48 protein-coding genes, 1 tRNA gene and 1 pseudogene (2 of these 50 only partly in view) are annotated in these 57,671 nt (G+C 72.3%); 33 read left to right on the forward strand and 17 right to left on the reverse strand.

The features are described 5' to 3' along the window. Positions 1 to 309: the 3' portion of a hypothetical protein gene (locus FZ988_RS12970; RefSeq protein ID WP_149204447.1), read on the forward strand. The gene continues 534 nt to the left of window position 1, outside the view; only the last 309 of its 843 coding nucleotides appear in the window; its start codon lies beyond the left edge, outside the window; it ends in the stop codon at positions 307 to 309. 24 nt (positions 310 to 333) lie between these two features. Here the strand turns inward: FZ988_RS12970 and FZ988_RS12975 are convergent, their stop codons facing one another. After that, complete coding sequence (locus tag FZ988_RS12975) at positions 334 to 513, reverse strand: YegP family protein (protein ID WP_149204448.1); 180 nt, start codon at positions 511 to 513, stop codon at positions 334 to 336. Positions 514 to 738: 225 nt separating this feature from the next. Here FZ988_RS12975 and FZ988_RS12980 point away from each other — a divergent pair, with 225 nt between their 5' ends. Together FZ988_RS12980 and FZ988_RS12985 are read left to right on the forward strand one after the other, a co-directional pair. After that, positions 739 to 4,662, forward strand: coding sequence for a Pls/PosA family non-ribosomal peptide synthetase (locus tag FZ988_RS12980; protein WP_149204449.1), 3,924 nt, complete (start codon positions 739 to 741; stop codon positions 4,660 to 4,662). Then, positions 4,659 to 6,014: a M1 family metallopeptidase gene (locus FZ988_RS12985; RefSeq protein ID WP_223145129.1), complete on the forward strand. Its 1,356-nt coding sequence runs from the start codon at positions 4,659 to 4,661 to the stop codon at positions 6,012 to 6,014. The genes FZ988_RS12980 and FZ988_RS12985 overlap by 4 nt, the downstream gene beginning before the upstream one ends. A gap of 7 nt (positions 6,015 to 6,021) precedes the next feature. On the opposite strand, the gene FZ988_RS12990 is transcribed toward FZ988_RS12985, so the two are convergent. Beyond that, entirely contained in the window at positions 6,022 to 6,789 is a 768-nt protein-coding gene (locus FZ988_RS12990; RefSeq protein ID WP_188079097.1) for a 4'-phosphopantetheinyl transferase family protein, read from the reverse strand. Between the two features lie 154 nt (positions 6,790 to 6,943). Here FZ988_RS12990 and FZ988_RS19240 point away from each other — a divergent pair. Then, positions 6,944 to 7,066: pseudogene (locus tag FZ988_RS19240) on the forward strand (PAS domain-containing protein); the annotation flags it as partial. After that, positions 7,063 to 7,509, forward strand: coding sequence for a GGDEF domain-containing protein (locus FZ988_RS13000; RefSeq protein ID WP_281287186.1), 447 nt, complete (start codon positions 7,063 to 7,065; stop codon positions 7,507 to 7,509). The pseudogene FZ988_RS19240 and the gene FZ988_RS13000, both read left to right, overlap by 4 nt. Positions 7,510 to 7,560: 51 nt before the next feature. Here FZ988_RS13000 and FZ988_RS13005 read toward each other — a convergent pair. Next, positions 7,561 to 7,634: transfer RNA gene (locus tag FZ988_RS13005), tRNA-Leu, on the reverse strand. A gap of 136 nt (positions 7,635 to 7,770) precedes the next feature. Here FZ988_RS13005 and FZ988_RS13010 point away from each other — a divergent pair. Next, positions 7,771 to 8,442: an ANTAR domain-containing response regulator gene (locus tag FZ988_RS13010; RefSeq protein WP_149204454.1), complete on the forward strand. Its 672-nt coding sequence runs from the start codon at positions 7,771 to 7,773 to the stop codon at positions 8,440 to 8,442. A gap of 230 nt (positions 8,443 to 8,672) precedes the next feature. Further along, on the forward strand, positions 8,673 to 9,941 hold the full coding sequence (locus tag FZ988_RS13015) for an ABC transporter substrate-binding protein (protein WP_149204455.1): 1,269 nt from the start codon (positions 8,673 to 8,675) through the stop codon (positions 9,939 to 9,941). A 147-nt stretch (positions 9,942 to 10,088) separates the two neighbouring features. Here the strand turns inward: FZ988_RS13015 and FZ988_RS13020 are convergent, their stop codons facing one another. The 4 genes from FZ988_RS13020 to FZ988_RS13035 are packed head-to-tail and all read right to left on the reverse strand — an operon-like array spanning position 10,089 to position 14,218. Continuing rightward, positions 10,089 to 10,901 carry an ABC transporter ATP-binding protein gene (locus tag FZ988_RS13020; RefSeq protein WP_149204456.1) on the reverse strand — a complete coding sequence of 271 codons (813 nt, stop codon included), beginning with the start codon at positions 10,899 to 10,901 and terminating at the stop codon, positions 10,089 to 10,091. After that, positions 10,898 to 11,851, reverse strand: coding sequence for an ABC transporter ATP-binding protein (locus FZ988_RS13025; RefSeq protein ID WP_149204457.1), 954 nt, complete (start codon positions 11,849 to 11,851; stop codon positions 10,898 to 10,900). Before FZ988_RS13025 ends, FZ988_RS13020 begins: the two co-directional genes overlap by 4 nt. Further along, positions 11,841 to 12,827 carry a branched-chain amino acid ABC transporter permease gene (locus FZ988_RS13030; protein ID WP_149204458.1) on the reverse strand — a complete coding sequence of 329 codons (987 nt, stop codon included), beginning with the start codon at positions 12,825 to 12,827 and terminating at the stop codon, positions 11,841 to 11,843. The genes FZ988_RS13025 and FZ988_RS13030 overlap by 11 nt, the downstream gene beginning before the upstream one ends. A gap of 11 nt (positions 12,828 to 12,838) precedes the next feature. Continuing rightward, complete coding sequence (locus FZ988_RS13035) at positions 12,839 to 14,218, reverse strand: branched-chain amino acid ABC transporter permease (protein WP_246169485.1); 1,380 nt, start codon at positions 14,216 to 14,218, stop codon at positions 12,839 to 12,841. A 412-nt stretch (positions 14,219 to 14,630) separates the two neighbouring features. Between FZ988_RS13035 and FZ988_RS13040 the strand changes: the two genes are divergently transcribed. Next, the gene (locus FZ988_RS13040) at positions 14,631 to 15,350 is read left to right on the forward strand and encodes a GNAT family N-acetyltransferase (protein WP_149204460.1); all 720 of its coding nucleotides are present in this window, start codon (positions 14,631 to 14,633) and stop codon (positions 15,348 to 15,350) included. Here the strand turns inward: FZ988_RS13040 and FZ988_RS13045 are convergent. After that, on the reverse strand, positions 15,260 to 15,730 hold the full coding sequence (locus tag FZ988_RS13045) for a hotdog fold thioesterase (RefSeq protein WP_149204461.1): 471 nt from the start codon (positions 15,728 to 15,730) through the stop codon (positions 15,260 to 15,262). The two genes, FZ988_RS13040 and FZ988_RS13045, sit on opposite strands and share 91 nt — an antisense overlap. A gap of 18 nt (positions 15,731 to 15,748) precedes the next feature. Here FZ988_RS13045 and polA point away from each other — a divergent pair, with 18 nt between their 5' ends. The 3 genes from polA (at position 15,749) to FZ988_RS13060 (ending at position 20,641) form a co-directional block, all read left to right on the forward strand. Beyond that, on the forward strand, positions 15,749 to 18,436 hold the full coding sequence (gene polA, locus FZ988_RS13050; protein ID WP_281287184.1) for a DNA polymerase I: 2,688 nt from the start codon (positions 15,749 to 15,751) through the stop codon (positions 18,434 to 18,436). A gap of 226 nt (positions 18,437 to 18,662) precedes the next feature. Beyond that, complete coding sequence (locus FZ988_RS13055; RefSeq protein WP_149204462.1) at positions 18,663 to 18,998, forward strand: DUF485 domain-containing protein; 336 nt, start codon at positions 18,663 to 18,665, stop codon at positions 18,996 to 18,998. Then, entirely contained in the window at positions 18,995 to 20,641 is a 1,647-nt protein-coding gene (locus FZ988_RS13060) for a solute symporter family protein (protein WP_149204463.1), read from the forward strand. Before FZ988_RS13055 ends, FZ988_RS13060 begins: the two co-directional genes overlap by 4 nt. A 140-nt stretch (positions 20,642 to 20,781) precedes the next feature. Here the strand turns inward: FZ988_RS13060 and FZ988_RS13065 are convergent, their stop codons facing one another. After that, positions 20,782 to 21,588, reverse strand: coding sequence for a class I SAM-dependent methyltransferase (locus FZ988_RS13065; RefSeq protein ID WP_149204464.1), 807 nt, complete (start codon positions 21,586 to 21,588; stop codon positions 20,782 to 20,784). 200 nt (positions 21,589 to 21,788) lie between these two features. Between FZ988_RS13065 and FZ988_RS13070 the strand changes: the two genes are divergently transcribed. The 10 genes from FZ988_RS13070 to FZ988_RS13115 all read left to right on the forward strand — a co-directional run bounded on the left by FZ988_RS13070 (position 21,789) and on the right by FZ988_RS13115 (position 35,284). Then, positions 21,789 to 23,462: an ABC transporter substrate-binding protein gene (locus FZ988_RS13070; protein ID WP_149204465.1), complete on the forward strand. Its 1,674-nt coding sequence runs from the start codon at positions 21,789 to 21,791 to the stop codon at positions 23,460 to 23,462. Between the two features lie 111 nt (positions 23,463 to 23,573). Further along, positions 23,574 to 24,578, forward strand: a complete 1,005-nt coding sequence (locus FZ988_RS13075) for an ABC transporter permease (protein ID WP_149204466.1) — start codon at positions 23,574 to 23,576, stop codon at positions 24,576 to 24,578. After that, on the forward strand, positions 24,575 to 25,579 hold the full coding sequence (locus FZ988_RS13080) for an ABC transporter permease (protein ID WP_149204467.1): 1,005 nt from the start codon (positions 24,575 to 24,577) through the stop codon (positions 25,577 to 25,579). The genes FZ988_RS13075 and FZ988_RS13080 overlap by 4 nt, the downstream gene beginning before the upstream one ends. 53 nt (positions 25,580 to 25,632) lie before the next feature. Next, the gene (locus tag FZ988_RS13085) at positions 25,633 to 27,366 is read left to right on the forward strand and encodes a dipeptide ABC transporter ATP-binding protein (RefSeq protein ID WP_149204520.1); all 1,734 of its coding nucleotides are present in this window, start codon (positions 25,633 to 25,635) and stop codon (positions 27,364 to 27,366) included. Between the two features lie 134 nt (positions 27,367 to 27,500). Further along, positions 27,501 to 28,526 carry a 6-phosphofructokinase gene (locus FZ988_RS13090; RefSeq protein ID WP_149204468.1) on the forward strand — a complete coding sequence of 342 codons (1,026 nt, stop codon included), beginning with the start codon at positions 27,501 to 27,503 and terminating at the stop codon, positions 28,524 to 28,526. A gap of 293 nt (positions 28,527 to 28,819) precedes the next feature. Next, on the forward strand, positions 28,820 to 30,298 hold the full coding sequence (gene rpsA, locus FZ988_RS13095) for a 30S ribosomal protein S1 (protein ID WP_149204469.1): 1,479 nt from the start codon (positions 28,820 to 28,822) through the stop codon (positions 30,296 to 30,298). Positions 30,299 to 30,467: 169 nt separating this feature from the next. Next, positions 30,468 to 31,136, forward strand: coding sequence for a dephospho-CoA kinase (gene coaE / locus FZ988_RS13100; protein ID WP_425457982.1), 669 nt, complete (start codon positions 30,468 to 30,470; stop codon positions 31,134 to 31,136). Continuing rightward, entirely contained in the window at positions 31,133 to 31,789 is a 657-nt protein-coding gene (gene pcp / locus FZ988_RS13105) for a pyroglutamyl-peptidase I (protein WP_246169486.1), read from the forward strand. The genes coaE and pcp overlap by 4 nt, the downstream gene beginning before the upstream one ends. A gap of 107 nt (positions 31,790 to 31,896) precedes the next feature. Then, on the forward strand, positions 31,897 to 34,002 hold the full coding sequence (gene uvrB, locus FZ988_RS13110; protein WP_149204471.1) for an excinuclease ABC subunit UvrB: 2,106 nt from the start codon (positions 31,897 to 31,899) through the stop codon (positions 34,000 to 34,002). A 172-nt stretch (positions 34,003 to 34,174) separates the two neighbouring features. Further along, positions 34,175 to 35,284, forward strand: coding sequence for a TerC family protein (locus FZ988_RS13115; protein ID WP_149204472.1), 1,110 nt, complete (start codon positions 34,175 to 34,177; stop codon positions 35,282 to 35,284). Here FZ988_RS13115 and FZ988_RS13120 read toward each other — a convergent pair. Then, complete coding sequence (locus FZ988_RS13120) at positions 35,281 to 35,604, reverse strand: YciI family protein (protein ID WP_149204473.1); 324 nt, start codon at positions 35,602 to 35,604, stop codon at positions 35,281 to 35,283. The genes FZ988_RS13115 and FZ988_RS13120 overlap by 4 nt on opposite strands. 105 nt (positions 35,605 to 35,709) lie before the next feature. Here FZ988_RS13120 and FZ988_RS13125 point away from each other — a divergent pair, with 105 nt between their 5' ends. Continuing rightward, positions 35,710 to 37,182, forward strand: coding sequence for a serine/threonine-protein kinase (locus tag FZ988_RS13125; RefSeq protein ID WP_246169487.1), 1,473 nt, complete (start codon positions 35,710 to 35,712; stop codon positions 37,180 to 37,182). After that, on the forward strand, positions 37,179 to 37,730 hold the full coding sequence (locus FZ988_RS18570; RefSeq protein ID WP_188079099.1) for a hypothetical protein: 552 nt from the start codon (positions 37,179 to 37,181) through the stop codon (positions 37,728 to 37,730). The genes FZ988_RS13125 and FZ988_RS18570 overlap by 4 nt, the downstream gene beginning before the upstream one ends. A gap of 7 nt (positions 37,731 to 37,737) precedes the next feature. Here the strand turns inward: FZ988_RS18570 and FZ988_RS13135 are convergent, their stop codons facing one another. Continuing rightward, a complete protein-coding gene (locus FZ988_RS13135) occupies positions 37,738 to 38,430 on the reverse strand; it encodes an MBL fold metallo-hydrolase (protein ID WP_149204474.1) in 693 nt (230 codons plus the stop codon). 113 nt (positions 38,431 to 38,543) lie between these two features. Between FZ988_RS13135 and uvrA the strand changes: the two genes are divergently transcribed. Continuing rightward, positions 38,544 to 41,405 (forward strand): excinuclease ABC subunit UvrA, encoded by a 2,862-nt coding sequence (gene uvrA, locus FZ988_RS13140; protein WP_188079100.1) that lies wholly within the window; start codon positions 38,544 to 38,546, stop codon positions 41,403 to 41,405. Between the two features lie 18 nt (positions 41,406 to 41,423). On the opposite strand, the gene FZ988_RS13145 is transcribed toward uvrA, so the two are convergent. Continuing rightward, positions 41,424 to 41,912 (reverse strand): OsmC family protein, encoded by a 489-nt coding sequence (locus FZ988_RS13145; protein ID WP_149204476.1) that lies wholly within the window; start codon positions 41,910 to 41,912, stop codon positions 41,424 to 41,426. Between the two features lie 151 nt (positions 41,913 to 42,063). Between FZ988_RS13145 and uvrC the strand changes: the two genes are divergently transcribed. The 9 genes from uvrC to FZ988_RS13190 all read left to right on the forward strand — a co-directional run bounded on the left by uvrC (position 42,064) and on the right by FZ988_RS13190 (position 51,416). Continuing rightward, entirely contained in the window at positions 42,064 to 44,241 is a 2,178-nt protein-coding gene (gene uvrC, locus FZ988_RS13150; RefSeq protein WP_149204477.1) for an excinuclease ABC subunit UvrC, read from the forward strand. Next, a complete protein-coding gene (gene rapZ, locus FZ988_RS13155) occupies positions 44,238 to 45,176 on the forward strand; it encodes an RNase adapter RapZ (RefSeq protein WP_149204478.1) in 939 nt (312 codons plus the stop codon). The genes uvrC and rapZ overlap by 4 nt, the downstream gene beginning before the upstream one ends. Further along, the gene (locus FZ988_RS13160; protein WP_149204479.1) at positions 45,176 to 46,219 is read left to right on the forward strand and encodes a gluconeogenesis factor YvcK family protein; all 1,044 of its coding nucleotides are present in this window, start codon (positions 45,176 to 45,178) and stop codon (positions 46,217 to 46,219) included. The genes rapZ and FZ988_RS13160 overlap by 1 nt, the downstream gene beginning before the upstream one ends. 15 nt (positions 46,220 to 46,234) lie before the next feature. After that, positions 46,235 to 47,215, forward strand: coding sequence for a DNA-binding protein WhiA (whiA, locus tag FZ988_RS13165; RefSeq protein ID WP_149204480.1), 981 nt, complete (start codon positions 46,235 to 46,237; stop codon positions 47,213 to 47,215). Positions 47,216 to 47,488: 273 nt separating this feature from the next. Beyond that, complete coding sequence (gene gap, locus FZ988_RS13170; RefSeq protein ID WP_149204481.1) at positions 47,489 to 48,496, forward strand: type I glyceraldehyde-3-phosphate dehydrogenase; 1,008 nt, start codon at positions 47,489 to 47,491, stop codon at positions 48,494 to 48,496. A gap of 151 nt (positions 48,497 to 48,647) precedes the next feature. Next, positions 48,648 to 49,838: a phosphoglycerate kinase gene (locus FZ988_RS13175; RefSeq protein ID WP_149204482.1), complete on the forward strand. Its 1,191-nt coding sequence runs from the start codon at positions 48,648 to 48,650 to the stop codon at positions 49,836 to 49,838. Positions 49,839 to 49,841: 3 nt separating this feature from the next. After that, positions 49,842 to 50,639: a triose-phosphate isomerase gene (gene tpiA, locus FZ988_RS13180; protein ID WP_149204483.1), complete on the forward strand. Its 798-nt coding sequence runs from the start codon at positions 49,842 to 49,844 to the stop codon at positions 50,637 to 50,639. A 169-nt stretch (positions 50,640 to 50,808) separates the two neighbouring features. Beyond that, complete coding sequence (gene secG, locus FZ988_RS13185) at positions 50,809 to 51,054, forward strand: preprotein translocase subunit SecG (protein ID WP_149204484.1); 246 nt, start codon at positions 50,809 to 50,811, stop codon at positions 51,052 to 51,054. 14 nt (positions 51,055 to 51,068) lie between these two features. Next, positions 51,069 to 51,416 (forward strand): RNA polymerase-binding protein RbpA, encoded by a 348-nt coding sequence (locus FZ988_RS13190; protein WP_149204485.1) that lies wholly within the window; start codon positions 51,069 to 51,071, stop codon positions 51,414 to 51,416. Positions 51,417 to 51,586: 170 nt separating this feature from the next. Here FZ988_RS13190 and pgl read toward each other — a convergent pair whose 3' ends face one another. The 5 genes from pgl to tkt all read right to left on the reverse strand — a co-directional run. Continuing rightward, positions 51,587 to 52,393 (reverse strand): 6-phosphogluconolactonase, encoded by an 807-nt coding sequence (pgl, locus tag FZ988_RS13195; protein WP_149204486.1) that lies wholly within the window; start codon positions 52,391 to 52,393, stop codon positions 51,587 to 51,589. After that, positions 52,390 to 53,310: a glucose-6-phosphate dehydrogenase assembly protein OpcA gene (gene opcA / locus FZ988_RS13200; RefSeq protein ID WP_149204487.1), complete on the reverse strand. Its 921-nt coding sequence runs from the start codon at positions 53,308 to 53,310 to the stop codon at positions 52,390 to 52,392. The genes pgl and opcA overlap by 4 nt, the downstream gene beginning before the upstream one ends. A gap of 64 nt (positions 53,311 to 53,374) precedes the next feature. Beyond that, positions 53,375 to 54,892 carry a glucose-6-phosphate dehydrogenase gene (zwf, locus tag FZ988_RS13205; protein WP_149204488.1) on the reverse strand — a complete coding sequence of 506 codons (1,518 nt, stop codon included), beginning with the start codon at positions 54,890 to 54,892 and terminating at the stop codon, positions 53,375 to 53,377. Then, on the reverse strand, positions 54,889 to 56,061 hold the full coding sequence (gene tal / locus FZ988_RS13210) for a transaldolase (protein ID WP_149204489.1): 1,173 nt from the start codon (positions 56,059 to 56,061) through the stop codon (positions 54,889 to 54,891). Before tal ends, zwf begins: the two co-directional genes overlap by 4 nt. An 85-nt stretch (positions 56,062 to 56,146) precedes the next feature. Further along, positions 56,147 to 57,671, reverse strand: the 3' portion of a protein-coding gene (tkt, locus tag FZ988_RS13215) for a transketolase (RefSeq protein ID WP_149204490.1). 641 nt of this gene lie beyond the right edge of the window; only the last 1,525 of its 2,166 coding nucleotides appear in the window; the start codon falls outside the window, past its right edge; the stop codon is at positions 56,147 to 56,149.

Consider the following 57,671-nt stretch of genomic DNA (forward strand, 5'->3'; position numbering starts at 1 on the left):
ATGATCGGCGCGCTCGGGACGCCCGACGGGTTCGTCGAGCCCCAGCCGCGTGAGGTCCGGGCCTCGTCGCTCGGCATGGGAGCGACCGGCGGGGGAGAGGTCTCCGTCGCCGTCGGCGTCGCGGGGTCCGACGTCGTCGCGGTCGTCTACCGGAGCCGCGTGCACGGTGACGTGAGCGCGACCGTCAACCACGGGCACTTCGCGCTCTGGCTGCCGGGGGACGAGCTGACGGACGCGTCCAGCCAGGGCGTGGACGTCGAGGTGACCTACCGCGACGGCGCGACCGCGACGGCGCGGCTCACGCTCTGAGCCGTCGCGGTCGTCCGTCGGCCGCTAGGCCTCCGTCTCGACGATCGCCGCCCCGTCCGCGGCACGCTGCACGGCCTCGCAGCCCCGCTTCGCACCGTCCTTGGACGCGTAGGCCTCGCCGCTCGCGACCGTCTCGCCGTTCCCTGCCTTGAGGCGCCAACGGAACTCGGCGCCACTGGGGTACACCTCGAACTTGCCCGCCATCGGGACCTCCGTGTGCTCGTCGTCGAGCGACCTGGTGCCCCGAGCGTAGACCCGGCGGGTGCGGGAGGACCATGCCCGTGTGCTCGCCGTGCGGGTGCGACCGGAACGTGTCCCGCGGCCCGACCCCGGGCGTTCACCCTCGTGTGAGAACATCCGCGGCGCCTGGCCCTGGAGGGTCACCACGGCGGATGCCCGCGTTTCAGCCGGGCGGGAACGAGACGAACGGTGACGAACGCACGACCTGCGACGAGCCTGCTGCGTGCCGGGACGCGGGCGCCCGCCGCACGGACCCTCGTCGACGTCTTCGAGGAGACGGTGCGCCGGCACCCGCTGGCGGTCGCGATCGACGACGGCGACGAGGTCCTGACCTACGCGGCGCTCGACGAGGCCGTGAGGCTGCGTGCGACGAGGCTCGCGGCGGCGGGGGTGCGGCGCGGCGACCGGGTCGGCGTCCGCGTCGCCTCAGGGACGGTGGACCTGTACCTGTCGATCCTTGCGGTCCTGCGAGCGGGCGCGGCGTACGTCCCCGTCGACGCCGACGACCCCGACGAGCGTGCCAGGCAGATCTTCGACGAGGCGGGCGTCCGGGTCGTCATGGGTGACGCGTTCGCGCTCACCGGTCCCGCCGGGGAGCCGGTCGTGCCGACGGACGGGGCCCTGACCGTCGACCACGTGCCGGCCGTCACGGACGACGCGTGGGTCATCTTCACGTCGGGCTCCACGGGACGGCCCAAGGGCGTCGCGGTGTCGCACCGCAACGCCGCCGCGTTCGTCGACGCGGAGGCCCGCCTCTTCCTCCAGCGCGCGCCGATCGGTCCCGGCGACCGGGTCCTCGGGGGCCTCTCCGTCGCGTTCGACGCGTCGTGCGAGGAGATGTGGCTCGCGTGGCGGTACGGGGCGACCCTCGTCCCGGCGCCGCGTTCGCTCGTGCGGGCCGGCACCGAGCTCGGCCCGTGGCTCGTCGAACGGGAGATCACCGTGGTCTCCACCGTCCCCACGCTCGCGGGCCTGTGGCCGGTCGAGACCCTCGCGGGCCTGCGCCTGCTGATCTTCGGCGGCGAGGCGGTCCCCCCGGAGCTCGCCGAGCGCCTGGTCCACCCCGGGCGGGAGGTGTGGAACACCTATGGGCCCACGGAGGCCACCGTCGTCGCCTGCGCCGCGCTCCTCGAGCCGGGGCAGCCCGTGCGCATCGGGTTCCCGCTCGACGGCTGGGACCTCGCGGTCGTCGGGCCGGACGGCGCCGAGGTCGAGCCCGGCGCGATCGGCGAGCTGGTCATCGGTGGCGTCGGCGTCGCCCGCTACCTCGACCCGGCGCTGGACGCCGCCCGGTTCGCCGCCATGCCCGGTCTCGGCTGGGACCGCGCCTACCGCACCGGTGACCTCGTCGAGCGGCACGACGACGGGCTCGTCTTCGTCGGGCGGGCCGACGACCAGGTCAAGGTCAACGGGCACCGCATCGAGCTCGGCGAGGTCGATGCCGCACTGCTGGCCCTGCCCGGCATCGTCGGTGCCGCGGCCGCGGTCCGGCGCACACCGGCCGGCACCGCGCTGCTCGTGGGGTACGTGGTGCCCGGGGACGCCGCGCCCGTGCAGACCGCGTCGCTGCTCGCCCTGCTGCGCGAGACCCTGCCGGGGTCGATGCTGCCGCTGCTCGCCGTCGTCGAGGAGATCCCGACCCGCACGTCCGGCAAGGTCGACCGCGACGCGCTGCCCTGGCCGGTACCCGGCTCCGACGCCCCGGCGGACGGAGCGCGCCTGACGGGCACCACCGCGTGGGTGGGCGAGCAGTGGGTGGCCGTGATCGGCGCGCACCCCGACGGTCCCGAGGACGACTTCTTCCTGCGCGGCGGCAGCTCGTTGACGGCCGCGCAGCTCGTGTCCGCGCTCCGCACGCGCTACCCGGAGGCGACCGTCGCGGACGTCTACGACCATCCCGAGGTCGGGGACCTGGCGGCCTACCTGGACGCGACGTGGCCTCAGGCCGGCGGCGAGCCCCCTCCGCCCACCCCCGGCCCAGCGGTGCGGCCGGTCGGCGTCGCCAGCCAGGTCGCGCAGGTGGCGGCGCTGATCCCGCTCCGCACCCTCGTGGGCCTGCGCTGGCTGACCGCGCTCGCGGCCGTCAACGTCGTGCTGCACGCCCTCGTGCCGATCGCGTGGCTACGACCGGTCTCGGGGTGGTGGGTGCTCGCCGGGTGGCTGCTCACGGTCAGCCCGGTCGGACGCATGGGCGTGACCGCGCTCGGTGCCCGGCTCCTGCTTCTGGGTGTGCGCCCCGGCGACCACCCCCGCGGCGGTGCGGTGCACCTGCGGCTGTGGGCAGCCGAGCGCCTCACCGAGTCGTTCGGGGCGATCACGCCGGCGACGGCGACCTGGGTCTGGCTCTACGCCCGCGCTCTCGGTGTGCGGATGGGGCGCGACGTCGACCTCCACTCGGTGCCGCCGGTGACCGGCATGCTCACGCTCGGCGACGGGTGCGCGATCGAGCCCGAGGTCGAGCTCTCGGGCCACTGGGTCGACGGCGACGTGGTGCACGTCGGCCGGATCACCGTCGGCGCGGGGGCGACCGTCGGCGCGCGCAGCGTCCTGTACCCGGGCGCGCACGTCGGTGACGGCACGGACGTCGCCGCAGGGTCGGCCGTGCACGGTCGCACGGGTGCGGGGGAGTACTGGGCGGGCTCGCCCGCCGCCCGCGTCCACGAGGCGCGCCACCCCTGGCCGGCCGAGCGACCGACGCCCCGTGGCCGGGCGGCCCGGTGGGTCGTCGCCTACGGCCTCGTCGGCGCCGTGGTCGCGGCGCTGCCCGTGATCGCGGTGACGGCAGGGCTCGCCGTCGTCGCCCTCGCGGTGCGGCACACGACGAGCCTCGCCGACGCGGTCGCGCCGGCCCTGCTCGCGGGGCTTCCGGCCGCCGTCGCCGCCGCGACGCTGTACGCCGGGCTCGTCGTCGGGTGCGTCCGGCTGCTCGGGCTGGGTCTCGACGAGGGGTACCACCCCGTCAGGTCCCGTCAGGGCCTTCAGGCCTGGGCGACTGAGCGGCTCATGGATGCCGCCCGCACGATCCTGTTCCCGCTGTACTCGTCGGTGGTGACCCCGGTCTGGATGCGCCTGCTGGGCGCCGAGGTGGGCCGCGGCACCGAGATCTCGACCGTGATCGGGCTGCCCGGCATGATGCGGCTCCGCGACGGCGCGTTCCTCGCGGACGACACGATGGTGGCGCCCTACGAGCTCGGCGGCGGCTGGGTCCGGATCGCCGTGGCCAAGGTCGGCCGGCGCGCGTTCGTCGGCAACTCGGGCATGACGGCGCCCGGGCGCACGGTTCCGAAGAACGGGCTGGTCGCGGTCCTGTCGGCGACCCCCCGGCGCACGCGGGCGGGGTCGAGCTACCTCGGCAGCCCGCCCGTCCTGCTCCCGCGCGCAGCGACGCTCGACGACCCCGCACGGACGTACGACCCGCCCACGCGCCTGCGGCTCGCCCGCGCCCTCGTCGAGCTCGGCCGCGTCGCCCCTGCCCTGACGCTGAGCACCCTGGGCCTGGGCACGCTCCTGACCTTCCAGGCCGTCGTCCTCGAGGTCGGCTGGGGCGGCGCGGTCCTGCTGGGCGGGCTCGTCCTGGTGGCGACGGGTCTGGTCGCCGCGGTGGTGACCGTCGTCGCGAAGTGGCTGCTGGTCGGCCGCCACCGGGCGGGCGACCACCCGCTGTGGAGCTCGGCCGTGTGGCGCGGCGAGGTCGCCGACACCTTCACGGAGATGGTCGCGGCCCCGCTCTTCGCGGACCCCGCCACCGGTACTGTCGCGCTGGTGTGGTGGCTGCGGGGACTCGGGGCGCGGATCGGGCGCGGGGTGTGGTGCCAGTCCTACTGGTTGCCGGAGCCCGACCTGGTCAGTCTCGGCGACGGCGCGACGGTCGGCGCCGGCTGCGTCGTGCAGACCCACCTGTTCCACGACCGCGTCATGAGCCTGGACACCGTGGTCATGGACGCCGGCGCGACGCTGGGCCCGCACGGCGTGATCCTCCCGGCCGCGAGGCTCGGGGCCGGGACGAGCGTCGGCCCCGCCTCCTTGGTGCTGCGCGGCGAGCACGTCCCGGCGGGGACCCGATGGGTCGGCAACCCCATCGCGCCCTGGCGCACCGCGCGGGTCGACGCGTGAAGGCCGCCGCGCGCGACCCGTACGACACGGCCCACGGCGACAGGTCCACGCACGTCGTGCACTACGACCTCGACCTCACGTACCGGCCCGTCAGCAACCGGCTCCAGGGCACCGCCACGCTCGACGTCGTCACGCTCGAGCCGACCAGGGCCGTCGTGCTCGACCTCGTCGGTCTCGCGGTCGCCAAGGTCACGGTGAGCGGGGCACCGCAGGGCAGGTACGACCATGACCGTGGGCGGCTGAGGATCCGGCTCGCGCGCGAGGTCGCCGCAGGGACGCGCCTGACGGTCACGGTCCGCTACGGCGGGAGCCCCGGGCCGACCCCGAGCCCGTGGGGGCCGGTCGGCTGGGAGGAGCTCGAGGACGGCGTGGTCGTCGCGAGCCAGCCCACGGGTGCGCCCACGTGGTTCCCGTGCAACGACCGGCCGGACGACAAGGCGACCTACCGGACGTCCCTGACCGTGGACAACCCCTACCGCGCGCTCGCGCACGGGGTGCTCGTGGATCGGCGCACCAAGGCGAGCGCGACGACCTGGGTGTACGACGAGACCCACCCGACCTCGCCGTACCTCGCGACGGTCCAGATCGGTCGGTACGACGAGGTCGTCCTGGCCGACGAGCCGGTTCCGCAGCGGGCGCTCGTCCCCACCCCGCTCGTCGCGGCCGCCCGACGCCGGCTCGCCGACCACGGTGCGCTGATGGCGTACTTCTGCGAGACGTTCGGGCCCTACCCCTTCGCGGGGTACACGGTGGTGTGCACACCGGACGAGCTCGAGATCCCGCTCGAGGCCCAGGGCGTCTCCATCTTCGGCGCGAACAACCTCCAGGCCACGGGGGGCGAGGAACGACTCGTCGCGCACGAGCTCGCGCACCAGTGGTTCGGGAACAGCGTCTCGGTGAGCTCGTGGCAGCACATCTGGCTCAACGAGGGCTTCGCCTGCTACGCGGAGTGGCTCTGGTCCGAGGCGTCGGGCGGGCCACGAGCCGACGCCGTCGCCCGCGGGTGGCACGCACGGCTGGCCGCGTCGCCGCAGGACCTGGTGCTCGCCGACCCCGGCTACCCACGCATCTTCGACGACCGCATCTACAAGCGCGGCGCGCTGACCCTGCACGCCGTGCGCACCGTCCTCGGTGATCCCGTCTTCTTCGACCTCGTGCGCGCGTGGACGACGTCGTTCGCCCACCTGACGGCGGGCACGCAGGACTTCCGTGACCTGGTCGCCGCGCACGCGCACGCTGCCGGGGGACAGCCGTTGGCGCTGAGCGCCGGTGCGGTCCTGAGTGCGTGGCTCGACGAGCCGGGCCTGCCGCCGTACCCCGGTCACGTCGCCGCCCCGTCCCGGGCGCGCTGACCGGGCGTCACCGCGCCGTCGCGGCGACGACCTCCAGGACCGCGCCCCCGTCGTGCAGCACGACGTCGACGGCTCCTGGCCGTGATGCGCGCACCGACCCGGCGGCCACCGAGACCGCGATCGCACCGACGACCGTTCGTCCCAGGCGCAGGTCCACGACGTGAGCGAGGAGGTCGCCGGTCCCTCCGGGATCGCTCGCGTGCGCGAGGGCCGCACGAACGTCCACCGTTGCGGGATCCATGCGCAGACCCGTTCTCCACGCCTTGAGCGCGGCCTCCTTGCGCACCCAGGCGCGCGTCAGCTCCGCCGAGCGCCGGTCCAGGGGCAGCCGGGCCAGCGAGCGCCGCTCCGCGTCCGACAGCGCGACGTCGGCCACCGGCGCCCGTGCCACCCGGGCGTGGGACTCCACGTCGATGCCGACCGGACCGGTGGCGCTGAGCACCACGGCCAGCACCGGTCCCGACCGCGTCGCGCTCACGTGCAGCCCAGGTCCGTCCGTCGGCGGCCCTTCGACCTCGATCGGCCCGTGAGGCCCGCCGCAGCCGGGGCAGCGTGCCTGGAGGCCGACGGCGCCGGCCGGCACCCCGAGCCGGGCACCGACCACCGCCCGAAGCAGAGCCCTGGCCCGCACGAAGCCCACCTGGGCGGAGGGTGGCATCGCGTCCGCACGCGCGCGCTCCGCAGGGTCGAGCACCGGCAGCAGGCGGGCGACGTCCGTGCCGGTCGACGCGGTCGCCCAGACCTCGACCGTCACCACCTCGCCCGCACCCCGCACACGATCATTCTGACGGGCACGGGCATGTGCCCCGCTCCGCGCGCTCCCCGGCGTTCGCGCCTGCTGGCTGACACGTATGCGTGGCCGTCCGCTTCCGGGCTCAGCACAGCTGTCAGGAGAGGGCTGCATCGTGGATGCCCATGAACGGGCGGAGATGCTCGAGGCCCTCAGCGACGGCATGCACGCGGTCGGCCGCCATCGGCGCACCACCTACTGGAACGCCGCAGCCGCGCGGATCACGGGCTACACGGCCGAGGAGGCGGTGGGGCGGTCCTGCGGGGACGGCCTGCTCAACCGCAGTGGGCCCGGGACGGGCGGCGCTTCGGCGTCGTCATGCTGGACCTCGACCGCTTCAAGGACGTCAACGACCTCCACGGGCACGACGTCGGCGACACCGTGCTCCAGGTGACGGCGCGCAGCCTGCGCGGGGCGGTCCGGGCCGACGACGAGGTCTGCCGCTTCGGAGGCGACGAGTTCGCGGTGGTGACCGCGCAGGCGAACTGGGCAGAGCTCGCCGGCCTGGTGCAGCGTCTCCACATGGTCGTCGCGCAGAGCCGGTTCACCGGCTCAGACGGGCGACCTCTGGACATCACGGCGTCGGCCGGTGCCGCGCTGGTGCTGGCGGGGGAGGACGCCGCAGCCCTGGTGCGACGTGCCGACCAGCGCCTGCTGCAGGCCAAGCACGAGGGTCGCAACCGGACCCTGGTCCTTCCCGACTGACCTGGGGCCACGGCTCGTCGGCACGTCGGATCTCCGGAGAGATCACAGGCGTGCCCCGAGTGGGATTCGAACCCACACTGGATCGGGTTTGAGCCGAACGCCTCTGCCGGTTGGGCTATCGGGGCACTGCGGCCGATGAGCGGGCCGGACGCTTGCGCGGGGCCCGCTCGGGCCGCGGGGTGGCGTCGGGCCAGGTGTCGCGCCGTGAGACACGACGGACGCTTGCCTGCTCCGGCGACGTCGGGCACTAGGCTAGCGCCCGTGACGGAGAAGGACGTGCCTCAGACCCCCGACCTCGACCTGCCCCTCGGGGGCGTGGCGCCGCCCGAGCCTGCCCCCGCCGGCAACGGGCCGCGGCCCGCGCGCCGCGCCGTGGTCGCCGAGGACGAGGCGCTCATCCGGATGGATGTCGTCGAGACCCTCCGCGAGGCCGGCTTCGACGTCGTGGGTGAGGCCGGTGACGGCGAGGAGGCGATCCGTCTCGCGATGGAGCTGCGTCCGGACGTCGTGGTGATGGACGTCAAGATGCCCGTGATGGACGGCATCACGGCCGCCGAGCGCATCGGCAAGGAGCACGCGGCACCCGTCGTCCTGCTCACCGCGTTCTCGCAGACCGAGCTCGTCGAGCGCGCACGTGACGCCGGCGCGATGGCGTACGTGGTCAAGCCGTTCACGCCCGCGGACCTGCTCCCCGCCGTCGAGATCGCGATCTCGCGGTACAGCCAGATCACGGCGCTCGAGGCCGAGGTCGCGGACCTCGCTGACCGCTTCGAGACGCGCAAGCGCGTGGACCGGGCCAAGGGCCTCCTCATGACGAAGATGGGCCTGACGGAGCCGGAGTCGTTCCGCTGGATCCAGAAGACCTCGATGGATCGCCGCCTCACCATGCGTGAGGTTGCTGACGCCGTCATCGAGCAGGTCGGCGGGGCATAAGCACCGCGATCTTCGCTGGCGCCACGGATTCCGGGGCGCGCGCGGGGTGCGACGACGGGCCGTCGGGCCGATCAGGACTTTGGTCACAACTCGGCAACAGTCCGTTCTGATACAGCCCATGTCACACTCCGGACATACTTCCGGGGTACCTTCACGTGCACAGTCCCCCACCGGGCACCTGTGCGACCCCCGGTGCGGGAGAACCCAGTGCCCACCTGAGGGAGCCCCGCATGAAGAGTTCCACCCACGCGGTTCGTGCCGCAGCACTCGCCGGAGCCGTCGCCCTCGCCCTCGCCGCGTGCAGCGGCGGAGGTGACGCCGAGCCCGACGACGAGGGCGCAGGCGGCGGCGGCGAGAGTGACACCCCGCTGGTCATCGGCTCACTGCTTCCCCAGACCGGGTCCCTCGCGTTCCTCGGCCCGCCCGAGATCGCCGGTGTCGACCTCGCCATCGCCGAGATCAACGACGCCGGGGGCGTCCTCGGCCAGGACGTCGAGATCGTGCACACGGACTCCTCCGACGCGGACAACGCCGAGGTCGCGACCCAGTCCGTGACGGACCTGATGAGCCAGAAGGCCCAGGTCGTCATCGGTGCCGCGTCGTCCTCGGTCACGCTCAACGTCGTCGACGACATCACGGGGGCCGAGGTCGTGCAGATCTCGCCGGCCAACACGTCCACCAAGCTCAGCGGCTACTCCGACTTCTACTTCCGCACCGCCCCGTCGGACGTGCTGCAGGGCCGCGCGCTCGGTGACCTCGTCGCCGCGGACGGCTACTCCAACGTCGCGTTCCTCGTCTTCAACGACGACTACGGCATCACGCTGCGCGACCAGGCCAAGGAGGCGTTCGAGGCGGCCGGCGGCACCGTGACCTACGGCAACCCGGGCGAGGAGTTCGACCCCGCGTCGGACGACGTCATCGCCTCCGCCGTGACGGCCGCCGTGGCCACCAACCCCGACGCGATCGTCATCATCGCGTTCGACCAGACGAAGCTCATCGTGCCCGCGCTCGCCACCGCCGGGTTCGACACCTCGAAGCTCTACTTCGTCGACGGCAACCTCGCGGACTACAGCGCGGACTTCGAGCCCGGCACCCTCGAGGGATCGAAGGGCACGCTGCCCGGCGCCAACGCCGAGGGTGAGTTCCGGGACCGCCTGCTCGAGATCGACTCCGGTCTGACGGACTTCGCCTACGCGGCCGAGTCGTACGACGCCGTCGTCCTCGCGGCCCTCGCGGCCGTCAAGGGCGGCGCGACCGACGGCGCCACGATCCAGGCGAACCTCGCCGCGGTCTCGGGCGCCGACGGCGGGACGGAGTGCACCGGCTTCGCCGAGTGCGTCGAGCTCCTCGACAGCGGTGAGGACATCGACTACGCCGCCGTCTCGGGTGCCGGCCCGTTCAACGAGGACAACGACCCGTCGTCGGCCCTCATCGGCATCTACCAGTACGGCCCGGAGAACACGTACACCTGGGTCAGCGAGGTTCCCGGGGAGCTCTGACCCGGACCGCGCGTCCCGCGCACACGCACGAGAGCCCGGCCAGGACGTCCTGGCCGGGCTCTCGTGCGCTGTGCGGTCGTCAGTCGTCAGCCGTCAGCCGTCAGCTGTCAGCTGTCAGCCGTCAGCCGGGTCACCCGGGTCAGCCGGTCAGGCCGTCGGCGGCGGCTGGGAGGCGCTCTTCTCAGCCTCCTGGTCTGCCGCGAGGGTGCCCAGGTACAGCTCGATGACCTTGGGGTCGTTCATGAGTTCGCGGCCCTTGGCGGTGTACGCGTTCTTGCCCTGGTCGAGCACGTAGCCGCGGTCGCAGATCTGCAGGCAGCGGCGGGCGTTCTGCTCGACCATGATGATCGACACGCCCGTCTTGTTGATCTTGCGGGTCCGGATGAAGGTCTCGTCCTGGCGCACCGGTGACAACCCCGCCGACGGCTCGTCGAGCAGCAGCACCGACGGGTTCATCATCAGGGCGCGCGCCATCGCGACCATCTGCCGTTCCCCGCCGGACAGCGATCCGGCGCGCTGCTTGCGCCGGTCGCCGAGCGTGGGGAACAGGTCGACGACGGCGTCGAACCGCTCGCCGAACGTGCGGGGTGCCTGGAAGCTGCCCATCTGCAGGTTCTCCTCGATGGTCAGCGAGGGGAACACGTTGTTGTTCTGGGGCACGAATCCGACGCCGCGGTGCACGAGCGTGTCGGCGCGCTTGTTCGTGATGTCCTCGCCGCCCAGCGTGACGGTCCCGGACCGCACGGTCACGAGCCCGAAGAGCGCCTTGAGCAGGGTCGACTTGCCGGCGCCGTTCGGTCCGATGATCCCGATGAGCTCGCCGGGGTACACGTCCAGGTCGCAGCCGTTGAGGATGTTCACACCCGGCAGGTAGCCGGCGACGAGGTCGCTCGCGCGCAGGAGCGGTTCGCCGCGCGGTGCGTCGCTCGCGGCCTGAGGGCGGTCGGTCGCGGTGCTCATCGGTCTCCCTCGTCGGTCTGGGGGCCCTCGGCCTGGCCGTGGGAGCGGGCTTCGGCCTCCGCCTCGGCCTCCGCCTCGAGCTGCTCGGCGACCTCGTCGCTCAAGAGTGAGTCGTCCCCGAGGTCGGTGTCGTGGTGGGCGCCCAGGTACGCGTCGACGACCGCCGGGTTCGCCATGACGCCGCCCGGTGGGCCTTCCGCCACGAGCCGGCCCTCGGCCATCACGGCGACCCAGTCGGAGATGTGGCGGACCATGTGCATGTCGTGCTCGACGAACAGCACCGTGGTCCCGCCGTCGCGCAGGCCCTGGATGTGCCCCAGGAGCGACTGCGTCAGCGCCGGGTTCACGCCCGCCATCGGCTCGTCGAGCATGACCATCGTCGGGTCGCTCATGAGCGCGCGCGCCATCTCGAGGAGCTTGCGCTGGCCGCCGGAGAGGCTCCCCGCGAAGTCGTCCTTCTTCTCCAGGAGCTTGAAGCGCTCGAGGAGCTCCTCGGCCTTGGCCGTGATCTCGCGCTCCCTGGGCTTCCACAGCGGCGGCACGAGCGCCTGGAGGAGCCGTTCGCCGGGCTGGTCCGACGCGCCGAGCCGCATGTTCTCCATCACGGTCATGCGGCTCAGGGCCTTGGTGAGCTGGAACGTGCGGACCATGCCCGCGCGCGAGACCTTGGCGGCGGGCACGCCGGCGAGCTGTCGCCCCTCGAAGGTCCACCGGCCGGAGTTGGGCTGGTCGAAGCCCGTGAGCAGGTTGAAGAGCGTCGTCTTGCCCGCGCCGTTCGGGCCGATGAGCGCGGTGATCGCACCGCGCTGGACCTCCAGGTGGCCGACGTCCACGGCGGTCATCCCGCCGAACCGCCGGGTCACGTCGTCGGCCACGAGGATCGGGTCGGGCTTGGCCGCGCCGGGCTCCTGGGACACGCCGGCGAGGGTGCTCGTCGTCTCAGCGGACATTGATCGCCAGCTCCTTCTTGTCGCCGAGGATGCCCTGTGGTCGGAAGATCACGAGGAGCATCAGCGTCACGCCCACGACGATCCAGCCGAACTGCTCGATCTGCTCCGCCCGCATCACCGTCGACGGGATGAGCTCGCGGCCCACCGTCTTGATGAGCATGAGCGCCGCCCAGAAGAGCATCGAGCCGAGCACGGGGCCGAAGACGGTCGCGGCGCCGCCGAGCAGCAGGATCGTCCACACCCAGAACGTCATGGGCCGGCCCATCGAGTCCGGTTGGACGGCGCGGGGCATCACGTACACGACGCCCGCGAGGGAACCGATGACGCCGCCGAGGACGAGCGCCTGCATCTTGTAGCCGTAGACGTTCTTGCCGAGCGAGCGCACGGCGTCCTCGTCCTCACGGATGCCCTTGAGCACCCGTCCCCAGGGGCTGTTGAGGAGCCGCCAGATGAGCAGGCACGCGAGCAGCACCAGGGCCCACCCGACGATGCGCACCCACCAGCTGTTCGACGCGTTGTTGGCGTACGTGAAGGGCCCGATCGTCGAGGTGCCGTCGTCGAACGGCGAGAGCTCCTGGAACGTCTCCTTGTAGCTGTCGCCACGCAGGCCCGACGACGCCCCGGTGAGGTTCGTGAGCGCCGTCGAGCGCCCGACGATGCGGACGATCTCGGCTGCGGCGATCGTCACGATCGCGAGGTAGTCGCCGCGGAGCTTGAGCGTCGGGATGCCCAGCACGAGGGCGAACACCACGGAGCACCCGATGGCGACGAGGACGGCTGCCCACAGGGGCCACCCGGCGATCGTGGAGATGGCGAAGCCGTAGGCGCCCAGGAGCATGAAGCCTGCTTGGCCGAAGTTCAGCAGGCCGGTGAGCCCGAAGTGCACGTTGAGGCCGATCGCCGCGAGGGCGTAGGCCGCGGTCGTCGGGGCGATGAGCTCGCCGGCGACGTTGCTGAGGATGCGGGTCCAGTCCATCGGAGCCTCCGTTAACCGATCCGCTCGGCGCGGCCGAGGATGCCTTGGGGACGCAGCAGCAGGACGAGGATGAGGATCACCAGGGCCCCCGCGTAGCGCATGTCCGACGGGATGACGAGGTTGGAGAGCTCGACGACGAGGCCGATGACGATGGACCCGGCGAGCGCGCCGAACGCCGTGCCCAGGCCGCCCAGGGTGACGGCGGCGAACATGAGGAGCAGGAGGGTCGAGCCCATGTTCCACGCCGTGGCGTTGAGGTAGAGGCCCATGGTCACGCCTCCCAACCCTGCGAGCCCCGCGCCCACCGTCCACACGAGCCGGATGATCCGGTCAACGGTGATGCCCGACGCCGCGGCGAGCGCCGGGTTGTCGGAGACGGCTCGCGTCGCGCGCCCGATCCGCGTCGCCAGGAGGAAGTAGGACACGGCCCCGAGCACGACGACGGCGATCCCCACCGAGATCAACGACTGCTGCGTGATGTAGACGGGCCCGATGTTCACGGCCTGCGGGTTCGACCTCACGATGCGCAGGGAGCTCCCACCGAGGAAGAACTGGTAGACGTACTGCAGCGTGATCGCCAGGCCGATGGTGACGATCAGCTGCTGGGTCATGCCGACCCGACGCTTGCGGAGCGGGTGCCAGATCACGGCGTCCTGGAGCCAGCCCGACGCGGCTGCGAGGACGACGGCGATCGCGCCTGACAGGAGCAGCGGCAGGCCGACGACCTGGGTGAACAGGTACGCGAGGATGCCGCCGAGCGTCACCTGCTCACCGTGCGCGAAGTTGCTCAGCCCCGTCGTGCCGAAGATGAGCGACAGGCCGACCGAGGCGAGCGCGAGGAGCGTGCCGAAGACCAGCCCGGCGACCGTCTGCTGCGCGACGCGGTCCCAGTTGATGCCCCCGCCCCTCGCGCCGGGGGAGGGGGAGTCGAGGCCCGGCTCACCGCTCGCCTCGGGTGCGGGCGTCGTGCTCTCGCCGCCCGAGGGTGGGTCGTCGGTGTCGCCCCCGCCCGTGCTCGGTGCACCGAGCGGGAAGAGGGCCCCGGCGCTCTGACCGAGCGTGACCTCGACCGTGCGCGGGTTCTGGGCGGGGTCGCGCAGCGTCTCGCCGGCCGGGAGCGTCGCCGCGTCGAGCGTGACGGTGTACGTGCCGGCGCTCGTGACCGCGGCGGACCACCTGCCGTCGGGGCCCGTGGTCGCGTCGACTGTCTCATCGACACCGGCGACCTGGAGGGCGACGCCGACGGCGGGCTCGCCCGCGGCCGTCCTGATCGTCCCGCCGATGCACGCGGACTCGGGCGTCGGGGCGCACGCCTCGGTCGCCGCGGCGAGCGGGAGTCCCGAAGCGGCGGTGGCGGACGTCGGCACCAGGACGGCGAGCAGGGCGAGCACCGCGAGCGCGAGGGGAGCCAGGAGCGCCCTGAGCCGACGGCGGGCGTGTTGCCCGCGGGCGGCCGGCGCAGCGGACCTCCGGCGTCGGGACATTCGTCTCTGCGGGGTCGCTGCAGGTCGCACCTGGGGCCCTCCGTCCGGTCTAGCGCTCACGCGCAGCTCGTCCACCGTGCCTCGTTGCACGGTCGCCCGGTGTGCTCAGACGCGGCCGGGTGACGGCGACGATAGGCACCCCATGTGTCGCGCGGGTTTCGCGACACGCACACCTTGGCAGCAAACGGGCGCGGTGCCCAACCGGGCGGAACCCGGACTTTCGCTGCGCCCCGCGGGCCGTTATGTTTTCGTCATCGAACCCGGTCCATCCCCCCAGCTCCCCGTGACCGGAGTCCTGCGCAGAAGGAGGCTCGTCGACGTGCGTCCTGGCATCGAGGTCCGACCGGCAGAACCCGCCGACCTGGACGACCTGGTGGCGCTGTGCCTCACGGCCCGCGCGGAGTCCTCGGTCGGCCCGCAGGTGTGCACGGCGGACGGCTCGACGCTCGCGCACCAGATCGGCGCACTCGCGGCGGCACCCGGCGGAAGCGTCCTGGTCGCGACCGCGGACGGCGCCACCGTCGGCCTCCTGCTCGGGCGGCTGCTGGGACCCAGCCCGTTCACGGACGAGGTGAGCCTCGCCGTCGAGGCCCTCTACGTGGTCCCGGGCCATCGGCGTCGCGGCGTGGGGCACGCGCTGATGACCGGTGCAGCGGACCTCGCTGCCGCGGCACACGCCGCGCACGTCTACGCCGCACCGATCCCCGGGGCGCGCGGCATGCAGCGGTTCTTCGTCCAGCTCGGGTTCGCACCCGCTGCGGCTCACCGCGTCACGAGCACCTCGGCCCTCCAGCGCAGGCTCGCGGTGGACGGCGGTGCGGCTCGTCGGCCCGCGCCACGTGGCCTCGAGGACCTGATCGCACGGCGCCGCCAGTCCCGCGACTCCTCGGGGCTCGACCGCCTCGTGGGTGCGCCGGTGGCGCTCACGGTCGAGACGCCCAAGGCGGATCAGATCGGTCGGCGCTCGTCGATCACGAGGCACGTGAGGCGCGCGGTGCAGATGCGCCTCGACGTCGAGTCCTCGACGACGATCTCGTAGCTCGCGGTCGTCGAGCCGCGGTGCAGAGGCACCGCGGTCCCGGTCACGACGCCCTCGCGCACGCCACGGTGGTGCGTGGCGCCGACCTCGATGCCGACGGCCTGACGCCCAGGTCCGGCGTGCAGCATCGCGGCGAAGGACCCGAGCGTCTCGGCGAGCACGACGGACGCACCGCCGTGGAGGAGGCCGTACGGCTGCGTGTTGCCAGCCACGGGCATCGTCCCGACGACCCGCTCCACGGACGCCTCGACGACCTCGATCCCCATGCGTTCCATGAGGGTGCCTGCGAGCGAACGGCGGATCTCCTCGAGGGCGGGGTCCGACGTGGCGGTCGTGGGGGAGGCGTCCGCGGGCGGCCCGCCGTGATCGGTGTCGGTCATGGCCGATAGGTTGGCACCGTGAGCGACCAGGCGCGAAACCGACCCCTCCTCCTGCTCGTCGACGGGCACTCGATGGCGTACCGGGCGTTCTTCGCCCTGCCCGTCGAGAACTTCTCGACGACCACGGGCGAGCCGACGAACGCGGTGTACGGCTTCACGGCGATGCTCGCCAACCTCCTGCGCGACGAGGGCCCCACGCACGTCGCGGTCGCCTTCGACGCCGGGCGCACCACGTTCCGCACCGAGCAGTACCCCGAGTACAAGGGCACGCGCGACGCGACGCCGTCGGAGTTCAAGGGTCAGGTCCCGCTCATCAAGGAGATCCTCGAGAGCCTGCGGATCCAGACGCTCCAGAAGGAGCAGTTCGAGGCGGACGACATCATCGCGACGCTCACCACCGATGCGGTCGCGCAGGGCATGGACGTCCTCGTGTGCACCGGCGACCGCGACGCGCTCCAGCTCGTCCGTCCCGAGGTGACGGTGCTCTACCCGCGCAAGGGCGTCTCCGACCTCGTGCGCTTCACGCCCGGCGCCGTCGAGGAGAAGTACGGGGTCGCGCCGGTGCGCTACCCCGACCTCGCCGCGCTCGTGGGGGAGACGAGCGACAACCTGCCGGGCGTGCCCGGTGTCGGGCCCAAGACCGCCGCGAAGTGGATCACGACGTACGGCGGCCTCGACGGGGTGCTGGCAGCGGCCCCGCAGATCGCGGGCAAGGCAGGGGAGAGCCTGCGGGCGAACCTGGACCAGGTGCGGCTCAACCGCCTCCTGAACGCTGCGGTGACCGACGTCGACCTGCCCCTCGGCGTCGGTGACCTCGGGGTCCAGCCCTGGGACCGGGAGGCCATGCACCGGGTCTTCGACGCCCTCCAGTTCCGCACGCTGCGTGAGCGCCTCTTCGCGATGGTCCCCGAGGACGCGCCCGAGACGACGGCCTTCGATCTCGACGTCGCGACGCCGCCGCCCGGTGCGCTCGCCGCATGGTTCGCGGAGCGGGCGGGTCGCACGCTCGCGGTGGACGTCGAGGGGCGCAGCGTGCCCGCTGGCGGCGATGCCTGGGTCCTCGCGGTCGCGGACGGCGCCACGACGGCGATCGGCCTGGACCTCGCGGACATCGACCCGCTCGACGAGGCGGCCCTCGCCGCGTGGCTCGCGGACACCGCGCAGCCGAAGGCCGTGCACGGTGCGAAGGCGGCATGGCACGCGCTGGACGGGCGTGGGCTGCGGCTCGAGGGCGTCGTTTTCGACACCCTGCTCGCGTCCTACCTCTGCTTCCCCGACCAGCGGTCGTACGAGCTGGGCGACCTCACCGTGCGGCACCTGCACCGCGAGCTGCGCACCGAGGCCGGTGCCGCGGGCGCAGGTCAGGGCGCGCTCGAGCTCGACCTCGACGGCGGCTCCGAGGTACGGCGGGCGGGCGTCCGCGCCGCGGCGGTCGCGGAGCTCACCGACGTGCTCGGCGCCGAGCTCGTGGACCGGGGCTCGCGACGCCTGCTCGACGACGTCGAGCTCCCTCTCGTCGGGGTCCTCGCCGCCATGGAGCGCACGGGGATCGCCGCCGACGTCGGCTACCTCACCGAGCTCGAGCGCGAGTTCGCGGCGGCCGTGGAGGACGCGGCCGCGGAGGCCTTCGCCGTCATCGGCCGCGAGGTCAACCTCGGGTCGCCCAAGCAGCTCCAGGAGGTGCTGTTCGACCAGCTGGGCATGCCCAAGACCAAGAAGATCAAGACCGGCTACACGACCGATGCGGCCTCGCTGACCGACCTGTTCGAGCGCACGGAGCACCCGTTCCTCGCACACCTCCTGGCCCACCGCGACGCCTCGCGCCTACGGCAGACCGTGGAGGGGCTCCTGCGTTCCGTGGGTGCGGACGGACGGATCCACACGACGTTCCAGCAGACGATCGCCGCCACGGGCCGCCTGTCGTCCACCGACCCGAACCTGCAGAACATCCCGATCCGCACCGAGGCGGGTCGGCAGATCCGCCGCGCGTTCGTCGTCGGGGACGGCTTCGAGACGCTGCTCACGGCCGACTACAGCCAGATCGAGATGCGCATCATGGCGCACCTGTCAGGCGACGAGGGCCTCATCGCGGCCTTCCGTTCTGGGGAGGACCTGCACAGCTTCGTGGGGTCGCGCGTGTTCGGCGTGCCTACGGACGAGGTGACGTCCCAGATGCGCTCGAAGATCAAGGCGATGTCCTACGGGCTCGCGTACGGGCTGTCCTCCTTCGGCCTCTCCAAGCAGCTCTCGATCGCCGTGAGCGAGGCCGCCACTCTCATGGAGGACTACTTCGCGCGGTTCGGTGGCGTGCGGGACTACCTCGCGGGCGTCGTCGACGAGGCCCGACGCACGGGCTACACGGCGACCATCCTCGGGCGGCGGCGGTACCTGCCCGACCTGACGAGCGACAACCGTCAGCGCCGGGAGATGGCCGAGCGCATGGCACTCAACGCGCCGATCCAGGGCAGCGCGGCGGACCTCATCAAGGTCGCGATGCTGGGGGTCGACGCGCGGCTGCGCGCAGAGGGTCTCACCTCCCGCATGCTCCTGCAGGTGCACGACGAGCTGGTGCTCGAGGTCGCGCCCGGGGAGCGCGATGAGGTCGAGCGGATCGTCCGCGAGGAGATGGGCTCCGCGGCCCCGCTGTCCGTGCCTCTCGACGTCTCCGTCGGCACAGGTGCGAGCTGGCACGAGGCCGCCCACTGACGCGCCCGCCAGACGCCTGACCCCCTCGCGCGTCGTACGCCCGGGGGTATAGGCGAATGTCCATCATGTGGACATGCGCTTGGTGGTGCAGCGCCCCAGGTCCCGGCGGTGACGAGGGGTGTCCTTATCGCGCGATCCGTCGTGATGTCTGGCCGTACCGGGTGATGTGGGCCACACTTTCACCCGCGGTGGCAGCGTGGCCACCCGGACAGAAGACGGAGGCAGTATGTCTGAGGTCATCGACCCGCCAGAGACCGACTACCAACGAGTCCAGCGGTCGCAGGAGTTCCAGGACCTGCGGTCCCGCTTTCGCCGCTTCGTCTTCCCGATGACGGGGCTCTTCTTCGCCTGGTACCTGATCTACGTGCTGCTCGCGGCCTACGCCCACGACTTCATGAGCACCCGCGTCACCGGCAACATCACTGTCGGCCTGCTCTTCGGGCTCGGCCAGTTCGTCTCGACGTTCGCGATCACGATGATCTACGCAGCGTGGGCCAACCGACGTCAGGACGCCGTCGCCGACAAGCTGCGACGCCACATCGAGCTGGGTGAGGTGCGATGAGCGTGCAGACCGCCGCGGCACCCACGACGCAGATCGGCGAGCCCGCGGTCAACATCGCGATCTTCGCCGCGTTCGTCCTCGTGACGCTCGTCATCGTGTTCCGGGCCTCCCGCAACAACCGCACCGCCGCGGACTACTACGCGGCGGGCCGGTCCTTCACCGGGCCCCAGAACGGCACGGCCATCGCGGGGGACTACCTGTCGGCCGCCAGCTTCCTCGGGATCACCGGTGCGATCGCCGTGAACGGGTACGACGGGTTCCTGTACTCGATCGGCTTCCTCGTCGCGTGGCTGGTCGCCCTGCTGCTCGTGGCCGAGCTGCTGCGCAACACCGGCAAGTTCACGATGGCGGACGTCCTGTCGTTCCGCCTCAAGCAGCGCCCGGTGCGCATGGCCGCTGCCCTCGCGACGCTCGCGGTCGTGTTCTTCTACCTGCTGGCGCAGATGGCCGGAGCGGGCGGGCTCGTCGCCCTCCTGCTCGGCATCGAGGGCGTCGCCGGGCAGAGCATCGTCATCGCGGTGGTCGGCGCGCTCATGATCCTCTACGTGCTCATCGGCGGCATGAAGGGCACCACCTGGGTCCAGATCATCAAGGCCGTCCTCCTCATCGCGGGCGCGGCCGTCATGACGGCGTGGGTCTTGACCCTCTACGGCTTCAACCTGTCCGACCTGCTCCAGGGCGCTGTCGACATGGGCGGCGACGGGGGCGCGGCGCTGATCGAGCCGGGCAAGCAGTACGGCATCTCCGCACTGACCCGGCTCGACTTCCTGTCGCTCGCGCTCGCTCTCGTCCTGGGCACCGCCGGCCTGCCGCACGTGCTCATGCGGTTCTACACCGTGCCCACGGCCAAGGAGGCCCGTCGTTCGGTCGTGTGGGCGATCTGGCTCATCGGCGTCTTCTACCTGTTCACGCTCGTGCTCGGCTACGGCGCCGGCGCGCTCGTCGGGCCGGACGTGATCAAGGCCGCACCAGGGGGCGTGAACTCGGCGGCGCCTCTGCTCGCCTTCGAGCTCGGCGGGCCGCTGCTGCTCGGGTTCATCTCCGCGGTCGCGTTCGCGACGATCCTCGCCGTCGTCGCGGGGCTCACGATCACCGCCGCGGCGTCCTTCGCGCACGACATCTACGCGTCCGTCATCAAGCACGGCGAGGTGAACCCGGACGGAGAGGTCAGGGTCGCGCGGATCACCGTCCTCGCGATCGGGATCCTGGCCATAGCGGGCGGCATCTTCGCCAACGGGCAGAACATCGCGTTCCTCGTGGCGCTGGCCTTCGCCGTCGCCGCGAGCGCGAACCTCCCGACGATCCTGTACTCGCTGTTCTGGAAGCGGTTCAACACCTCAGGCGCGCTGTGGAGCATGTACGGCGGGCTGATCTCCTGCGTCGTGCTCATCGCGTTCTCGCCCGTCGTCTCGGGCAAGGTCGACCCGGTGACCGGTGCGAGCCTGTCGATGATCAAGGACACGTCCATCGACTTCGCCTTCATCCCGCTCTCCAACCCCGGGATCATCTCGATCCCGCTCGCGTTCCTGCTCGGCATCGTCGGGACGCTGCTCGGCAAGGAGGAGGCGAACCCCGAGAAGTTCGCCGAGATGGAGGTCCGCTCGCTGACCGGTGCGGGGTCGGAGAAGGCCGTGGTGCACTGACCGGTCCGGCCTGTGCACGGGCAGGGGGCCGGGCGGGGCGTGCCGCGTGTGCGGCGCGTCCCGCCCGGATCGGCGTGGGCGTGGGCGGAGCAGCGCGCGGCCGCACCGGACGTGAGGTGTCAGCCGGTGGGCGTCGGGCGTCAGGCGAGGCGGCAGACGAAGATCGCCGTGCCGGGCAGGAGAGCGCCGCGCACGGGCCCCCACCCTCCCCAAGTGCGTTCGTGGCCCGCCGGCCACTCGGGCTCGACGAGCCGCTCGAGCCGGAACCCGGCCCTGGCGAGCTCCCCGACGTGATCGCCCAGCGTCCGGTGGTACTCGGCGTAGGCGACACGGCCGGTGTGGTCGGACTCGACGTAGGGCCTCCGGTCGAAGTACGAGCGGATCGCTGTGAGGCCGCGCTCCGACGGGTCGTCCGGGAACGCCCAGCGGATCGGGTGCGTCACCGCGAAGACCCACCGGCCGTCGGTGCGCAGCACCCGCGCGACCTCACGGTGCACCGCCTCGGCGTCGGGCACGAAGGGGATCGCACCGAACGCCGTGAAGGCGACGTCGAACGTGTCGTCCCCGAACGGCAGGGCGCGCGCGTCGGCGACCACCGCGGGCGTGCGCACGCCGGTCGCCGCATCCAGCCGCCGTCCCTCGTCGAGCATCCCGGCCGAGACGTCGGTCGCCACCGCCTGAGCACCGTGCCGGCGGAGCCACCGGGTGCACTGGGCCGCACCCGCGCCGACCTCGAGGACGCGTCGTCCGGCGACGGGGCCGAGGAGTCCTGCGTCCGCCTCGCGCAGGCCTTCGGGGCACCAGCAGAAGTCGGCGGGGCCGAGGAACTCCCCGTGCTCGGCCAGGTACTCGGCGGCGTTCCGGTCCCACCACCCGCGGGCGGCGCTGCCGCCGGCGGCGTCGGGCACGGGCCAGAATCCGGTCACGTCGGGCGGGATCGCGCTCATGGCTGTAGTTTCTCCGAGTCATTGATGTCACACCCCGGTAACACTGGCGTGATCCGGGGTGGTTAGCGTCGGCCCGATCGGGCGCCGGCGGCGTCTCGAAGACGAGCGCCGCGGTCCCAAGCACGGGTACAGGCCGCTCGGACGTCAGACGCACGACCCGCACGGACAAGACACATGTTTCCGTAACGAGGGGTGATGGTGTGAGGACCTTCCTGAGGGCGACCGCCCTGACGGCGCTCGCCGGCCTGGCGCTGACCGCCTGCGCAGCGAGCGACCGCGACGCGACCGGCGACGAGACGGCGGACGGCGGCAGCGCGGAGCGCGACACGTTCATCTTCGCGGCGTCGTCGGACCCCGCGTCGCTGGACCCGGCGTTCGCCAACGACGGCGAGTCGTTCCGTGTCGCACGCCAGATCTTCGAGGGCCTGGTGGGGACCGAGCCCGGGACGGCCGACCCGGCCCCCCTGCTGGCGGAGTCGTGGGAGGTCAGCGAGGACGGCCTGACGTACACCTTCGACCTCAAGGCCGACGTGATGTTCCACGACGGCACGCCGTTCGACGGCGAGGCGGTGTGCGCGAACTTCGAGCGCTGGAACAGCTTCACCGGCGTCCTGCAGTCCGAGAGCCTCTCCTACTACTGGCAGAAGGTGAACGGCGGCTTCGCCACGAGCGACGTCGAGTCCCTCGACGGCACCGGCAAGTACGAGAGCTGTGAGGCGCCCGACGAGACGACGGCCGTCATCCACCTGCGCAGCCCGCTGCCCGAGTTCATCTCGGCGCTCTCGCTGCCGTCCTTCTCGATGCAGTCGCCCACGGCGCTCGAGGAGTACGGCGCGGACGACGTCTCGGGTGACTCGGCCGCGCCCGTGCTGCCCGAGTACGCGACGGCGCACCCCACGGGCACCGGCCCGTACCTGTTCGAGTCGTGGAGCCCGGGCCAGGAGGTCGTGCTGACGGCGAACCCCGACTACTGGGGCGAGCAGGGTCAGATCCGGCGCATCGTGTTCCCGATCATCGACGACGCGACGGCACGGCGGCAGGCGCTCCAGGCGGGCGACATCGACGGGTACGACCTCGTCGGCCCGGCGGACGTCGAGGCCCTCGAGGAGGCCGGCTTCCAGATCGTCAACCGGGAGCCGTTCAACATCCTGTACCTCGGCATGAACCAGGCCGACCCGGAGCTCGCCGACCTGCGTGTGCGCCAGGCGATCGCCCACGCGATCAACAAGGAGGCGCTCGTCGCGCAGACCCTTCCGGAGGGCACCGAGGTCGCCACGAACTTCGTGCCGCCGTCGGTCGCAGGCTGGAGCGACTCGGTCGCGACGTACGACTACGACCCCGAGAAGGCCAAGGCGCTGCTGGCCGAGGCCGGCAAGTCCGACCTGACGATCGACTTCAACTACCCGACGAACGTGTCGCGCCCGTACATGCCGACGCCGGAGCAGGTGTTCCAGTCGATCAGTGCCGACCTCCAGGAGGTCGGGATCACCGTCAACCCGGTCCCGGAGCCGTGGAACCCCGAGTACCTCGACCGCATGCAGGGCACGCCCGACCACGGCCTGCACCTGCTCGGCTGGACGGGCGACTACAACGACACCTACAACTTCATCGGCGTCTTCTTCGGCGGGACGTCCATGGAGTGGGGCTTCGACGACCCGGAGCTGTTCCAGATGATCGGTGACGCCCGGTACCAGACGAGCGTCGAGGACCAGACGGCGGCCTACGAGGCTGCGAACGAGGCGATCCTCGAGCGGCTCCCCGGCGTCCCGCTCGCGCACCCGGTCCCGTCGCTCGCGTTCAGCCCGTCGGTCCAGGGCTACCCGGCGTCGCCCGTGCAGGACGAGGTCTACAACGTGATCACGCTGGAGGACTGACCCGACGTGCGCCGGGCCCCGCGGGGTCCGGCGCACGTCACGTCGTGACCACACGCTGGGGCCGGCCGGGAGGCTGTGCTCGACCGACTGGCTGAGGAGCGGGCTCGTTCGATGATGCGTCTCGTCCTGCAGCGCCTCGCGCTGCTCGTCCCGACCCTGCTCGGCTTGTCCGTGCTGCTCTTCCTCTGGGTCCGCGCGCTCCCCGGAGGGCCGGCCACGGCGCTCCTGGGGGAGCGCGCCACACCCGAGGCCGTCGAGCGCATCAACGAGCTGTACGGGTTCGACCGGCCCGTCCTCGAGCAGTACGTCACGTGGCTCGGCCAGCTGCTCAGCGGCAACTTCGGCGTCTCGACGCGCACCCGGGTCCCGGTGCTCGAGGAGTTCCTCACGCGGTTCCCCGCGACCGTCGAGCTGACGGCACTCGCCCTCGTCATCGCCGTCGGCCTCGGCATCCCGCTCGGCTACCTCGCGGCCCGCTACCAGGGCCGCTGGCTCGACCAGACGACCGTCGCCGCGTCGTTGCTCGGCGTGACGGTCCCCGTGTTCTTCCTCGCCTTCCTCCTGAAGTTCGTGTTCGCGGTCCAGCTCGGCTGGTTCCCGTCCGCGGGCCGGCAGGACCCGGCGATGATCGCGACGCACCCGACCAACTTCTACGTGCTCGACGGCCTCCTGACGCGCGAGTGGGACGCGTCCTGGGACGCGCTCGCGCACCTGGTGCTCCCGGCCCTCGCGCTGGGCTCGATCCCGCTCGCGATCATCACGCGCATCACGCGGGCGTCGGTCATCGAGGTCCAGAACGCCGACTACGTCCGCACGGCCCGCGCGAAGGGGCTCAGACCGCCGCGCCTGCGACGCAGGGTCGTGCTGCGCAACGCGATGCTGCCCGTCTCGACCACGATCGGCCTCCAGGTGGGCCTGCTGCTGTCGGGCGCGGTCCTGACCGAGACGGTGTTCGCGTTCAACGGCATCGGCAGCTTCCTCGCGAACGCCGTGTTCGAGCTCGACTACGCCGTGCTCCAGGGGTTCATCCTCTTCGTCGCCGTCGTCTACGCCCTGGCCAACCTCGCGGTCGACGTCTCGTACGGCCTCATCGACCCCAGGATGCGAGTGCGATGACCACCGACCCGAGCGCCCAGGGCCTCATCCACGGCGACGTGCCCGGCGACGCCTCCCACGGCGGTGCGGGCGCCACGACGGCCGGACCCGGCGGCCCTGCTGCGTCCGGCGCACCGGCCGCCGGACGTCACGACGAGGGGGCGAGCATCTGGCGCCAGGCCTTGCGCCGCATGCGCCGCAACCCGGGAGCGGTGATCGGTGCCGTCATCGTCACCGCCTTCGTCGTCGTCGCGCTCCTCGCGCCCGTGCTTGCCGCCTACGGGGCGGACGCCCTTCCCGGCCGGGCGGAGATCCGGCCGACCTTCATCCCGGGGCCGTCCGACGCCTACCCGCTCGGGCTCGACCGCTACGGCGGCGACCTGCTCTCCAAGCTCATCTGGGGCGCGCGCGCCTCGCTCCTGATCGGCGTGCTGTCGACGGTCCTGGGCCTCGTCGGGGGCGCGTTGCTCGGTCTGCTCGCAGGGGCGTTCGGCGGGTGGGTCGACACGCTCACGATGCGCCTCGTGGACCTCATGCTCTCGGTGCCGTCGCTGCTCCTCGCCGTGTCGATCGCGGCCGTGATCGGCCAGTCGTCGACGGCGGTCATCGTCGCCATCGGCGTGGTCCAGGTGCCGATCTTCGCGCGCCTCCTGCGGGGCACGATGCTCGCCCAACGGGGGCAGGACTACGTGCTCGCGGCGCGGTCGCTGGGCCTCTCCCGCCGCACGGTCACCATGAGCCACATCCTGCCCAACAGCCTCGGCCCCGTGATCGTCCAGGCGACGCTCATGCTCGCGACGGCGGTCATCGAGGCCGCGGCGCTGTCCTTCCTCGGCCTCGGCGGCGGCTCCCCGACGACAGCGGAGTGGGGGCGGATGCTCACGGCCGCGCAGAGCGAGCTCGAGGTCGCGCCGCGCCTGGCGCTGTGGCCCGGCGCCCTGATCGCGGTGACCGCGCTCGGCTTCACGCTCTTCGGCGAGGCGCTGCGCGAGGCCCTGGACCCCAAGACGAGGACGAGGTGAACGCGGTGGCACCGGACCAGCCGGTCGAGGGCACGACGACCGACCACCCGGCCCTGGACGCCGGCCGGCCCGAGGGCGGCGCACGTCCGCCCGCGCAGCCGCTGCTGAGCATCCGCGACCTGGAGGTGACGTTCCGGACGCAGCACGGCTCGACGGCGGCGGTCCGCGGCGCCTCGTTCGACGTGATGCCCGGCGAGACCGTGGCGATCGTGGGTGAGTCGGGTTCGGGCAAGTCGACCACCGCGATGGCCGTCATCGGGCTGCTCGCCCAGAACGGGAAGGTGACCGGCGGCACCATCCGCTTCGACGGCACCGACGTCGCGGCGCTCGGCGGGGCGGGGGTCGCGCGCATGCGTGGCTCGCAGATCGGGATGGTCCCGCAGGACCCGATGTCCAACCTCAACCCGGTGATGCGCGTGGGGGCGCAGATCGTCGAGGCGCTCGAGGACAACGGCGTCGCCCGCGGCGGCGCGGCCCGCCGGCGCGCCGTCGCGCTCCTCGAGGAGGCGGGGCTGCCCGACGCCGAGCACCGGGCCGCGCAGTACCCGCACGAGTTCTCCGGCGGCATGCGGCAGCGGGCGCTGATCGCCATGGGCCTGTCGTGCCGCCCGAAGCTGCTCATCGCCGACGAGCCGACGTCCGCGCTCGACGTGACGGTCCAGCGCACGATCCTCGACCGGCTCGAGGCGTTGACGGCGGAGCTCGGCACGGCGGTCCTCCTCATCACGCACGACCTGGGCCTCGCGGCGGAGCGCGCCCAGCGGATCGTCGTCATGTACCGGGGGGAGGTGGTCGAGCAGGGCCCCGCCACGCAGATCCTCACCCAGCCGCAGCACGAGTACACCCGTCGGCTGCTCGCGGCGGCGCCGTCGCTCGCGTCGCGCCGGATCCAGCTCGCGAAGCACTCGGGCGCCGGCGCCGCGCTGGTCCAGGAGGACCTGCTCGCGCTCTCGAGCGACGAGTCGGACGTCACGACCGACGCGATCATCGAGGTCAAGGACGTCTCGAAGGTCTTCCGCCTGCGCGGGAAGGGGCTCCTGTCGCGCGGGACGGACTTCACCGCGGTCGACGGCGTCAGCTTCACGATCCCGCGGGGCAAGACCGTCGCGATCGTGGGGGAGTCGGGCTCGGGCAAGTCGACGGTCGCGCGCATGATGCTCGACCTGACCGCTCCGACGTCGGGCAGCATCCTCTTCAACGGTGTGGCCGTCGGCGGTGCCGACCGTGCGGCCGAGGTGCGCTTCCGCCGTCAGGTGCAGCCGATCTTCCAGGACCCGTACGCGTCGCTCGACCCGCTCTACACGATCTACCGGACGATCGAGGAGCCGCTCCGTGCGCACGGGTACGGCACGGCGTCGGAACGTCGGGCCCGGGTCCTCGAGCTCATGTCCGACGTCGCGCTCACGCCCGACCTGCTGCGGCGGTACCCGGCAGAGCTGTCCGGTGGTCAGCGCCAGCGCGTCGCGATCGCCCGCGCGCTCGCCCTCAACCCGGACCTCGTGGTGTGCGACGAGGCGGTGTCCGCGCTCGACGTCATCGTCCAGTCGCAGATCCTGCACCTGCTCGCCGACCTCCAGCACCGGCTCGGCCTCAGCTACCTCTTCATCAGCCACGACCTCGCCGTGGTGCGGCAGATCGCGGATCACGTGTGCGTCATGGAGCGGGGCCGGATCGTCGAGCAGGGGAGCGCCGACGACGTGTTCGACCACCCGCAGCAGGAGTACACGCGCATGCTGCTCGACGCGATCCCCGGCCGGGACCTGGAGCTGAGCCTGCGCGCGGGGTGAGGAGCCCGGGCCTCGCTCCTTGCCCAGGGACCCAGGGCCCGGGCCCGCGGCGCAGGGGTGGATAGGCTGGGTTCACGGGTGCGCATCGTGGCGTGGGACCCGAAGCCCATTCCGCAGATGAAGGAGTGTTACTCGTGCGCGTCGGACTTCTCACCGGTGGCGGCGACTGCCCCGGTCTCAACGCCGCGATCCGTGCGGTCGTCAAGCACGGCGAGGGCACCTACGGGCACTCGATCATCGGCTTCCGCAACGGCTGGAAGGGTGTCGTCGACGGCGACGTCCTGCCGCTCGGTCGTGAGCACATCCGCAACGTCCTGCCCGTGGGCGGGACCCTGCTCGGCACTGCCCGGTACCACCCCAACGAGGAGAACGGCGGCATCGACGCAGTCATGGCCACCCTCGAGGCCGAGCGCATCGAGGCCCTCATCTGCATCGGCGGGGACGGGACGCTCCACGCGGCGAGCAAGGTCGCCGAGGCCGGCGTCCGGATCGTCGCGATCCCGAAGACGATCGACAACGACGTCGAGGGGACGGACCTGTCGATCGGCTTCCACACCGCGGTGAACATCGCGACCGAGGCGATCGACCGCGTCCACACGACGGCCGAGAGCCACAACCGCGTCATGGTCGTCGAGGTCATGGGGCGGCACGCGGGCTGGATCGCGGTCAACGCGGGCATCGCGGGTGGCGCCGAGCTCGTCCTCGCCCCCGAGGAGCCGTTCGACATCGACCAGGTCGTCAAGTTCCTCAAGCACCGGCACCGCGCGCACGCGAACTTCTCGATCGTCGTCGTCGCCGAGGGCGCCATGCCGCGCGAGGGGGGATCGATGGACTACACGACCCAGCTCGGCAAGTACGGCGAGATCGTCGCCGGGGCCATCGGCGAGCGGGTCGCCGCGGAGATCGCCAAGCGCACCGGGTTCGACACCCGCGTCACCATCCTCGGCCACGTGCAGCGGGGCGGGTCCCCGACACCCACGGACCGGATCCTCGGGAGCCGGTTCGGCGTCGCGGCGATGGACGCGATCTCGTCGGGCACCACCTCCGTCATGACCGCACTGCGCGGCGAGCGCATCGAGCTCGTCCCGCTCGCCGAGATCGCCGGCCGCGTCAAGCACGTGCCGGCCGACCTGCTCCGGGCGGCCCAGGTCCTGTCCTGACCAGGCCAGGGCCACCCGGCTCGCGCACGGGGAGGGTCGGCACCACGGTGCCGGCCCTCCCCGTCGTCGCGCCTGCGCCCCGTCGGGTCGGCGGACGACGGAGCCGCGGAGGATGGTCGCCGGTCGAGCACGGCCCGTGCGGGCGGCGACTCGCCGCACGACCCTTTGACCCGCCTTCACGCCACGCATAAGATGTCCGCTGGTGTGGCACGTCCATGCGACGGCCCCAGCCTGAAGATCCCGTTCAATCCCTGTCCGCACTACTCCCTGTCCGCATCGGAGCTCGAAACTCAATGACCATCTCCACCCCTACGAAGTCGGCCCCGCCTCAGGTCGCGATCAACGACATCGGCTCGAGTGAGGACTTCCTCGCCGCGATCGACGCGACCATCAAGTACTTCAACGACGGTGACATCGTCGAAGGCACCATCGTCAAGGTCGACCGTGACGAGGTCCTGCTGGACATCGGCTACAAGACCGAGGGTGTCATCCCCTCCCGCGAGCTCTCGATCAAGCACGACGTCGACCCCGACGAGGTCGTCACCGTCGGCGACGTCGTCGAGGCCCTCGTCCTCCAGAAGGAGGACAAGGAAGGCCGGCTGATCCTGTCGAAGAAGCGCGCCCAGTACGAGCGCGCCTGGGGCACGATCGAGAAGATCAAGGAAGAGGACGGCGTCGTCACCGGCACCGTCATCGAGGTCGTCAAGGGTGGCCTCATCCTCGACATCGGCCTGCGTGGCTTCCTGCCCGCGTCGCTCGTGGAGATGCGTCGCGTCCGTGACCTCCAGCCGTACGTCGGCAAGGAGATCGAGGCGAAGATCATCGAGCTCGACAAGAACCGCAACAACGTCGTCCTCTCGCGCCGTGCCTGGCTCGAGCAGACGCAGTCCGAGGTGCGCTCGACCTTCCTGCAGACGCTGCAGAAGGGCCAGGTCCGTCCCGGCGTCGTGTCCTCGATCGTCAACTTCGGTGCGTTCGTGGACCTCGGCGGCGTCGACGGCCTCGTGCACGTCTCCGAGCTGTCGTGGAAGCACATCGACCACCCGTCCGAGGTCGTCGAGGTCGGCCAAGAGGTCACGGTCGAGGTCCTCGACGTCGACTTCGACCGCGAGCGTGTCTCCCTGTCGCTCAAGGCGACGCAGGAGGACCCGTGGCAGGCGTTCGCCCGGACGCACGCCATCGGCCAGGTCGTGCCCGGCAAGGTCACCAAGCTCGTCCCGTTCGGTGCGTTCGTGCGCGTCGAGGACGGCATCGAGGGCCTCGTGCACATCTCCGAGCTGGCCGTGCGCCACGTCGAGCTGCCCGAGCAGGTCGTCAACGTCGGTGACGACACGTTCGTCAAGGTCATCGACATCGACCTCGAGCGTCGCCGCATCTCGCTGTCGCTCAAGCAGGCCAACGAGGGGCTCGACCCCACGAGCGAGGACTTCGACCCCGCGCTCTACGGCATGGCCGCCGAGTACGACGAGAAGGGGAACTACAAGTACCCCGAGGGCTTCGACCCCGAGACCAACGAGTGGCTCGAGGGCTTCGAGGCGCAGCGCGAGACGTGGGAGGCCCAGTACGCGGCCGCGCACGCCCGCTGGGAGGCGCACAAGAAGCAGGTCGCCGAGGCCGCCCAGGCCGACGCGGACGCTGCGGGTTCGCCCGACACCGGTGTCTCGTCCTCGTCGACGAGCAGCTACTCCTCTGCCCCGGTCGACGAGGCAGCGGGCACGCTCGCCTCGGACGAGGCGCTCGCCGCTCTGCGCGAGAAGCTCACGGGCAACTGATCCTCGGCGCTGCGGCGCCAGGTCCACGTTCGACGGGCCGGTCACCTTCGGGTGGCCGGCCCGTCGGCGTCCGGGGCCGGTCCACGCGCCGGCGTCTCGGCCGACGCACGCCCTCAGGTCCGGCGCCGGTGCACGCACCCACGTCCGGGGGCCGGTCTACCCTGACGGGATGAGCGGACGCAGGCACGAGGTGGATGGCGGCGTGCTGAGGATCGGCCTGACCGGCGGGATCGCCGCGGGGAAGTCGGTGGTCGCGCAGCGCCTGCGCGAGCTAGGCGCGGTCGTCGTCGACCACGACGTCCTCGCCCGCGAGGTGGTCGCCCCGGGCAGCACCGGGCTGGCGGCTGTCGTCGAGGCGTTCGGCCCGGGCGTCGTCGGGCCCCTCGGCGAGCTCGACCGGGCAGCGCTCGCCGCGGTCGTCTTCGCGGACCCGCAGGCCCGCGAACGTCTCAACGCGCTCGTGCACCCCCTGGTGCGCCGCGCCGCCGATGCCCGCGAGGAGGCCGCCCGGGCGGCGTTCGCGAACGTGGTGGTGCACGACATCCCGCTGCTCGTCGAGAGCGGCCAGGCCGGGCACTTCGACCACCTCGTCGTCGTCGACGCCCCGCCCGAGCTCCGGGTGGAGCGCCTCGTGGAGGGGCGCGGGCTCAGCGAGTCGCAGGCCTGGGCGCGCCTGGCCGCGCAGGCCGACGACGACGAGCGGATCGCGAAGGCGGACGTCGTGCTCGACGGCTCCGGCACGGTCGAGGGGCTGCGTGCGCAGGTCGACGCCCTGTGGGACCGCTGGCTCGCCGAGCCGGTGCCCGCGGCGCACCACGACGACGACGGCGCCGAGTGAGCGACGCGGACCGACGGCAGGCCGTGCGTACCGTCCTCCTGACGGGGTTCGAGCCCTTCGACGAGCAGCCCGTCAACGCGTCCTGGGCGGCAGTGCAAGCCGTCGCGTCGGCGTGGGAGGGGCCCGACCGGCTCCTGACGAGGCAGCTGCCGGTGTCGTTCCGCGGCGCTCGTCAGGCGCTGCGCACGGCCGTCGCGGAGCACGCGCCCGACGTCGTGCTCTGCGTGGGCGAGGCGGGCGGCAGGTTCGCCGTCGGCATCGAGCGCGTCGCCCTGAACCTGATCGACGCGCGCATCCCGGACAACGAGGGCTCCGCACCGGTCGACGTGCCGGTGGTCGCGGGCGCACCGACGGCGTTCTTCTCGAGCCTGCCCGTCAAGGCGTGCATCCTGGCGGTGCGCGGTACCGGGGTGCCCGTCGAGGTGTCCCACTCCGCCGGCACCTACGTGTGCAACGCGACCTTCTACGCCCTGATGCACCTGCTCGACGGGCGGCCGGGCGTGCGTGGCGGGTTCGTGCACGTCCCCCGCACGCCGGAGCAGGTCGCCGACGGCCCGTCGATGGCCACGGCCGACGCGGCCCGGGCGCTCGTGGCCCTGATGCGTGCCGCCGGTGCGGACGAGGTCCGGCTGAGCGGGGGAGTCGAGGACTGACCGGGTGCGACGTGCGGTCGGGTAGCGGCTCGCGCCCGGCCCGCGTCGCCTCCCGGCCCCGGGGACTCGCGGCCGGCGATGTCGGTGGCTCGACGTACGGTTGTCGCATGCGCCCTGTGACCGACCTGCAACGCCGTGTCGCGCCCCTCGAGGTCGTCTCCGAGTACACGCCGTCGGGCGACCAGCCGACGGCGATCGCCGACCTGACGCGCCGCATCCAGGCGGGGGAGAAGGACGTGGTGCTCCTGGGCGCCACCGGCACGGGCAAGTCGGCGACCACGGCGTGGCTCATCGAGCAGCTCCAGCGGCCGACGCTCGTGATGGCACCCAACAAGACTCTCGCCGCGCAGCTCGCGACGGAGTTCCGCGAGCTGCTGCCGAACAACGCGGTCGAGTACTTCGTCTCGTACTACGACTACTACCAGCCCGAGGCGTACATCGCCCAGACGGACACCTACATCGAGAAGGACTCGTCGATCAACGACGAGGTCGAGCGGCTGCGGCACTCCGCGACGAACTCGCTCCTGACCCGACGGGACGTGGTCGTGGTCGCCTCCGTCTCGTGCATCTACGGCCTGGGCACCCCGCAGGAGTACGTGGACCGGATGGTCCACCTGAGCGTCGGCGACCAGATCGAGCGGGACCAGCTGCTCCGCCGCTTCGTGACGATGCAGTACACGCGCAACGACATGGCGTTCACCCGGGGCACGTTCCGGGTCCGCGGCGACACCGTCGAGATCATCCCGGTGTACGAGGAGCTCGCGATCCGGATCGAGTTCTTCGGCGACGAGATCGAGGCCATCCACCTGCTGCACCCGCTCACGGGTGACGTGATCCGCTCCGAGCCTGAGGTGCACCTCTTCCCGGCGACCCACTACGTGGCGGGTCCGGAGCGCATGGAGCGCGCGATCGGGAGCATCGAGGCCGAGCTCGAGGCGAGGCTCGGCGAGCTCGAGCGGCAGAACAAGCTCCTCGAGGCGCAGCGCCTGCGCATGCGAACCACCTACGACATCGAGATGATGCGCCAGGTCGGCAGCTGCTCGGGCATCGAGAACTACTCGCGGCACATCGACGGGCGCGGCCCGGGGACACCCCCGAACACGCTCCTCGACTACTTCCCGGAGGACTTCCTCCTGGTCATCGACGAGTCCCACGTCACCGTCCCGCAGATCGGTGCGATGTTCGAGGGCGACATGTCGCGCAAGCGCGCTCTCGTCGAGCACGGGTTCCGGCTCCCGAGCGCGATGGACAACCGACCGCTGCGCTGGGAGGAGTTCGTCGAGCGCATCGGCCAGACGGTCTACCTGTCGGCCACCCCCGGCGCGTACGAGCTGTCCCAGTCGGACGGCGTCGTCGAGCAGATCATCCGGCCGACGGGACTGGTCGACCCCGAGGTCGTCGTCAAGCCGACGACGGGGCAGATCGACGACCTGCTCCACGAGATCCGGGTGCGGGTGGATCGTGACGAGCGGGTCCTCGTCACCACGCTGACGAAGAAGATGTCCGAGGACCTGACGGACTACCTCCTCGAGAAGGGGGTGCGGGTCCAGTACCTGCACTCGGAGGTCGACACGCTGCGCCGCGTCGAGCTCCTGCGTGAGCTCCGCCTCGGCCAGTTCGACGTCCTGGTGGGCATCAACCTCCTGCGCGAGGGGCTCGACCTGCCCGAGGTCTCGCTCGTGAGCATCCTCGACGCCGACAAGGAGGGGTTCCTGCGTTCCGGCACGTCGCTGATCCAGACGATCGGCCGGGCCGCGCGCAACGTCTCCGGCCAGGTGCACATGTACGCGGACAAGATCACACCGGCGATGGCTCTCGCGATCGACGAGACGTCGCGGCGCCGTGAGAAGCAGGTCGCGTACAACGTGGCCAACGGGATCGACCCCACGCCGCTGCGCAAGCGCATCAGCGATGTCACGGACATGCTCGCGCGGGAGGACCTCGACACCGAGGAGCTCCTCAAGGGCGGCTACCGGAACTCCGGCAAGGGCAAGGCGCCCGTGCCGCGCGGGGCGAGCACCGCGAAGGACGCCTCACCGCGCGCCAAGCTCGCTGCCGTGCCTGCGGCGGAGCTCGCCGAGCTCATCCAGGAGCTCAGCGACCAGATGCACGGGGCTGCCGCGGAGCTGCAGTTCGAGCTCGCGGCACGCCTGCGCGACGAGATCTCCGGCCTCAAGCGCGAGCTCCGGCAGATGCAGGCCGCGACGGCCTGACCGCGCGCAGCGGTATCCTCGGACCGTTGGAGGGGAGTACTCCCGCCGCAGTGGAGCCGTCATCACGGTCGGCGTCGACGCAGACCCGGTTCCGCTGGTCCGAGCACCGCGCCACGGTGCGCCGGGCGGAGGAGACCTCCGGTACTCGTCGCTTCGTACCGGAGGTACACGCGTGGGCGTTCCGTTGTGGGTCTGGGCTGTCACGGTCGTCGGCAGCATCGCGCTCATGGTCTTCGACTTCTACGCGCACGTGCGCACACCCCACGAGCCGTCGTTCAAGGAGTCGGCCGTCTGGACAGGCGTCTACGTCGCCCTCGCCGTGATCTTCGGCGTCGCGCTGACGCTCGTGTGGGGCACCGGTCACGGAGGCGAGTACTTCGCCGGGTACGTCACGGAGAAGAGCCTCTCCGTCGACAACCTCTTCGTCTTCCTGATCATCATGACGCGCTTCGCGGTCCCGCGGATCTACCAGCAGAAGGTGCTGCTCGTGGGTGTCGCGATCGCGCTCCTCCTGCGTGGGCTCTTCATCGCCGCGGGCGCGGCCGCGATCGCGCAGTTCTCGTGGGTGTTCTACCTCTTCGGCGCGTTCCTCATCTACACGGCCGTCAAGCTCGCACGCGAGGACCACGACAGCGAGGAGCCTGAGGAGTTCCACGAGAACCGCCTCCTGCGGCTGGTCCGCCGCCTCGTCCCGTCGACGCCCGAGTACCACGGCGACCGGCTGACCGCCCGGGAGGGCGGGCGCCGGCTCGTCACGCCGATGCTGGTCGTGATGATCGCCATCGGCTCGACGGACGTGCTCTTCGCCCTCGACTCGATCCCGGCGATCTTCGGCCTGACCAAGGAGCCGTACATCGTCTTCACGACGAACGTGTTCGCCCTCCTCGGGCTCCGCCAGCTGTACTTCCTGCTCGGCGGCCTGCTGCGGCGCCTCGTGTACCTGTCAGAGGGTCTTGCGATCATCCTGGGGTTCATCGGCGTGAAGCTCGTGCTCGAGGCGCTCCACACCAACGAGCTGCCCTTCCTCAACGGTGGCCAGCACGTCGCGTGGGCGCCGGAGATCCCGATCTGGCTGTCGCTCACCATCATCCTGGGCACGCTCACGGTCGCCACCGTCGCGAGCCTTCTCAAGACCCGCCGCGACGGGCGCGCCGTTCCTGTCGCCGCCGTTCCCGTCGGCGCCGAGCCCGGGAGCGAGGTCGGCCCGGAGGAGGGCGTCCGCGCTGCGAGCGCCGTCGGGCGCCCGTCGGGGTCGGCCGGCCCCGACGAGCCGACCGCCTAGCTCCAGGGACCGAAGACCGGGTTCCAGGGCCTCAACGTCCGGCGGGCGACCAGGCCCCGCCGCGCGAACGGGTCACGGTCCAGCACCGCCTCCGCGTCGGCACGTGACTCCGCGCGGAGCAGGAGGAGGGCGCCGTCGGCCTCCGCGGCAGCCTCCGGCGCTCCGGGCTCGTGGCCCTCGGTCGGCCCCGTCCAGGGCCCGCTGGCCAGCAGGGCGCCGGCCTCGAACAGCTCGGCGAGGAAGCGACGGTGCTCGGGCCGGACCACGTCACGCACGTCGGCGCGAGGGTCGTACACGTACTGGACGGCGTAGACGGTCATCCCCGCATTCTGCCGTCGGTTCACCCGCGGGGTGCCTCGTCTCGGCGTGCGGGACGCGCAGCCCCCACCTACCGTCGACGGGACGGCGAGAGCAGGTGGTCACCTGTGCGATCGATCCAGGAGCGGGAGGCGGACGCGGTGCCACAGGCAGACATGGTCCGTGGGGTCCTCCTCGACGACCGGTACCGCCTCGAGGACGTGCTCGGGCAGGGCGGCATGGCGACCGTCTACCGCGCGCACGACACGGTCCTCGGCCGCGACGTCGCGATCAAGCTCTTCCCACCGGTCGCCGAGCACGCCGAGGACGTGCTGCGCCACCAGGCCGAGATCCGTGTGCTCGGGCAGCTCAGCCACCCCGGCCTCGTGACGCTGCACGACGCCGGCTCGGCGCACGTCGGCGGGCCGTTGCGCCAGACCTACCTCGTCATGGAGCTCGTGCACGGACCCACGCTGGCCGACCGGCTCCACGAAGGTCCCCTGAGCTCCAGGCATGCGGCGCGTGTGGGGCGGCAGATGGCGGAGGCACTCGCGACGGTGCACGCGGCCGGTGTGGTGCACCGCGACGTGAAGCCCGCGAACGTGCTGCTCGTGGACCGCGACGGCACGCAGGAGAGGGCTTCTGAGGACCCCGCGCTCGCCCTGACGACGGGGCCCGTCGTCAAGATCGCCGACTTCGGGATCGCCCTGCTCGCCGACGGGGCGCGGCTGACCGTGACGGGCACCACGCTGGGCACGGCGACCTACCTGAGCCCGGAGCAGGCCGCCGGGGGCGTCGTCGGCCCCGCGACGGACGTGTACGCGCTCGGCCTCGTGCTCCTCGAGTGCCTCACGGGTCGCAAGGCCTTCACCGGGACCGTGGTCGAGGTCGCCGCAGCACGGCTGACCACGTCGCCGCAGGTGCCCACGGCTTTCGGGGCCGCGTGGGCCGAGGTCCTCTCGGCGATGACGCGGCGTCGGCCGGAGGAGCGGCCGCCCGCGGCGGAGGTCGCAGCGCATCTGGCTGCGATCCTCGACGCTCCGGTCCCGGCCGGCGACGTGCCGACGGGGGCGATGGCGACCGCGCCGTCCCCGCACGTGGCGCTCGACGCCGCTCGGCCCCTGGCCCCCACCGGCGCCCTCGACCTCACCGGGCCCGAGCCTGCCGCGCCGCCCGCCGTCACGACGGGGCGCAGCGGCGCTGCGCGGGCCGGCGAGCGGCCGGCTGTCATCCCGCCGCGCGCTGCGCCGACGAGGGCCGAGGGCGGTCAGACCGGCCGCGCGGGCAGCCCCGGGCTCCCGCCGGAGCCGACGCGCAGGTTCGCGCCCGAGGAGGTGCGGGCGACCGCGGAGCGTGCGGCGGGGGAGCCACGCGTCCGGCCGACCGCAGCGGAGCTCGCGCGCCGCGACACCCGCGGCAGGCGTCGCCACCGGGGCGCCGCCCTGGCTGCTGTGGGCGTCGTGCTCCTCGGCGCGGGGGGCCTGTTCACGGCCCGGGTCATGACCGAGGAGGCGGACCGCGGGACGCCTCCCACCTACCCCAGCGTCGACGGGACGCTCGGGGAGGCGTTGACCGACCTGCAGCGGAGCGTGCAGCCATGACGCGCGGGGAGCCGAGGGTGCACCGGCGGTGGGCGCCGGCCGCGCGGGAGCGGAGGGCGTACGGCGCGGTGGCGGCGCTGGGAGTGCTCGTCACGCTGTCGGCCTGCTCACCCGCGCTGGAGCTCGACCCGGGGGCCGCCACGGAGCTTCAGGCAGCCGTCCTCGCCGTGACGCAGGCCGCGGCCGCCGGTCGGCTGGACGAGGCCGAGACCGGCGTGTCACAGGTGCGTGAGACGCTCGAGGCGGCCGTCGATTCCGGTGCGGTCTCGGCGGAGCGGTACGGCGAGATCGACGACGCCCTGGACCGGACGGCTGCCGAGCTCGCGGCGGCGAGGCAGGCGGAGGCCGAGCGGCTCGCGGCGGAGCAGGCAGCCGCGGAGCAGGCGGCGGCCGCACAGGCGGAGGCCGACCGGCTGGCCGCCGAGCAGGCCGCGGCGGACCAGGCGGCCGCCGAGCGGGCGGCCCAGGATCAGGCGACGGGACGGGAGCAGGGTGACGAGGACGACAAGCCGGGCCCCGGCCGCGGGAGAGGGAACCAGGACGACTGACCCCGCCTCACCAGCCGCGTTGCCACCATGCCGGGAGCTCCCCGCGCTCGGCCCCCAGAGTCGTGTCGGCACCGTGGCCGGGGTACACCCACGTGTCGTCCGGGAACCGGGCGAAGACACGGTCCTCGAGGTCGCGCATCAGGGAGCGGAAGTCGTCGGCCGTCTCGGTCCGGCCAGGTCCACCCGGGAAGAGGCTGTCTCCCGTGAAGAGGTGGACCCTGCCGGGACGCGCGTCGTCGGCGCGCGCGTGCTCAGGCTCGCGGTACGCCAGGGCGACGGCACCGGGCGTGTGGCCCCGCAGCGCGACGACGTCGAGCGCGACGTGGCCCACCGCGAGGACGTCGCCGTCGTGAAGACGGCGGGTCACGGGCACCGGGAGCGCGGAGGCGTCCTCGGCGCCCGCCGCGACCGATGCGCCGGTCACCGCCACGATCGACTCGAGCGCGCCGTGGTGGTCGGCGTGGCGGTGCGTGGTCACGACGGTGTCGAGCCGCGCCGCCCCGGAGCCCTCGCGGACGAGGTCGAGGAGACGCTGCGGGTCCGCGGCCGCATCCACGAGCAGCTGGTCGCCGCTCGACCGGCACGTCAGCAGGTACGCGTTGTTGTCCATTGGGCCGACCGAGACCTTGCGGATCGTGAGCTCGTCGAGGTCCCTGACCGCAGCCCGACCGCCGGGCTGAACCACGCCGTCGTACGCCATGGGCTCATCCTGCCCCTCGCCGCACGCCGTCGCCGCGGGTTCCGGACGCACGTGGCCGACGTCACCGTTCGAACGTCTGTACGGATCGCACCCCTCGACCTAGGATGGATCAGGTGAACGAACGACTGGTGGTGCAGGGCGCGCGCGAGCACAACCTCCGCAACGTCGACCTCGACCTCCCGAGGGACAGCCTGATCGTCTTCACCGGGCTGTCCGGCTCGGGCAAGTCGTCCCTGGCGTTCGACACGATCTTCGCCGAGGGCCAGCGCCGCTACGTCGAGTCGCTCTCGGCGTACGCGCGCCAGTTCCTCGGGCAGATGGACAAGCCCGACGTCGACTTCATCGAGGGTCTCTCGCCGGCGGTCTCGATCGACCAGAAGTCGACCAACCGGAACCCGCGGTCGACCGTGGGGACGATCACGGAGGTCTACGACTACCTGCGCCTCCTGTTCGCGAGGGCGGGGACGCAGTTCTGCCCCGTCTGCGGCGAGCAGGTGAGCCGCCAGACGCCCCAGCAGATCGTCGACCGGCTCCTGGAGCTGCCGGAGGGCACCCGGTACCAGGTGCTGGCGCCCGTCGTGCGTGGCCGCAAGGGCGAGTACGCCGACCTCTTCCGCGAGCTGCAGGCCAAGGGCTTCGCCCGGGCGCGGGTCGACGGTGAGGTCGTGCAGCTCACCGAGCCGCCCACGCTCGAGAAGAAGCTCAAGCACACCATCGAGGTCGTGGTCGACCGGCTCGTGGCCCGCGACGGCGTCCAGCGCCGCCTGACGGACTCCGTCGAGACGGCGCTCGGGCTGGCGGGCGGTCTCCTGCTCGTCGAGCTCGTCGACGCGGAGGCGGACGACCCCGGACGGGAGCGCCGGTTCTCGGAGCACCGCGCGTGCCCGAACGACCACCAGCTCGCGCTCGAGGAGATCGAGCCGCGCACGTTCTCCTTCAACGCGCCCTACGGCGCCTGCCCGGAGTGCACGGGGATCGGGACCCGTCTGGAGGTGGATCCCGACCTCGTCATCCCCGACGAGGACGCGACCCTCGAGGGCGGAGCGGTGGCACCGTGGTCTCAGACGTCGTCGGAGTACTTCCAGCGAGTGCTGACGGCGCTCGCGTCCGAGCTCGGTTTCGCCATGGACGTGCCCTGGCGCGCCCTGCCCGAGCGTGCCAAGCAGGCGATCCTGTTCGGCCAGAACCACCAGGTCCACGTGCGCTACAAGAACCGGTGGGGCCGGGAACGGCAGTACTCGACGGGGTTCGAGGGCGTCGTCACCTTCATCGAGCGCCGCCACTCGGAGACCGAGTCCGACTGGTCGAAGGAGAAGTACGAGTCCTTCATGCGCGAGGTCCCGTGCCCGGTGTGCGAGGGCGCCCGACTCAAGCCCGAGGTCCTCGCGGTGCGCGTCGGCGGCCTCTCCATCGCCGAGGTCTGTGCCCTGCCGCTGCGTGAGGCCCGCGACTTCCTCGGACACCTCGAGCTCGGCGAGCGGGAGCGCGCCATCGCCGTGCAGGTGCTCAAGGAGATCGAGGCCCGCCTGGGCTTCCTGCTCGACGTCGGCCTCGACTACCTCGCGCTCGACCGTCCCGCGGGGACGCTCTCGGGCGGCGAGGCCCAGCGCATCCGGCTGGCCACCCAGATCGGCTCGGGCCTCGTCGGTGTGCTCTACGTCCTGGACGAGCCCAGCATCGGCCTGCACCAGCGTGACAACCGCCGGCTCATCGACACGCTCACGCGGCTCCGGGACCTGGGCAACACGTTGATCGTCGTCGAGCACGACGAGGACACGATCAGGATGGCCGACTGGATCGTCGACATCGGTCCGGGCGCCGGCGAGCACGGCGGGCGCGTCGTGCACTCGGGCGACCTCGCCGGCCTTCTCGCCTCGACCGAGTCGGTCACCGGTGCGTACCTCTCGGGGCGCCGCGAGATCCCGATGCCCCAGGTCCGTAGGCCGGTGGACCGCGACCGGCTCGTGACCGTCGTCGGTGCTCGCGAGCACAACCTCACGGGCATCGACGTCGAGTTCCCGCTCGGCTGCCTCGTGGCTGTCACCGGGGTCTCGGGCTCCGGGAAGTCGACGCTCGTCAACTCGATCCTCTACACGGTCATGGCGAACGAGCTCAACGGGGCGCGGCAGGTGCCCGGTCGGCACACCCGGGTGACCGGGCTCGAGCACCTCGACAAGGTGGTGCACGTCGACCAGGGACCGATCGGGCGGACCCCGAGGTCCAACCCCGCGACCTACACGGGTGTCTGGGACCACGTCCGGCGCCTGTTCGCGGAGACCACCGAGGCCAAGGTCCGGGGCTACACGCCGGGGCGGTTCTCCTTCAACGTGAAGGGTGGTCGCTGCGAGGCGTGCTCGGGTGACGGCACCATCAAGATCGAGATGAACTTCCTGCCGGACGTCTACGTCCCGTGCGAGGTGTGCCACGGCGGGCGCTACAACCGCGAGACGCTCGAGGTGCACTTCAAGGGCAAGACCGTGGCCGACGTGCTCGCGATGCCCATCGAGGAGGCGGCAGAGTTCTTCGCGGCGGTCCCGGCGATCTCCCGGCACCTCAAGACCCTCGTCGACGTGGGGCTCGGGTACGTGCGGCTTGGGCAGCCCGCGCCCACGCTCTCGGGCGGGGAGGCGCAGCGCGTCAAGCTCGCGAGCGAGCTCCAGAAGCGTTCGAGCGGCCGCACGGCCTACGTCCTGGACGAGCCGACGACGGGTCTGCACTTCGAGGACATCCGCAAGCTCCTGGGCGTGCTCCAGTCGCTCGCGGACAAGGGCAACAGCGTGATCGTCATCGAGCACAACCTCGACGTGATCAAGAACGCCGACTGGGTCATCGACATGGGACCCGAGGGCGGTTCCGGTGGGGGCCGCGTCATCGCCCAGGGGACCCCGGAGCAGGTCGCAGCCGTGCCCGGGAGCCACACGGGGAAGTTCCTCGCCGAGGCCCTCGACGTCGTGGAGGAGCTCGCCTCGGCCTGACCTCCACGGACCGGGTGCTCAGCTCTCGACGACCACGGGGGCCGGCTCGGTCCGGACGGGGAAGTTGACGGAGCGCTTGATGAAGCAGTGCTCGCCCGCGCGGCCGTGCACGGCGTCGAGCACGTCCTCGTCGACGGCCTGCCCCGCGGCGGACCGCACGGTGACCCGCGGGTGCAGCACCACCTGGGTGAACTGACCGGCGCCGGCGGCCTCCACGCGCATGGTGCCGACCACCTCGTCGGCGTACCCCGTCACGACCACGCCCGCCTGCGCCGCGAGGTGCAGGAACCACAGCATGTGGCACTGGGAGAGGGCCGCCACGAGGAGCTCCTCGGGGCTGTACCGGCTCGGGTCACCCCGGAACGCCGGGTCGGCCGAGCCCGGCAGCGGCGGCTTGCCCTCGAAGTGGATCTCGTGGTCCCGGCTGTACGCGGTGTAGCTCGTCGTCCCCACCGTGCCCGCTCCGGTCCAGCGGATCTCGGCCTCGTACGTGTGCAGGATGCCCATGCCTCAACGTATCGGGAGCGCGCCGCGGCGGCGCGTCACACGTCCCCGCGTGCCGGCGTCGCGCCAGCCGGTGTGGGGCGTCGTGGCCGTGGGGGGCGCGACGGTACCTGCCGGTTCGGGCGTGACGGTGGGCTGATCTACCCTCGACCCCATGGCTGACCCGGCGACCTATCGACCGAGACCCGGCCAGGTCCCCGACTCGCCCGGCGTCTACCGGTTCCGCGACGAGCACGGCCGGGTCGTCTACGTGGGCAAGGCGAAGAGCCTGCGCTCCCGGCTGGCGAACTACTTCCAGGACATCGCCGCGCTGCACCCGCGCACGCAGCAGATGGTCACCACCGCGGCCTCCGTGGAGTGGACCGTCGTCGGCACCGAGGTCGAGGCGCTCGCGCTCGAGTACTCCTGGATCAAGGAGTTCGACCCGCGCTTCAACGTCAAGTACCGCGACGACAAGTCGTACCCGTACCTCGCGGTCACGCTCGGCGAGCAGTTCCCCCGGGTGCAGGTGATGCGCGGGGCCAAGCGGCCGGGCACCCGGTACTTCGGCCCCTACGGCCACGCGTGGGCGATCCGCGAGACCGTCGACCTGCTGCTCCGCGTCTTCCCCGTGCGTACGTGCTCGTCCGGCGTCTTCAAGCGCGCCGCGCAGTCGGGCCGCCCGTGCCTCCTGGGCTACATCGACAAGTGCTCGGCGCCCTGCGTCGGGCGCGTCACGCCCGACGAGCACCGCGCCCTCGCGGAGGACTTCTGCGACTTCATGGCCGGCGACACCGCGCGGTTCGTGCGACGGCTCGAGCGCCGCATGCAGGAGGCGTCCGCGGGTCTCGAGTTCGAGCTCGCGGCCCGCCTGCGGGACGACATCGGCGCGCTGCAGCGTGCGACCGAGAAGAACGCCGTCGTCCTGGCGGACGGCACGGACGCGGACGTGTTCGCGCTGGTCGGCGACGAGCTCGAGGCGGCGGTGCAGGTCTTCCACGTCCGCGGTGGACGCATCCGCGGGCAGCGCGGCTGGATCGTCGAGAAGGTCGAGGACATCACCGACGGCGAGCTCGTCGAGCACCTGCTCCAGCAGGTCTACGGCGAGGGTGTCGCGCCGGGCGACGCGGGTCGGTCCTCGCCGGGTGCGGTCCGGCCCGAGCGCGAGGCGGCGGCGACGAGCGCGGTGCCCCGAGAGGTGCTCGTCCCCGTGCTCCCGCCGGACGTCGAGCAGGTGACCGACTGGCTGACGGGGCTGCGCGGCGCGCGCGTCCAGGTCCGCGTGCCGCAGCGCGGCGACAAGAAGTCGCTCGCCGAGACCGTGCGCCGCAACGCCGAGCAGGCCCTCGTGCTGCACCGCACCCGACGCGCGGGCGACCTGACGACACGGAGCCAGGCGCTGCGTGAGATCCAGGAGGCGCTCGGCCTGCGCACGGCGCCGCTGCGCATCGAGTGCTACGACATCTCGACCACGCAGGGGACCTACCAGGTGGGCTCGATGGTCGTGTTCGAGGACGGCCTCGCCCGCAAGTCCGAGTACCGCCAGTTCAGCGTCCGCGGCCCCGACGGAGACGGTGCCCGGGACGACACGGCGGCGATGTACGAGGTCATCACGCGGCGGTTCCGGCGCTACGTCGAGGACCAGGCGCGATCGGGCGCCCTCGACCTGGGCGACGCCGGCGGCGCTGACGGCGACCCCTCCGTGGGCGTCGCGGACGTCGAGGCCAGGGAGCCCGTGCGGCGCGTGGCCCCGGTCTCCGGCGAGGTCCCGGCAGAGGTCGACGGTCAGCGGTCCCGCTTCGCGTACCCGCCCAACCTCGTCGTGGTCGACGGCGGTCCGCCCCAGGTCGCAGCCGCCGCGCGGGCCCTCGCGGACCTCGGCGTTGACGACGTCGCGCTCTGCGGCCTCGCGAAGCGGCTCGAGGAGGTCTGGCTGCCCGGGGAGGAGTACCCGGTCATCCTCCAGCGCAGCTCCGAGGGCCTCTACCTGCTGCAGCGGGTCCGCGACGAGGCGCACAGGTTCGCGATCCGGCACCACCGTGCGCGGCGCAGCAAGGGCATGACGGTCTCGGCGCTCGACGACGTGCCGGGCCTCGGCCCGACCCGGTCCGCGGCGCTGCTCAAGCACTTCGGCTCCGTCGCGCGCCTGCGGAGCGCCGACGTCGAGGAGATCGCCGCCGTGCGGGGCATGGGGCCGGCGACCGCGCGCGCGGTGGTGGCCGCGTTGCGCGGCGAGACCGCGGTGCCGGCCGACGCGCCGGCGACCCTGGCCCCCGTCGACGCGCCGACGTCGGGCGTGGGGGAGGACGCGCCCCTGCCCGAGGACCGTCCGGCTGGCATGCTGGAGCCATGAGTGCCGAGCCGCCCCCGATGACCGTGCCCTCAGGCATCCCCGCCCTCGAGGCCTCGACCCCCACCCCGCGTGCAGACCTGCCCGAGCTCCTCGTCATCACCGGCATGTCCGGCGCCGGCCGGACCAAGGCCGCGGCCGTCCTCGAGGACCTCGACTGGTACGTCGTCGACAACCTGCCGGCCCAGCTGCTCACCCAGCTCGCGGGGATGATGACGTCGGGGCCCGGGGGTGTGAACCGGCTCGCCGCCGTGGTCGACGTGCGGGGCCGCGAGTTCTTCGCCGACCTGGTCAACGTGATCGACTCGCTGCGCGAGGCCGGCCTGAGCCACCGCATCCTCTACCTCGACGCGTCGGACGCGGTGCTCGTGCAGCGCTTCGAGACCGTGCGCCGCCCGCACCCCCTCCAGGGCGGGCGTCGCATCCTCGACGGGATCGCCGAGGAGCGCGCCCTGCTCCGCGAGATCCGTGAGCGTGCCGACGTGGTGATCGACACGACGGACCTGAACGTCCACGACCTGGCCCGTGAGGTCCGGCTCGCCGTCACGGGCGGCGACGAGGACTCGCTCAAGATCAACGTGATCTCGTTCGGCTTCAAGTACGGGCTCCCGCTCGACGCGGACCACGTGGTCGACGTGCGCTTCCTCGCCAACCCGTACTGGATCACGGAGCTGCGCCACCTGACGGGGCGGGACGAGCCGGTGCGCGACTACGTCCTCGGGCTCGAGGGCGCCCGGCTGTTCGTCGAGAGGTACGCGGACGCCCTCGAGCCGGTGCTCGCCGGGTACGCGCACGAGGACAAGCGCTACGCGACCCTCGCGGTCGGCTGCACGGGCGGCAAGCACCGCTCCGTCGCTCTCGCGGAGGCCCTGGCGGGCGCGCTGCGTGAGCGAGGTCAGCGTGTCGTGGTGACCCACCGGGACCTCGGACGCGAGTGATGGGGGAGTCCTCCTCCCGGACCCGCGACGGGCGCCGCGGCCCCGGCGCCGCCCCGCGCCCCGCGAGCGTCGGCGGCCCGGGCGGCATCGGGCCGGCCGTCGTCGCGCTCGGCGGCGGCCACGGGCTCTACGCGAGCCTCTCCGCGCTGCGCCTCATGTCGGACCGGCTGACTGCGGTCGTGACGGTCGCCGACGACGGCGGGTCGTCGGGGCGGCTCCGCGACGAGATGGACGTCCTGCCGCCGGGTGACCTGCGCATGGCTCTGTCGGCGCTGTGCGACGACTCGGACTGGGGACGTACCTGGCGCGACGTCCTCCAGCACAGGTTCCACTCGGCGGGCTCGCTCGACCAGCACGCCGTCGGCAACCTGCTCATCGTGGCGCTCTGGGAGCTCCTCGGGGACACCGTGGAGGGTCTCGACTGGGTCGGGCGGCTCCTCGGCGCTCGGGGCCGGGTGCTCCCCATGGCGTCCGTCCCGCTGGCGATCGAGGCCGACGTGGCCGATCCGGCCGACCCGGCCCTGCGGGTCGTGCGCGGCCAGAGCGCGGTCGCCGTGGCGCACGGGCGCATCCAGCAGATGCGGCTCGTCCCCGACGACCCGCCCGCGTGCCCGGAGGCCGTGGCGGCCGTCGACTCGGCCGACTGGGTGGTCCTCGGGCCCGGCTCGTGGTTCACGTCCGTGATGCCGCACCTCCTCGTCCCGGAGCTGTCGGCGGCGCTCCACCGGACCCGTGCGCGGCGCTGCGTGACCCTCAACCTGCGCCCCGAGTCGGAGGACGAGGGCATGACGTGCTACGAGCACCTGTGCGCCCTCCAGGCGCACGCACCGGACCTGCGGATCGACGTCGTCGTGGCCGATCCGGGGTCGATCGAGGACATCGACGCGCTGCAGGTGAAGGCCCGCGAGATGGGCGCTGAGGTCGTGCTGCGACAGGTCCAGGTGGGCGACGGCACGGCCCGGCACGACGCCCTGCGGCTCGCCGCGGCGTACCGCGACGCCTTCGCCGGGTTCATCGGAGACGTCGGGACCACGCGTGGGTGATGGCAGGATGACGGCATGGCGCTGACGGCACAGGTGAAGGACGAGCTTGCCCGGCTGGCCGTCGACAAGACGTCGTGCCGCAAGGCTGAGGTCTCTGCGACGCTGCGGTTCGCGGGCGGGCTGCACATCATCTCGGGACGGATCGTCATCGAGGCGGAGCTGGACACGGGCGTGGCCGCACGGCGGCTGCGCCAGTTCATCGCGGAGGTGTACGGCCACACGAGCGACGTGGTCGTGGTCAGCGGTGGCGGCCTGCGCCGCGGGACGCGCTACGTGGTGCGCGTGGTCAAGGACGGCGAGTCGCTCGCGCGGCAGACGGGGCTCCTCGACAACCGTGGGCGGCCCGTGCGTGGACTCCCGCCGCAGGTCGTGTCCGCCGGCGTGGGCGAGGCCGAGGCCGCCTGGCGGGGTGCCTTCCTCGCGCACGGGTCCCTGACGGAGCCGGGCCGCTCGGCGGCTCTCGAGATCACCTGCCCGGGTCCGGAGGCGGCGCTCGCGCTCGTCGGCGCGGCGCGACGGCTGGGGATCGCGGCCAAGGCGCGCGAGGTGCGCGGCGTGGACAGGGTCGTGATCCGGGACGGGGACGCCATCGGCGCGATGCTGACCCGCCTCGGTGCGCACGACGCCGTGATGGTCTGGGAGGAGCGGCGCATGCGCCGCGAGGTCCGGGGCACCGCGAACCGCCTCGCCAACTTCGACGACGCGAACCTGCGCCGGTCCGCACGTGCGGCCGTGGCCGCCGGCGCCCGGGTCGAGCGGGCGTTCGAGATCCTCGCCGAGGACCTTCCCGAGCACCTGCGTGAGGCGGGCGAGCTGCGCCTCGCGCACAAGCAGGCGTCGCTCGAGGAGCTCGGTCAGCTGGCCGACCCGCCGTTGACCAAGGACGCGGTGGCCGGTCGGATCCGGCGCCTCCTGGCGACCGCCGACAAGCGGGCGGCCGAGCTGGGCATCCCCGACACCGAGGCGGGCCTGACGCCCGACATGCTCGACGTCTGAGCCGGACGCCACGCCCGGCGGTCGTGGCCCGGCGCGGGACGTCGGCGATCGAGCCCACGGTGGTCCACGCCCTGGTCACGGCCCTGCGGAACCACATCCGGGCGTCCGTTCCGCGGACGAACGTCCTGGCGCACGCGAGGGCCTCTCCGTGTAGCCTGAGGTCATCTGGGGATCGAGGAACAGTCACGATCCGGCCAGGCGCGTACAGCGCCGTACGCAACCGTTAGTGACCCATCGCGTGTCGGCGGAACCGGCGCGCCACGAGGAGGCATTGTGACCATCCGCGTCGGAATCAACGGCTTCGGCCGCATCGGACGTAACTTCTTCCGCGCCGTTCTCGAGTCGGGCGCCGACATCGAGATCGTCGGTGTCAACGACCTCACCGACAACAAGTCGCTCGCTCACCTGCTCAAGTACGACTCGATCCTCGGCCGCCTGGCCCAGGACGTGACGTACGACGAGACGTCCATCACCGTCGGTGGCAAGACCTTCAAGGCGCTCGCCGAGCGCGACCCGTCCGCCCTCCCGTGGGGCGAGCTGGGCGCGGACATCGTCATCGAGTCGACCGGCATCTTCACGGACGCCACCAAGGCGAAGGCGCACATCGACGCCGGCGCCAAGAAGGTCATCATCTCGGCTCCGGCCAAGAACGAGGACGCCACGTTCGTCGTCGGTGTGAACCACACGGACTACGACCCGGCGAACCACCACATCATCTCGAACGCCTCCTGCACGACGAACTGCCTCGCCCCCATGGCGAAGGTGCTCGACGAGGCGTTCGGCATCGAGCGTGGCCTCATGACCACGATCCACGCCTACACGCAGGACCAGAACCTCCAGGACGGCCCGCACAAGGACCTGCGTCGCGCCCGCGCCGCGGCCCTCAACATGGTGCCGACCTCGACGGGTGCGGCCAAGGCCGTGTCGCTCGTGCTCCCGCAGCTCAAGGGCAAGCTCGACGGCTACGCCATGCGCGTCCCGACCCCGACCGGCTCCGCGACGGACCTGACCTTCACCGCCTCGCGCGAGGTCACCGTCGAGGAGGTCAACGCTGCGATCAAGGCCGCCGCCGAGACCCCCGAGCTCAAGGGTGTGCTGGTCTACACCGAGGACCCGATCGTGTCGACCGACATCGTGACGGACCCGGCCTCGAGCATCTTCGACGCCGGCCTCACCAAGGTCAGCGGCAACCTGGTCAAGGTCGTCTCCTGGTACGACAACGAGTGGGGCTACTCCAACGCCCTCGTCAAGCTCACCTCGTACGTCGGCGAGCGTCTCTGACCTCCTGCCCGTAGGAGCAGCACGACCATGCGTCCGCGTGCGCACCGCGGCCCTCGGGTCGCGGGCGCACGCGGACGTCGTCATGTCCGGGAACAGCTGAACCCATCTGGCTGCCCGCAGTTCTGGCTGATCACAGTGAGGAAGTAGGACCATGAAGACGATCGAGGACCTCGGGGACCTGCGCGGCAAGCGCGTCCTCGTCCGTTCCGACTTCAACGTGCCGCTCGACGGCACGACGATCACGGACGACGGCCGCATCCGGGCGGCCCTGCCCACGCTCACGACGCTGCTCGACGCGGGCGCCCGCGTCGTCGTCACCGCGCACCTCGGCCGCCCCAAGGGCGCCCCCGAGGACAAGTACTCCCTCGCGCCCGTCGCGGCGCGCCTGAGCGAGCTGCTCGGCAAGCCGGTCGTCCTCGCGCAGGACACGATCGGCGAGTCCGCGCGCGCAACCGTCGCGGCGCTGGCCGACGGCGAGATCGCGCTGCTCGAGAACATCCGGTTCGACCCGCGTGAGACCTCGAAGGTCGAGGCCGAGCGCCAGGAGCTCGCCGGCGAGCTCGCGGCCCTCGCGGACGCCTTCGTGTCCGACGGGTTCGGCGTCGTCCACCGCAAGCAGGCGTCGGTGTACGACGTCGCCCAGGTGCTCCCGCACGCCGCGGGCACGCTCGTCCTCAAGGAGGTCGAGTCGCTGCGCAAGGCGACCGAGAACCCCGAGCGTCCGTACGTCGTCGTGCTCGGTGGCTCCAAGGTCTCGGACAAGCTCGGCGTCATCGCGAACCTCATCGAGAAGGCCGACAAGCTGCTCATCGGCGGCGGCATGGTCTTCACGTTCCTCGCAGCCAAGGGCTACGAGGTCGGCAGCTCGCTCCTCGAGGCCGACCAGGTCGAGACGGTCAAGGGCTACCTCGCCACGGCCGCCGAGAAGGGCGTCGAGATCGTCCTTCCCATCGACATCGTCGCGGCCGACTCCTTCGCCGCGGACGCGCCGCACGAGGTCGTCGCCGCGGACGCGATCCCGGCCGACAAGATGGGCCTCGACATCGGCCCGGCGTCGGGCGACCTGTTCCGGGCCGAGATCCTCGCGGCCAAGACGATCGCCTGGAACGGCCCCATGGGCGTGTTCGAGTTCCCGGCGTTCGCCGCGGGCACCAAGGCGGTCGCGCAGGCGCTCGTCGACTCCGAGGGCTTCTCGATCGTCGGCGGCGGTGACTCCGCAGCGGCGGTTCGCCTGCTCGGCTTCGACGAGGCCGGCTTCGGTCACATCTCGACCGGCGGTGGCGCGAGCCTCGAGCTGCTCGAGGGCAAGGTCCTTCCCGGCATCGCGGTCCTGGAGGACTGAGACATGGCAACCACCCGTACCCCGCTCATGGCGGGCAACTGGAAGATGAACCTGGACCACCACCAGGCCACGCACCTCGTGCAGAAGCTCGCGTGGACGCTCAAGGACGCGAAGCACGACTACTCCGCCGTCGAGGTCAGCGTGCTCGTGCCCTTCACGGACCTGCGGTCGGTCCAGACCCTCGTCGACGCGGACAAGCTCGAGCTGTCCTACGGCGCGCAGGACGTCTCGGCGCACACCGAGGGCGCGTACACCGGCGAGATCTCGCCGGTCATGCTCGCCAAGCTGGGCGTGAAGTACGTCGCCGTCGGCCACTCCGAGCGTCGGCAGTACCACGGCGAGGACGACGCCCTGTGCGCCGCCAAGGTGAAGTCGGCGTTCGGGCAGGGCATCGTGCCCATCCTCTGCGTCGGTGAGGGCCTGGACATCCGCAAGGCGGGGGACCAGGTCGCGTACACGCTCGCCCAGGTCGACGGCGGTCTCGCCGGCCTCCCGGCCGAGCAGGCCGCGCAGGTCGTCATCGCGTACGAGCCCGTCTGGGCCATCGGCACCGGTGAGGTCGCGACGCCCGACGACGCGCAGGAGGTCTGCGGTGCCATCCGTGAGCGCCTCGCCGAGCTGTACTCGCGCGAGCTCGCCGACGGCGTGCGCGTGCTCTACGGCGGTTCCGTGAAGTCCGGCAACATCGCGGCGATCATGGACAAGCCCGACGTCGACGGCGCGCTCGTCGGCGGTGCGAGCCTCGACCCTGAGGAGTTCGCGAAGATCGCGCGGTTCCAGTCCCACCAGGTCGGTCTCTGACCGACAGGTAGCCGGACGGGGCAGGTCGCACCTGCGGCCTGCCCCGTCCGCTGCGTCGCCCAGGCGACGCTCACCCGAGGCGTTGTCGTCGGATCCGGCGGACGTCGCCTATCCTTGACCGGGCGCCTCCCGGCGCCGAGAGCCTGACGAGCGAGGGACGTACGAGCACGTGGACGCACTGCGCATCACCCTGCAGGTACTGCTGGTCCTGACGAGCTTCCTCGTCGTCCTCCTCGTCCTGCTCCACAAGGGCAAGGGTGGCGGCCTCTCCGACATGTTCGGCGGCGGCGTCTCGAGCAACGCAGGCAGCTCCGGCGTCGCCGAGCGCAACCTCAACCGGCTCACGATCGGCCTGGCGGTCCTGTGGACCGTCATCGTCGTGCTGCTGGGCCTCATCCAGCGCGTCAGCGCCTGAGACCGGAGTAGAACATGGCGAGCGGTAGTGCGATCCGCGGTTCCCGCGTCGGGGCCGGACCGATGGGCGAGGCCGAGCGGGGTGAGTCCGCACCGCGGTTCTGGGTCTCGTACTGGTGCGCGAACGGCCACGAGACGAAGCCCAGCTTCTCCGAGGAGGCCAACGCCGAGGCGCCCGAGACGTGGGACTGCCCGCGCTGCGGCTTCCCGGCCGGCCAGGACAAGGAGAACCCGCCCTCGCCGAGCCGCAACGAGCCCTACAAGACGCACCTGGCCTACGTGAAGGAGCGTCGCACGGACGAGGACGGTGCAGCGATCCTCGACGAGGCGCTCGCCGCGCTCCGTGCACGTCGCGGCGGCTGACAGCTCCCGCTCGCAGCACCCGCTCACAGGGCGCCACCCGTTCCGCGGGTAGGCGCCCTGAGGCGTCTCGTGGACGACGCACGGCCCACGGTGCTCGTGGGTCACCGCGCCAGGGCGACAGCGGCCACTGCGCCGTACCGACGGCGGTCATGGCGCTACCGCTACCGCGGTCAGCCCGCAGCGGCGCCGTCCGCGGCGGCCACGTCGACCAGCCAGAGCGTGCGCCCGCGGGCCACGACACCCGCAGCCGGCGTGCGGTGCACGTCGTCGCCGGCGAGGGCGCGTGCCACGGCGTCGGCCTTGTCCGCTCCTGCGACCACGAGCCAGATCTCCTCGGCCCTCTCGAGCGCGGCGAACGTGAGGCTCACCCGCTCCGGCGGGGGCTTCGGCGAGCCGTGGACCCCCACGACGGTGCGGTCCGTGACGTCGACGGCCTCGTGGCCGGGGAAGAGCGAGGCGACGTGGCCGTCAGGCCCCACGCCGAGCAGGACCACGTCGAACGCGGGCACCGCGGGCCCCGCGTCGTCCGAGGGAGCCGTGCCGGCGCCGACGACGGTGGCCGCGCCGGAGGACGGAGCCGCGTACCGCGCGAGCTCAGCCGCGTACGCGTCCGCCGAGGCCTCGGGCGAGGCGGCGCCGTCCGGCCCCACCATCGCGTGGACGTTCGCCGGCGGGACGTCGAGCGCGTCGAGCAGAGCGGCGCGGGCCTGCGTCTCGTTGCGGTCGGGGTCGCCGCCGGGCAGGAACCGCTCGTCGCCCCACCACAGGTGCACACCCGTCCAGTCGACGGCGTCGCGCACGGGGGAGGCGGCGAGCTCGGCGAGGATCCGGATGCCGACCGTGCCGCCGGTGAGCGCCACGTGCACGGGTCGGTGGGTCGACTGCGCGTCGACGAGGCGGACGGCGAGGCGCGCCGCCGTCACCCTCGCGAGGGTCGCGGCGTCGGGGTGCACGACGACGGTGCGGGCGCGGGTCATGCGACGCCCACCTCCTCGAGCCCCTCGATCAGGACCTCGCCGTACACCTCGTCGGGGTCGAGTCGGCGCAGCTCCTCCGAGAGGCACTCGCGGAGCTCGCGCATCGGCATCGAGGTGCGGCGCTCGGGCTGGCCGGGCTGTTCGAGCGTCGCGACCCGGCCGTCGGGCCGGTTGAGGACGATGGGCCCGGAGGGTCGTTCCAGGACGACCTTGGTGATGCCCTGGACGTCCTGCTGCCGCACGATCTCCACGGGGCAGCGGAGCGCGTGGGCGAGCCAGGCCGCGAGGAGCACGACCGACGGGTGCGTCTCGTGGCCGCTCACGACGGCGCGCGTGACGGCCTCGTGGGGCGGCTGGTCGAGCGCTGCCGCCAGGAGGCCGCGCCAGGCGGTCAGGCGTGTCCAGGCGAGGTCCGTGTCGCCGTCGGTGTGCCCGGTGCGCAGGCGCAGCAGGCTCCCGAGCGGGTCGCTGCACTGCAGGCTGTCCGTGATGCGCCGCTGCGCCATGGCGCCGATCGCGTGCTCGGCGGGCACGTCGGGGTGCTCGTCCGGCCACCAGACCACGATCGGTGCGTCGGGCAGGAGGAGGGGCATGACGAGCGTGTCCGAGTGGCTGAGCATCTCGCCCGACGCCCGGAGCAGGATGACCTCGCTCGCGCCGGCGTCCCCGCCGACGCGGATCTCGGCGTCGAGTCGCGACGTCGTGTGGTCGGGGTCGCGCGCGAGGACGATCACACGGCACGGGTGCTCGCGGCTCGCCGCGTTCGCGGTCTCGACGGCGCGCTCGACCTCGGACACGTCGGCGTCGATCACGAGCGTCAGGACCCGGCCGAGCGCTACGGCCCCACCCTCGTCACGGATGCGCAGGAGGGTCTTCATCACGGCGGTCGTCGTCGTGTCCGGCAGGTCGATGATCATCGTGCACCCCTTCGGCAGGTCGAGCGCGCGGGCGGGCGGGACGTGGGGCGGGCGCCGGCCGTGCTCACGGGCGACGCCACGTGCGCCCGTCGCGGGCCATCATCTCGTCGGCGGAGGCGGGGCCCCAGGTGCCCGAGCGGTAGGGCTCCGGCGTGCCGTTCTGGGCCCACCAGCTGGTGATGGGGTCGAGGATCTTCCACGAGAGCTCGACCTCCTGGTGACGGGGGAAGAGCGGCGGGTCACCCAGGAGGACGTCGAGGATCAGCCGCTCGTACGCCTCGGGCGAGGACTCGGTGAACGCGTGCCCGTAGCCGAAGTCCATCGTGACGTCACGGACCTCCATCGCCGTGCCCGGGACCTTCGAGCCGAAGCGGATGGTGACCCCCTCGTCGGGCTGCACGCGGATGACGAGCGCGTTCTTGCCGAGCTCCTCGGTCGCGGTCGACTCGAACGGCAGGTGCGGGGCCTTCTTGAAGACGACCGCGATCTCCGTCACACGCCGCCCGAGGCGCTTGCCGGTGCGCAGGTAGAACGGGACACCCGCCCAGCGGCGCGTGTCGATGTCCACCCGGATCGCCGCGTAGGTCTCGGTCCCGGAGTCGGGCGCGATGCCGTCCTCGTCCAGGTACCCGACGACCTCCTCGCCGCCCTGCCAGCCCGCGGCGTACTGCCCGCGGGCGGTGTGCAAGGACAGGTCCTTGGGCACGCGGACGGCCGAGAGCACCTTCTCCTTCTCGGCACGCAGGTCGTCCGCGTCGAAGGACACGGGCTCCTCCATCGCCGTCAGGGCGAGGAGCTGGAGCAGGTGGTTCTGGATCACGTCGCGTGCGGCGCCGATGCCGTCGTAGTACCCGGCCCGCCCGCCGATGCCGATGTCCTCGGCCATCGTGATCTGCACGTGGTCGACGTAGTTGGCGTTCCAGATGGGCTCGAACAGCTGGTTGGCGAACCGGAGCGCCAGCATGTTCTGGACGGTCTCCTTGCCCAGGTAGTGGTCGATGCGGAACACCGACTCCGGGCTGAACACCTCGGACACCACGTCGTTGAGCTCGCGGGCGCTCGCGAGGTCGTGGCCGAACGGCTTCTCGATGACGACGCGCCGCCAGGCGTCGCCGGACTGCTGCGAGAGCCCCGAGCGTGCGAGCTGACGGCACACGAGCGGGAACGACGCCGGCGGGACCGACAGGTAGAAGGCGTGGTTGCCGCCCGTGCCCTGCTCCGCGTCGAGCTCGGCCACGGTGGTGCTCAGCCGGTCGAACGCGTCGTCGTCGTCGAACTCGCCCTGGACGAACCGGATGCCCTCGGCGAGCTGGTTCCACGTGCTCTCGCGGAACGGGGTGCGCGCGTTGGCCTGGACGGCGTCGTGCACCACCTGGGCGAAGTCCTGCGTCGCCCAGTCGCGGCGTGCGAACCCGGTGAGCGCGAACCCGGGAGGCAGGAGGCCGCGGTTGGCGAGGTCGTAGACCGCGGGCATGAGCTTGCGCCGGGCCAGGTCACCGGTGACGCCGAAGATCACGAGGCCGCACGGGCCCGCGATGCGGGGCAGGCGCCGGTCACGCGGGTCGCGGAGCGGGTTGGTCACTGTGCGCTCTCCCCGAGGCTGTCGGAGACGGCGCTGCGGGCGAGCCCGTCGGACACGGTCGCGAGGAGCTCGCGCCAGCTCGCGACGAACTTGTCCACGCCCTCGGACTCGAGCGCGCTCGTGACCTCGTCGAGGTCGATGCCGAGGGCCGCGAGGCCGGCGAGCTGCTCCGCCGCCCGGACGTAACCGCCGGTCACGGTGTCGCCGCGCACGTCGCCGTGGTCCGCGACCGCCTCGAGCGTCTTGCCCGGCATCGTGTTGACGACGCCGGGGGCGACGAGCTCGTCGACGTAGCGCGTGTCCGGGTAGGCGGGGTCCTTCACACCGGTCGAGGCCCACAGGGGTCTCTGCGGCCGCGCACCGGAGGCGGCGAGGCGCTGCCAGCGGTCGGTGGCCACCGAGGCCTCGTAGACCTGGTACGCGAGCCGCGCGTTGGCGATCGCGATCTCGCCGCGCAGCGCCGACGCCTGCGGTGTGCCCAGCTCGTCGAGTCGCGCGTCCACGGCGGCGTCGACGCGCGAGACGAAGAACGACGCGACGGACGCGATGGACGAGAGGTCGTGGCCCGCGGCGCCAGCGGCCTCGAGGCCGGCCTGGTAGGCGTCCAGGACCGCGCGGTACCGGTCGAGGGAGAAGATCAGCGTCACGTTCACGCTGATGCCCTCCGCGATCACCGCGGTGATCGCGGGCAGCCCCTCGAGGGTCGCCGGGATCTTGATGTACAGGTTCGGACGGTCGACGGTGCTCCAGAGGCGCCGTGCGAGGGCGACCGTGCCGTCCGTGTCGCGGGCCAGTCCCGGGTCGACCTCGATCGACACGCGGCCGTCGAGGCCGCCGGTGCGCGCGTGCACGTCGGCGAGGGCGTCGCACGCGTCCCTGACGTCGTCCGTGGTGATCCGGAAGACCGCCTCGGCCACCGGGACCCCCTCGCCCGCGAGGTCCGCGAGCTGGGCGTCGTACGCGGTCCCGCGGGACAGGGCGCCCGCGAAGATGGTCGGGTTCGTGGTGACCCCCACGACCCCGCGCTCCGTGACGAGGCGGTCGAGCTCGCCCGTCGTCAGCAGCTCACGGGACAGGTCGTCGAGCCAGATGGCGACGCCTGCGTCCCTCAGTCGGGCGATGGGGGGCGGGACGGTCGCGCCCGCGGACGGCGCGTGGTGCTCGGTCATGACGGTCTCCTTCGGTCAGCCCGCCGGGGCGAGTCGCGTCGCCCCGGCGTTCGTGCGGTGGGAGGTTCGTGCAGCGGGCCGAGCGTCAGAGGTCGCCCGTACCGCTCTCGGTCGGCACGCCCGGCGCTCCGGGGCCCTCGTCGCCGCGCGCCGCGGCGATCGACTCGCGTGCCGCCGCGACCACGGCCTCGGGGGTGATCCCGAACTCGCGGTAGAGCGTCTCGTAGTCGGCCGAGGCCCCGTAGTGCTCGAGGGACACGGAGCGTCCGGCGTCGCCGACGATCTTGTGCCAGGAGAGCGCGATGCCCGCCTCCACGGAGACCCTCGCACGGACCGACGACGGCAGCACCTGCTCGCGGTAGGCCTCGTCCTGCTCGGCGAACCACTCCAGGCTCGGAGCGGAGACGACGCGCGTCGGGACACCCTGGGACTCGAGCGTCTCGCGGGCGGCCACGGCGAGCTGGACCTCGGAACCCGTGCCGATGAGGATGACCTGCGGGGTGCCGGTGCTCGCCTCGAGCAGCGTGTAGGCGCCGCGCGCGACACCCTCGGTCGTGGCGAAGCCGTCCTCGCCGCGCGGGAACGTCGGCACGTTCTGACGCGTGAGGACGAGCCCGACGGGGTGGTCGGTGCGCTCCAGGACGGCCTTCCAGGCCGCAGCGGTCTCGTTCGCGTCGGCCGGGCGGACGATGTCGAGCCCGGGGATGGCGCGCAGCGCGGTGAGGTGCTCGACCGGCTGGTGCGTGGGGCCGTCCTCGCCCAGGCCGATCGAGTCGTGCGTCCACACGTAGATCGCGGGGACCCCCATGAGGGCCGCGAGGCGGACAGCGCCCCGCATGTAGTCGCTGAACGTGAAGAACGTGCCGCCGTACGGGCGCGTGAGCCCGTGCAGGCGGATGCCCGAGAGGATCGAGCCCATCGCGTGCTCACGGATGCCGAAGTGCAGCGTGCGGCCGTACTGGGTGCCGCTGAACTCGTGCGTCGAGCGCTCGGCCGGGATGAACGACGGCTCGCCCTTCATGGTCGTGTTGTTCGAGCCCGCGAGGTCGGCGGAGCCGCCCCAGAGCTCGGGCAGCACGGGTGCGAGCGCCGAGAGGACCTCGCCCGACGCGGAGCGCGTGGCGACGGACTTGCCGGCCGGGAACACCGGCAGCGCGTCCGCCCAGCCCGCGGGGAGCTCACCGGCGCTGAGCCGGTCGAGCAGCGCGGCGCGCTCGGGGTTCGCGGCCCGCCAGGCGTCGTAGCCCACGGTCCACTCGGCCTTCGCGGCGGCACCGCGCTCCAGGGCGCGGCGCGTGTGAGCGATCACCTCGGGCTCGACGCCGAAGGCCACCTCGGGGTCGAAGCCGAGCGCCTCCTTGAGCCCCCGCACCTCGTCGCCGCCCAGCTTCGAGCCGTGCGAGCCGTGCGTGTTCTGCTTGGTCGGCGAGGGCCACGCGATGATGGTGCGCAGCCGGATGAACGACGGGCGGTCCGTGACGACCTTCGCGGCCTCGATCGCGGCGTCGAGCGCGACGACGTCCTCGGCGTAGGGGCTGCCGTCGGCCGTCTGGGTCCAGTCGACCGACTGGACGTGCCAGCCGTACGCCTCGTAGCGGCCCAGCACGTCC

Source organism: Actinotalea subterranea, assembly GCF_008364845.1.
GTDB lineage: Bacteria > Actinomycetota > Actinomycetes > Actinomycetales > Cellulomonadaceae > Actinotalea > Actinotalea subterranea.

Coding starts and splice junctions, on each gene's coding strand:
- FZ988_RS12975 (WP_149204448.1), bottom strand. CDS start 513: ATGGCGGGCAAGTTCGAGGTGTACCCCAGTGGCGCCGAGTTCCGTTGG.
- FZ988_RS13015 (WP_149204455.1), top strand. CDS start 8,673: ATGAAGAGTTCCACCCACGCGGTTCGTGCCGCAGCACTCGCCGGAGCC.
- FZ988_RS13020 (WP_149204456.1), bottom strand. CDS start 10,901: ATGAGCACCGCGACCGACCGCCCTCAGGCCGCGAGCGACGCACCGCGC.
- FZ988_RS13025 (WP_149204457.1), bottom strand. CDS start 11,851: ATGTCCGCTGAGACGACGAGCACCCTCGCCGGCGTGTCCCAGGAGCCC.
- FZ988_RS13030 (WP_149204458.1), bottom strand. CDS start 12,827: ATGGACTGGACCCGCATCCTCAGCAACGTCGCCGGCGAGCTCATCGCC.
- FZ988_RS13045 (WP_149204461.1), bottom strand. CDS start 15,730: ATGACCGACACCGATCACGGCGGGCCGCCCGCGGACGCCTCCCCCACG.
- FZ988_RS13055 (WP_149204462.1), top strand. CDS start 18,663: ATGTCTGAGGTCATCGACCCGCCAGAGACCGACTACCAACGAGTCCAG.
- FZ988_RS13060 (WP_149204463.1), top strand. CDS start 18,995: ATGAGCGTGCAGACCGCCGCGGCACCCACGACGCAGATCGGCGAGCCC.
- FZ988_RS13065 (WP_149204464.1), bottom strand. CDS start 21,588: ATGAGCGCGATCCCGCCCGACGTGACCGGATTCTGGCCCGTGCCCGAC.
- FZ988_RS13075 (WP_149204466.1), top strand. CDS start 23,574: ATGATGCGTCTCGTCCTGCAGCGCCTCGCGCTGCTCGTCCCGACCCTG.
- FZ988_RS13080 (WP_149204467.1), top strand. CDS start 24,575: ATGACCACCGACCCGAGCGCCCAGGGCCTCATCCACGGCGACGTGCCC.
- rpsA (WP_149204469.1), top strand. CDS start 28,820: ATGACCATCTCCACCCCTACGAAGTCGGCCCCGCCTCAGGTCGCGATC.
- coaE (WP_425457982.1), top strand. CDS start 30,468: ATGAGCGGACGCAGGCACGAGGTGGATGGCGGCGTGCTGAGGATCGGC.
- uvrB (WP_149204471.1), top strand. CDS start 31,897: ATGCGCCCTGTGACCGACCTGCAACGCCGTGTCGCGCCCCTCGAGGTC.
- FZ988_RS13120 (WP_149204473.1), bottom strand. CDS start 35,604: ATGACCGTCTACGCCGTCCAGTACGTGTACGACCCTCGCGCCGACGTG.
- FZ988_RS18570 (WP_188079099.1), top strand. CDS start 37,179: ATGACGCGCGGGGAGCCGAGGGTGCACCGGCGGTGGGCGCCGGCCGCG.
- FZ988_RS13135 (WP_149204474.1), bottom strand. CDS start 38,430: ATGGCGTACGACGGCGTGGTTCAGCCCGGCGGTCGGGCTGCGGTCAGG.
- FZ988_RS13145 (WP_149204476.1), bottom strand. CDS start 41,912: ATGGGCATCCTGCACACGTACGAGGCCGAGATCCGCTGGACCGGAGCG.
- uvrC (WP_149204477.1), top strand. CDS start 42,064: ATGGCTGACCCGGCGACCTATCGACCGAGACCCGGCCAGGTCCCCGAC.
- rapZ (WP_149204478.1), top strand. CDS start 44,238: ATGAGTGCCGAGCCGCCCCCGATGACCGTGCCCTCAGGCATCCCCGCC.
- FZ988_RS13160 (WP_149204479.1), top strand. CDS start 45,176: ATGGGGGAGTCCTCCTCCCGGACCCGCGACGGGCGCCGCGGCCCCGGC.
- whiA (WP_149204480.1), top strand. CDS start 46,235: ATGGCGCTGACGGCACAGGTGAAGGACGAGCTTGCCCGGCTGGCCGTC.
- FZ988_RS13175 (WP_149204482.1), top strand. CDS start 48,648: ATGAAGACGATCGAGGACCTCGGGGACCTGCGCGGCAAGCGCGTCCTC.
- tpiA (WP_149204483.1), top strand. CDS start 49,842: ATGGCAACCACCCGTACCCCGCTCATGGCGGGCAACTGGAAGATGAAC.
- FZ988_RS13190 (WP_149204485.1), top strand. CDS start 51,069: ATGGCGAGCGGTAGTGCGATCCGCGGTTCCCGCGTCGGGGCCGGACCG.
- pgl (WP_149204486.1), bottom strand. CDS start 52,393: ATGACCCGCGCCCGCACCGTCGTCGTGCACCCCGACGCCGCGACCCTC.
- opcA (WP_149204487.1), bottom strand. CDS start 53,310: ATGATCATCGACCTGCCGGACACGACGACGACCGCCGTGATGAAGACC.
- tal (WP_149204489.1), bottom strand. CDS start 56,061: ATGACCGAGCACCACGCGCCGTCCGCGGGCGCGACCGTCCCGCCCCCC.